At 35.1% G+C, this 57,671-nt stretch carries 62 protein-coding genes, 2 pseudogenes and 1 riboswitch (1 of these 65 running past the window's edge); of the genes and pseudogenes, 54 read left to right on the top strand and 10 right to left on the bottom strand.

Going from position 1 to position 57,671, the window contains the following annotated elements:
* The 5 genes in view from EDD72_RS09085 to EDD72_RS09065 are tightly spaced (at most 40 nt apart) and all read left to right on the top strand, a layout consistent with a single transcriptional unit that may run on beyond the window.
* Nucleotides 1–826, top strand: partial view of a glucose-1-phosphate adenylyltransferase gene (locus EDD72_RS09085; protein WP_132769550.1) — the 3' portion only. It extends 350 nt beyond the left edge of the window; 826 of the gene's 1,176 nt are visible here — the last part of the coding sequence; its start codon lies beyond the left edge, outside the window; its stop codon occupies nt 824–826.
* Between the two features lie 23 nt (nt 827–849).
* Nucleotides 850–1,965, top strand: a complete 1,116-nt coding sequence (gene glgD / locus EDD72_RS09080; protein ID WP_132769548.1) for a glucose-1-phosphate adenylyltransferase subunit GlgD — start codon at nt 850–852, stop codon at nt 1,963–1,965.
* A 40-nt stretch (nt 1,966–2,005) separates the two neighbouring features.
* Nucleotides 2,006–3,448, top strand: coding sequence for a glycogen synthase GlgA (gene glgA, locus EDD72_RS09075; RefSeq protein ID WP_132769546.1), 1,443 nt, complete (start codon nt 2,006–2,008; stop codon nt 3,446–3,448).
* A gap of 11 nt (nt 3,449–3,459) precedes the next feature.
* A complete protein-coding gene (locus EDD72_RS09070; protein ID WP_132769544.1) occupies nt 3,460–5,889 on the top strand; it encodes a glycogen/starch/alpha-glucan phosphorylase in 2,430 nt (809 codons plus the stop codon).
* A gap of 23 nt (nt 5,890–5,912) precedes the next feature.
* Entirely contained in the window at nt 5,913–7,841 is a 1,929-nt protein-coding gene (locus EDD72_RS09065; protein ID WP_132769542.1) for a glycoside hydrolase family 13 protein, read from the top strand.
* A 90-nt stretch (nt 7,842–7,931) separates the two neighbouring features.
* Here EDD72_RS09065 and EDD72_RS09060 read toward each other — a convergent pair whose 3' ends face one another.
* Together EDD72_RS09060 and EDD72_RS09055 are read right to left on the bottom strand one after the other, a co-directional pair.
* Nucleotides 7,932–8,954 (bottom strand): cytochrome d ubiquinol oxidase subunit II, encoded by a 1,023-nt coding sequence (locus EDD72_RS09060; RefSeq protein ID WP_132769540.1) that lies wholly within the window; start codon nt 8,952–8,954, stop codon nt 7,932–7,934.
* 21 nt (nt 8,955–8,975) lie between these two features.
* Entirely contained in the window at nt 8,976–10,304 is a 1,329-nt protein-coding gene (locus EDD72_RS09055) for a cytochrome ubiquinol oxidase subunit I (RefSeq protein ID WP_132769538.1), read from the bottom strand.
* Nucleotides 10,305–10,642: 338 nt separating this feature from the next.
* Between EDD72_RS09055 and cspD the strand changes: the two genes are divergently transcribed.
* The 11 genes from cspD (at nt 10,643) to EDD72_RS09000 (ending at nt 22,205) form a co-directional block, all read left to right on the top strand.
* Nucleotides 10,643–10,840, top strand: a complete 198-nt coding sequence (gene cspD, locus EDD72_RS09050) for a cold-shock protein CspD (protein WP_132769536.1) — start codon at nt 10,643–10,645, stop codon at nt 10,838–10,840.
* Between the two features lie 171 nt (nt 10,841–11,011).
* The gene (locus EDD72_RS09045) at nt 11,012–11,275 is read left to right on the top strand and encodes a DUF2573 family protein (RefSeq protein WP_132769534.1); all 264 of its coding nucleotides are present in this window, start codon (nt 11,012–11,014) and stop codon (nt 11,273–11,275) included.
* Nucleotides 11,276–11,614: 339 nt separating this feature from the next.
* Nucleotides 11,615–12,913 carry an HD domain-containing protein gene (locus tag EDD72_RS09040; RefSeq protein ID WP_132769532.1) on the top strand — a complete coding sequence of 433 codons (1,299 nt, stop codon included), beginning with the start codon at nt 11,615–11,617 and terminating at the stop codon, nt 12,911–12,913.
* 170 nt (nt 12,914–13,083) lie between these two features.
* Nucleotides 13,084–14,331: a threonine ammonia-lyase IlvA gene (gene ilvA, locus EDD72_RS09035; RefSeq protein WP_132769530.1), complete on the top strand. Its 1,248-nt coding sequence runs from the start codon at nt 13,084–13,086 to the stop codon at nt 14,329–14,331.
* Nucleotides 14,332–14,504: 173 nt separating this feature from the next.
* Nucleotides 14,505–15,197, top strand: coding sequence for a DUF2225 domain-containing protein (locus tag EDD72_RS09030; RefSeq protein WP_132769528.1), 693 nt, complete (start codon nt 14,505–14,507; stop codon nt 15,195–15,197).
* Nucleotides 15,198–15,222: 25 nt separating this feature from the next.
* Nucleotides 15,223–15,942, top strand: coding sequence for an EcsC family protein (locus EDD72_RS09025; RefSeq protein WP_132769526.1), 720 nt, complete (start codon nt 15,223–15,225; stop codon nt 15,940–15,942).
* Nucleotides 15,943–16,237: 295 nt separating this feature from the next.
* Nucleotides 16,238–16,378: riboswitch (FMN riboswitch) on the top strand.
* A 172-nt stretch (nt 16,379–16,550) separates the two neighbouring features.
* Nucleotides 16,551–17,657, top strand: coding sequence for a bifunctional diaminohydroxyphosphoribosylaminopyrimidine deaminase/5-amino-6-(5-phosphoribosylamino)uracil reductase RibD (gene ribD / locus EDD72_RS09020; RefSeq protein ID WP_132769524.1), 1,107 nt, complete (start codon nt 16,551–16,553; stop codon nt 17,655–17,657).
* A gap of 1 nt (nt 17,658) precedes the next feature.
* Entirely contained in the window at nt 17,659–18,315 is a 657-nt protein-coding gene (ribE, locus tag EDD72_RS09015; RefSeq protein WP_132769522.1) for a riboflavin synthase, read from the top strand.
* Between the two features lie 30 nt (nt 18,316–18,345).
* On the top strand, nt 18,346–19,539 hold the full coding sequence (locus tag EDD72_RS09010; RefSeq protein WP_132769519.1) for a bifunctional 3,4-dihydroxy-2-butanone-4-phosphate synthase/GTP cyclohydrolase II: 1,194 nt from the start codon (nt 18,346–18,348) through the stop codon (nt 19,537–19,539).
* A gap of 20 nt (nt 19,540–19,559) precedes the next feature.
* A complete protein-coding gene (gene ribH / locus EDD72_RS09005; protein ID WP_132769516.1) occupies nt 19,560–20,036 on the top strand; it encodes a 6,7-dimethyl-8-ribityllumazine synthase in 477 nt (158 codons plus the stop codon).
* A 129-nt stretch (nt 20,037–20,165) separates the two neighbouring features.
* Nucleotides 20,166–22,205 (top strand): penicillin-binding transpeptidase domain-containing protein, encoded by a 2,040-nt coding sequence (locus EDD72_RS09000; RefSeq protein WP_132769514.1) that lies wholly within the window; start codon nt 20,166–20,168, stop codon nt 22,203–22,205.
* A gap of 94 nt (nt 22,206–22,299) precedes the next feature.
* On the opposite strand, the gene EDD72_RS12585 is transcribed toward EDD72_RS09000, so the two are convergent.
* A complete protein-coding gene (locus EDD72_RS12585) occupies nt 22,300–22,464 on the bottom strand; it encodes a hypothetical protein (RefSeq protein ID WP_165895032.1) in 165 nt (54 codons plus the stop codon).
* Nucleotides 22,465–22,594: 130 nt separating this feature from the next.
* Between EDD72_RS12585 and EDD72_RS08995 the strand changes: the two genes are divergently transcribed.
* The 3 genes from EDD72_RS08995 to deoD all read left to right on the top strand — a co-directional run bounded on the left by EDD72_RS08995 (nt 22,595) and on the right by deoD (nt 24,448).
* Complete coding sequence (locus EDD72_RS08995) at nt 22,595–23,212, top strand: alpha/beta hydrolase (RefSeq protein ID WP_132769511.1); 618 nt, start codon at nt 22,595–22,597, stop codon at nt 23,210–23,212.
* Nucleotides 23,213–23,234: 22 nt separating this feature from the next.
* Complete coding sequence (locus EDD72_RS08990) at nt 23,235–23,549, top strand: YbjQ family protein (RefSeq protein WP_132769509.1); 315 nt, start codon at nt 23,235–23,237, stop codon at nt 23,547–23,549.
* 197 nt (nt 23,550–23,746) lie between these two features.
* Nucleotides 23,747–24,448: a purine-nucleoside phosphorylase gene (gene deoD, locus EDD72_RS08985; protein WP_132769507.1), complete on the top strand. Its 702-nt coding sequence runs from the start codon at nt 23,747–23,749 to the stop codon at nt 24,446–24,448.
* A 195-nt stretch (nt 24,449–24,643) separates the two neighbouring features.
* Here deoD and EDD72_RS08980 read toward each other — a convergent pair whose 3' ends face one another.
* A complete protein-coding gene (locus EDD72_RS08980; RefSeq protein ID WP_132769505.1) occupies nt 24,644–24,874 on the bottom strand; it encodes a hypothetical protein in 231 nt (76 codons plus the stop codon).
* Between the two features lie 751 nt (nt 24,875–25,625).
* On the opposite strand from EDD72_RS08980, the gene sqr reads away from it, so the two are divergent.
* The 15 genes and pseudogenes from sqr to EDD72_RS08910 form a co-directional block, all read left to right on the top strand.
* Entirely contained in the window at nt 25,626–26,855 is a 1,230-nt protein-coding gene (gene sqr / locus EDD72_RS08975; protein WP_132769503.1) for a type III sulfide quinone reductase, selenoprotein subtype, read from the top strand.
* Nucleotides 26,856–26,927: 72 nt separating this feature from the next.
* Nucleotides 26,928–27,245, top strand: coding sequence for a TusE/DsrC/DsvC family sulfur relay protein (locus tag EDD72_RS08970; protein WP_132769500.1), 318 nt, complete (start codon nt 26,928–26,930; stop codon nt 27,243–27,245).
* Between the two features lie 13 nt (nt 27,246–27,258).
* Nucleotides 27,259–27,732, top strand: coding sequence for a DsrE/DsrF/DrsH-like family protein (locus tag EDD72_RS08965; RefSeq protein WP_132769498.1), 474 nt, complete (start codon nt 27,259–27,261; stop codon nt 27,730–27,732).
* 173 nt (nt 27,733–27,905) lie between these two features.
* Nucleotides 27,906–28,433, top strand: a complete 528-nt coding sequence (locus EDD72_RS08960) for a superoxide dismutase family protein (protein ID WP_132769496.1) — start codon at nt 27,906–27,908, stop codon at nt 28,431–28,433.
* A gap of 299 nt (nt 28,434–28,732) precedes the next feature.
* Entirely contained in the window at nt 28,733–29,083 is a 351-nt protein-coding gene (locus tag EDD72_RS13170) for a pyridoxamine 5'-phosphate oxidase family protein (protein WP_132769494.1), read from the top strand.
* An 89-nt stretch (nt 29,084–29,172) separates the two neighbouring features.
* Nucleotides 29,173–29,451, top strand: coding sequence for an ACT domain-containing protein (locus tag EDD72_RS08950; RefSeq protein WP_132769492.1), 279 nt, complete (start codon nt 29,173–29,175; stop codon nt 29,449–29,451).
* Between the two features lie 15 nt (nt 29,452–29,466).
* Nucleotides 29,467–30,828: a PFL family protein gene (locus tag EDD72_RS08945; protein ID WP_132769490.1), complete on the top strand. Its 1,362-nt coding sequence runs from the start codon at nt 29,467–29,469 to the stop codon at nt 30,826–30,828.
* Between the two features lie 117 nt (nt 30,829–30,945).
* Nucleotides 30,946–31,485, top strand: a complete 540-nt coding sequence (locus tag EDD72_RS08940) for a GrpB family protein (protein WP_132769488.1) — start codon at nt 30,946–30,948, stop codon at nt 31,483–31,485.
* A 197-nt stretch (nt 31,486–31,682) separates the two neighbouring features.
* A complete protein-coding gene (locus EDD72_RS13040) occupies nt 31,683–31,739 on the top strand; it encodes a putative holin-like toxin (protein ID WP_341539473.1) in 57 nt (18 codons plus the stop codon).
* Nucleotides 31,740–31,945: 206 nt separating this feature from the next.
* The gene (locus tag EDD72_RS08935; RefSeq protein WP_132769485.1) at nt 31,946–32,434 is read left to right on the top strand and encodes an NUDIX hydrolase; all 489 of its coding nucleotides are present in this window, start codon (nt 31,946–31,948) and stop codon (nt 32,432–32,434) included.
* Between the two features lie 25 nt (nt 32,435–32,459).
* Nucleotides 32,460–33,008, top strand: coding sequence for a GNAT family N-acetyltransferase (locus EDD72_RS08930; RefSeq protein WP_132769483.1), 549 nt, complete (start codon nt 32,460–32,462; stop codon nt 33,006–33,008).
* A gap of 64 nt (nt 33,009–33,072) precedes the next feature.
* Nucleotides 33,073–33,297, top strand: coding sequence for a hypothetical protein (locus EDD72_RS08925; protein ID WP_132769481.1), 225 nt, complete (start codon nt 33,073–33,075; stop codon nt 33,295–33,297).
* A 162-nt stretch (nt 33,298–33,459) separates the two neighbouring features.
* Nucleotides 33,460–34,734 (top strand): HD-GYP domain-containing protein, encoded by a 1,275-nt coding sequence (locus EDD72_RS08920; RefSeq protein ID WP_132769479.1) that lies wholly within the window; start codon nt 33,460–33,462, stop codon nt 34,732–34,734.
* Between the two features lie 130 nt (nt 34,735–34,864).
* Nucleotides 34,865–35,099: pseudogene (locus EDD72_RS08915) on the top strand (amidohydrolase family protein); the annotation flags it as partial.
* Nucleotides 35,096–35,245 (top strand): annotated as a pseudogene (locus EDD72_RS08910) (LD-carboxypeptidase); the annotation flags it as partial. The pseudogenes EDD72_RS08915 and EDD72_RS08910, both read left to right, overlap by 4 nt.
* A 47-nt stretch (nt 35,246–35,292) precedes the next feature.
* Here the strand turns inward: EDD72_RS08910 and EDD72_RS08905 are convergent.
* Nucleotides 35,293–35,952 (bottom strand): 3'-5' exonuclease, encoded by a 660-nt coding sequence (locus EDD72_RS08905; protein ID WP_165895030.1) that lies wholly within the window; start codon nt 35,950–35,952, stop codon nt 35,293–35,295.
* Between the two features lie 201 nt (nt 35,953–36,153).
* On the opposite strand from EDD72_RS08905, the gene EDD72_RS08900 reads away from it, so the two are divergent.
* The 4 genes from EDD72_RS08900 (at nt 36,154) to EDD72_RS08890 (ending at nt 39,289) form a co-directional block, all read left to right on the top strand.
* The gene (locus EDD72_RS08900) at nt 36,154–37,119 is read left to right on the top strand and encodes a helix-turn-helix transcriptional regulator (RefSeq protein ID WP_132769475.1); all 966 of its coding nucleotides are present in this window, start codon (nt 36,154–36,156) and stop codon (nt 37,117–37,119) included.
* Between the two features lie 193 nt (nt 37,120–37,312).
* A complete protein-coding gene (locus EDD72_RS12735) occupies nt 37,313–37,891 on the top strand; it encodes an MBL fold metallo-hydrolase (protein ID WP_207893681.1) in 579 nt (192 codons plus the stop codon).
* A complete protein-coding gene (locus tag EDD72_RS12730; RefSeq protein ID WP_207893680.1) occupies nt 37,849–38,223 on the top strand; it encodes an MBL fold metallo-hydrolase in 375 nt (124 codons plus the stop codon). The genes EDD72_RS12735 and EDD72_RS12730 overlap by 43 nt, the downstream gene beginning before the upstream one ends.
* 184 nt (nt 38,224–38,407) lie before the next feature.
* Nucleotides 38,408–39,289: an ADP-ribosylglycohydrolase family protein gene (locus EDD72_RS08890; RefSeq protein ID WP_132769473.1), complete on the top strand. Its 882-nt coding sequence runs from the start codon at nt 38,408–38,410 to the stop codon at nt 39,287–39,289.
* Between the two features lie 69 nt (nt 39,290–39,358).
* Here the strand turns inward: EDD72_RS08890 and EDD72_RS12725 are convergent, their stop codons facing one another.
* Nucleotides 39,359–39,520, bottom strand: coding sequence for a polysaccharide deacetylase family protein (locus EDD72_RS12725; protein ID WP_207893679.1), 162 nt, complete (start codon nt 39,518–39,520; stop codon nt 39,359–39,361).
* Nucleotides 39,521–39,699: 179 nt separating this feature from the next.
* On the bottom strand, nt 39,700–39,882 hold the full coding sequence (locus tag EDD72_RS12575) for a hypothetical protein (RefSeq protein ID WP_165895029.1): 183 nt from the start codon (nt 39,880–39,882) through the stop codon (nt 39,700–39,702).
* 134 nt (nt 39,883–40,016) lie between these two features.
* On the opposite strand from EDD72_RS12575, the gene EDD72_RS08880 reads away from it, so the two are divergent.
* From EDD72_RS08880 to EDD72_RS08835, 12 genes are all read left to right on the top strand, one after another.
* Nucleotides 40,017–40,451 carry a WapI family immunity protein gene (locus EDD72_RS08880; protein ID WP_132769469.1) on the top strand — a complete coding sequence of 145 codons (435 nt, stop codon included), beginning with the start codon at nt 40,017–40,019 and terminating at the stop codon, nt 40,449–40,451.
* Nucleotides 40,452–41,041: 590 nt separating this feature from the next.
* A complete protein-coding gene (locus tag EDD72_RS13035) occupies nt 41,042–41,320 on the top strand; it encodes an MFS transporter (RefSeq protein ID WP_207893683.1) in 279 nt (92 codons plus the stop codon).
* A gap of 64 nt (nt 41,321–41,384) precedes the next feature.
* The gene (locus EDD72_RS13110) at nt 41,385–41,663 is read left to right on the top strand and encodes a hypothetical protein (protein ID WP_424565544.1); all 279 of its coding nucleotides are present in this window, start codon (nt 41,385–41,387) and stop codon (nt 41,661–41,663) included.
* A gap of 117 nt (nt 41,664–41,780) precedes the next feature.
* Nucleotides 41,781–42,605: an adenosylmethionine decarboxylase gene (gene speD / locus EDD72_RS08870; protein ID WP_132769467.1), complete on the top strand. Its 825-nt coding sequence runs from the start codon at nt 41,781–41,783 to the stop codon at nt 42,603–42,605.
* 383 nt (nt 42,606–42,988) lie between these two features.
* Nucleotides 42,989–43,138 (top strand): hypothetical protein, encoded by a 150-nt coding sequence (locus EDD72_RS12570; RefSeq protein ID WP_165895028.1) that lies wholly within the window; start codon nt 42,989–42,991, stop codon nt 43,136–43,138.
* Nucleotides 43,139–43,801: 663 nt separating this feature from the next.
* The gene (pdaA, locus tag EDD72_RS08865) at nt 43,802–44,587 is read left to right on the top strand and encodes a delta-lactam-biosynthetic de-N-acetylase (protein ID WP_243643813.1); all 786 of its coding nucleotides are present in this window, start codon (nt 43,802–43,804) and stop codon (nt 44,585–44,587) included.
* A 249-nt stretch (nt 44,588–44,836) separates the two neighbouring features.
* Nucleotides 44,837–46,285, top strand: a complete 1,449-nt coding sequence (locus tag EDD72_RS08860) for an efflux RND transporter periplasmic adaptor subunit (RefSeq protein ID WP_132769462.1) — start codon at nt 44,837–44,839, stop codon at nt 46,283–46,285.
* Complete coding sequence (locus EDD72_RS08855) at nt 46,285–47,007, top strand: ABC transporter ATP-binding protein (RefSeq protein ID WP_132769459.1); 723 nt, start codon at nt 46,285–46,287, stop codon at nt 47,005–47,007. Before EDD72_RS08860 ends, EDD72_RS08855 begins: the two co-directional genes overlap by 1 nt.
* The gene (locus tag EDD72_RS08850; RefSeq protein WP_132769457.1) at nt 47,004–48,221 is read left to right on the top strand and encodes an ABC transporter permease; all 1,218 of its coding nucleotides are present in this window, start codon (nt 47,004–47,006) and stop codon (nt 48,219–48,221) included. The genes EDD72_RS08855 and EDD72_RS08850 overlap by 4 nt, the downstream gene beginning before the upstream one ends.
* A 70-nt stretch (nt 48,222–48,291) precedes the next feature.
* Entirely contained in the window at nt 48,292–48,822 is a 531-nt protein-coding gene (locus EDD72_RS08845; protein ID WP_132769455.1) for a hypothetical protein, read from the top strand.
* 186 nt (nt 48,823–49,008) lie between these two features.
* Complete coding sequence (locus tag EDD72_RS08840; protein WP_132769452.1) at nt 49,009–49,698, top strand: response regulator transcription factor; 690 nt, start codon at nt 49,009–49,011, stop codon at nt 49,696–49,698.
* Nucleotides 49,685–51,106, top strand: a complete 1,422-nt coding sequence (locus EDD72_RS08835; protein WP_132769555.1) for a HAMP domain-containing sensor histidine kinase — start codon at nt 49,685–49,687, stop codon at nt 51,104–51,106. Before EDD72_RS08840 ends, EDD72_RS08835 begins: the two co-directional genes overlap by 14 nt.
* 168 nt (nt 51,107–51,274) lie before the next feature.
* Here EDD72_RS08835 and EDD72_RS12565 read toward each other — a convergent pair whose 3' ends face one another.
* Nucleotides 51,275–51,490 carry a hypothetical protein gene (locus EDD72_RS12565; RefSeq protein WP_165895026.1) on the bottom strand — a complete coding sequence of 72 codons (216 nt, stop codon included), beginning with the start codon at nt 51,488–51,490 and terminating at the stop codon, nt 51,275–51,277.
* Between the two features lie 215 nt (nt 51,491–51,705).
* Nucleotides 51,706–52,425 carry a YebC/PmpR family DNA-binding transcriptional regulator gene (locus tag EDD72_RS08830; protein WP_132769450.1) on the bottom strand — a complete coding sequence of 240 codons (720 nt, stop codon included), beginning with the start codon at nt 52,423–52,425 and terminating at the stop codon, nt 51,706–51,708.
* 303 nt (nt 52,426–52,728) lie between these two features.
* On the opposite strand from EDD72_RS08830, the gene htpG reads away from it, so the two are divergent.
* From htpG to EDD72_RS08815, 3 genes are all read left to right on the top strand, one after another.
* A complete protein-coding gene (htpG, locus tag EDD72_RS08825; protein WP_132769448.1) occupies nt 52,729–54,603 on the top strand; it encodes a molecular chaperone HtpG in 1,875 nt (624 codons plus the stop codon).
* 284 nt (nt 54,604–54,887) lie between these two features.
* Nucleotides 54,888–55,268, top strand: coding sequence for a VOC family protein (locus EDD72_RS08820; RefSeq protein ID WP_132769446.1), 381 nt, complete (start codon nt 54,888–54,890; stop codon nt 55,266–55,268).
* Nucleotides 55,269–55,375: 107 nt separating this feature from the next.
* Entirely contained in the window at nt 55,376–56,353 is a 978-nt protein-coding gene (locus EDD72_RS08815) for a S66 family peptidase (protein ID WP_132769444.1), read from the top strand.
* Between the two features lie 155 nt (nt 56,354–56,508).
* On the opposite strand, the gene EDD72_RS12560 is transcribed toward EDD72_RS08815, so the two are convergent.
* Nucleotides 56,509–56,676 (bottom strand): hypothetical protein, encoded by a 168-nt coding sequence (locus EDD72_RS12560; RefSeq protein ID WP_165895027.1) that lies wholly within the window; start codon nt 56,674–56,676, stop codon nt 56,509–56,511.
* Nucleotides 56,677–56,844: 168 nt separating this feature from the next.
* On the opposite strand from EDD72_RS12560, the gene tsaA reads away from it, so the two are divergent.
* Nucleotides 56,845–57,273, top strand: a complete 429-nt coding sequence (gene tsaA / locus EDD72_RS08810) for a tRNA (N6-threonylcarbamoyladenosine(37)-N6)-methyltransferase TrmO (protein WP_132769442.1) — start codon at nt 56,845–56,847, stop codon at nt 57,271–57,273.
* Nucleotides 57,274–57,671 lie beyond the last annotated feature (398 nt).

Raw genomic sequence — 57,671 nt, 5'->3', positions numbered from 1 at the left:
TAATCCTCGGTATGTTCTTATAATCTCTGGGGATCACATTTACAAAATGAATTATTCACATATGCTCAAATATCATATTGAGAAAAATGCAGAATTATCGATAGCTGGTATTGAGGTTCCATGGGAGGAAGCTAGCCGATTTGGCATCATGAATATCGATCCTAGTACCCGTATTCGGTCATTCGAAGAAAAACCGATACAACCAAAGAATAACCTTGCATCCATGGGCATTTATATTTTTAATTGGGATGTTTTACGTTCTTATTTGATAAAAGATGAAAATAACCCAAATTCAAGTAATGATTTTGGGAAAGATATCATTCCGATGATGTTGCAAGAGAAAAGGAAAATATATGCTTACCCATTTAATGGGTATTGGAAAGATGTTGGAACAATTGAAAGTTTATGGAGTGCCAATATGGATTTATTATCCAACCATCCTAGTTTAGATTTAAATGATTACCATTGGAGAATTCGTTCATCTAATACAAATTATCCCCCACAATATATTGGATCAAGTGCAAAAATTAAAAACTCATTAATTAATGAAGGTAGCCGTGTTTATGGTGAAGTCGACCATTCTGTTATTTTTTATGGTGTTCATGTAGGCAAAGGTAGCATCATAAAGGACTCGGTCATTATGCCAAATGTACAGATTGGAGAAAATGTCATGATTTACAATGCGATTATTGGAGAAGGTACGATTATTAAAGATGGTTGTCGAATTAGAAGTGAAAATGGGAAAATTACTTTGATTGAAGAAAAAACACAAATTTTTGGCTCGCCTCAAGTAGAAGATATTCATGCAGTTAATATAAATTCATAATTGGGAAAGGAGAAATATTCAGAATGGAAGAAGTAATGGGAGTCATTAATCTAAGTAATGATAGAGATCAATTAAATGAGCTAACTTTTCATCGTTCGAGCGCATCTGTCCCTTTTGGTGGAAGATATCGACTGATTGATTTTACATTATCAAATATGGTGAATTCTGGAATACGGGACGTTTCTGTCTTTATATCCAATAAATACCGTTCATTAATGGATCATTTAGGAACAGGAGCAGAATGGGATCTGGATCGTAAACGAGGAGGATTATTTATCTTACCTCCATCTTTTGAACATACTTCGAGTCCTTTTAAAGGGGATTTGCAACATTTTCAAGATCATATTGATTTCTTTTATCGCGGCCAGCAAAAGTACGTAATATTGACAGGCGGGAACCTAGTGGCAAATATGGATTTTCGTCCGGCTTTTGAATATCATCAAGTGTCAGGAGCAGATATTACTGTGATCTATAAGAAGCTAGATCCAGATCTTGATGACGACCAATCTTATAGAAAAATGGAAATAGATGAACATAGACGAATCATTACGATAGAAAATGAATCAAATCGACTTAAATCGAACAAAAGTTCTTTAGAGATATATATCATCGAAAAACAGCTTTTGCTAGATATGATTCATACAAATACAGAAAATGGAAAATATGATTTTCTACAGCATTGTATTATTGATAATCTCCATCAATTAAAAATATTTGGTTTTGAACATAAAGGGTATGCGGTAAAAATCGATTCGATCGAAAGCTACTACCGACATAATCTAAAATTATTGTCAGAAAGCCATTGGCATAATTTGTTTTCAGAGCCAGGTCCTATTTATACAAAAACAAAAGATGAACCACCTGCAAAATATCTAGATGGTGCAGAAGTATCTAATTCAATTGTGGCAAATGGTTGTTTAATTGAGGGAAAAGTTGAAAACAGTATTCTCTTTCGAGGTGTAAAGGTACACAAAGGAGCAATCATTAAAAATAGTATCATCATGCAAAAGTCCGAAATTGGGGAAAACACGATAATTGAGAATGTAATCTTAGACAAGGAAGTTTTTATCTCACCTGAGAGAAAGTTAATAGGGACAAAAGATAAACCACTGGTACTTGGGAAAAAGAGTATGATTTAGATATGTTGTATTCGTTAAAGGAAAGGATCGGTTGGTAGGTATGAATGTACTTTTTGTTGCTTCTGAAGGTGTACCTTTTATCAAAACAGGCGGCTTAGCAGATGTGATCGGATCTTTACCAAAAGAATTAAAAAAACAAAGGATAGAGGTCCGTGTTTTTTTACCCAACTATAAACAAATTCCTCAAGATTATAAAGAGAAAATGGTATTAAAAAAAACATTACAGGTTCCCTTGGGTTGGAGAAATCAATATTGTGGAATTTTAGAGTATATCTATCAGGATGTTACTTATTATTTTATTGATAATCAGTATTACTTTTATCGTGACAGAATTTATGGGTATAATGGTTCCTTTGATGAAGCGGAACGTTTTGTTTTTTTTAGTCGAGCAGTTTTAGAAGCACTTCCATACATAGATTTTCAACCACAAATTATCCATTTGCATGAATGGCAAACTGCTTTAACTAGCGTTTTTCTTAAGGCATATTATCAACATCATGATTTCTATAAAAATATACGTACAGTATTTACCATTCATAATTTGAAATATCAAGGGATTTTTCCCAGGTCCATATTAGGGGATCTATTTGACTTACAAGAAGAGTTTTTCACAATGGATGGGATTGAGTTTTACGGACAGGTTAATTTTTTAAAAGGAGGATTAGCTTTTTCTGATAAGATTACAACGGTAAGTCGAACCTACGCTAAGGAGATTCAATATCCTTATTTTGGTGAAGCTTTAGATGGAATTCTTCGAAAGAGAAATAATGATTTGTATGGGATATTAAATGGGATCGATGAGGAAGTGTATAACCCTGCTACAGATCCCCATCTTTTTGTTCAATATGATGATCATTCTATTGAGCTAAAAACGAAAAACAAAATACGTTTACAAGAAGAGTTATCATTACCCATCCGTCCAGATATTCCAATGATCGCAATCGTATCAAGGCTTGTAGCACAAAAAGGGTTGGATTTAATCGTTCATGTTTTAGATGAACTCTTATCAGAAGATATTCAACTTGTCATTCTAGGTACAGGTGAACGTCATTACGAAGAGATTTTTTTAGATGCGATGATTCGTTATCCTCATAAATTATCCGTACATACATTCTTTGATGAAGGTTTAGCCAGACAAATTTATGCGGCGTCTGATTTATTCTTAATGCCTTCATTATTTGAACCTTGTGGGTTAAGTCAATTAATTGCTCTTCGTTACCACTCTATTCCAATTGTTCGGGAAACAGGGGGTTTAAAGGATACCGTTCAATCTTATAATGAATTTACAAAAGAAGGAAACGGGTTTAGTTTTACAAATTATAATGCTCATGACATGCTCTACACTGTTCGAAGGGCGATTCACCTTTACTATGATAAGGAAAATTGGACTTATATTCATAATAATATTGCAAAGCTAGATAACAGTTGGAAAGCATCAGCGAAACAATATATCGATCTCTATCATCACTTGCTTCAGGGATAAGGAGGATGGCGATGTTTCTTGATAAGAAGAGGTTTAAAAACGCTTTTTTAGAGCGTTTAGAGAATATGTACGGAAAGAATATCAATGAATCGACAACTATTGAACAATTCATGGTTTTAGGAAGTATGGTCAAAGAACATATCAGTAAGAATTGGATTTTGACTAAAAAGAATTACCGTGAAAGAGGTGAAAAACAAGTCTATTATCTATCGATTGAATTTTTGCTTGGCCGCATGTTGGGGACAAATTTGCTAAATTTGGGAATTCGTGAAATTGTTGAAGAAGGATTAAGGGATTTAGACATTTCTCTCGAAAAAATTGAGCAACAAGAGCCCGATCCTGGCTTAGGGAATGGTGGATTAGGTAGATTAGCTGCATGCTTTCTTGATTCGTTGGCTTCTTTACATTTACCTGGTCACGGATGTGGAATTCGTTATAAATATGGGCTTTTTGAACAAAAAATTGTGGATGGATACCAGATCGAACTACCTGATTACTGGTTAAGAGAAGGGAACGTTTGGGAAGTCAGGCGATCAGATAAAGCAGTAGAAGTTCGCTTTGGTGGAAATGTATGGGTCGAAAAAGTAGGGGAGCGTTTAGTATTTCACCATGAAAACTATGAATCGGTTCTTGCCGTCCCTTACGACATTCCAGTACCAGGTTATAAGAATAAAACAGTAAATACTTTACGATTATGGAGTGCCGAATCAGCGATAAAAGATTTTGATTTTCAATGTTTAAATAACCGAGACTATCAAAAGATTATAGATTATAAGCGCTCTACAGAATCGATTTCAGAGTTTCTTTATCCAGATGATAGTAAGGAAGAAGGCAAGATTCTTCGTTTAAAACAACAATATTTTCTTGTATCAGCAGGTCTTCAAAGTATTATTCGTAGTTATAAAAAAAGGCATCAAGACATTCATGATCTTCCAAATAAAGTAGCTATTCATATCAATGATACCCATCCCGTATTAGCGATTCCCGAACTAATGAGAATTCTAATGGATGAAGAAGGTTTAGAATGGGATCAAGCATGGTCGATCACAACGAGAACCATTTCCTATACGAATCACACAACGCTCCAAGAAGCCCTTGAGCGATGGCCAATCGATATGATGAAAACCTTATTACCAAGAATCTATATGATCATCGAAGAGATTAATGAACGATTTTGTCGAGAATTATGGAATAAATACCCTGGTGAATGGGATCTTATCCATCAAATGGCAATCATCGCAGATGGGCAAGTGAAAATGGCACATCTCGCAATTGTTGGGAGCTATCAGGTAAATGGGGTATCAAAAATTCATACAGAAATCTTAAAGAAACAAGTAATGAAGAACTTTTATGCATGTTTCCCTTATAAGTTTCACAATAAAACAAACGGAATTACGCATCGAAGATGGTTACTAAAGGCAAATCCATTATTAGCGAAAATCATCTCCGATACGATTAGCCCGAATTGGATTGAACATCCATCCGATTTGAATTATCTACAAAATTACGCAAAAGACCCATCCTTTCAAGAGCAAATCTTCCTAGTTAAAAAGAAAAATAAAATCTCACTATCCAATTACATTCAGGAAAAATATAATATTTCCGTTGATCCTAATTCAATTTTTGATGTGCAAGTGAAACGACTTCATGCATACAAACGACAACTATTAAATGTATTTTATATTATGGACCTCTATAATCGTTTAAAAGAGAATCCTGATCTTGATATTATTCCTCGGACATTTATTTTTGGGGCTAAGGCTGCGCCAGGATACTTTTTGGCAAAAAGAATTATTAAGTTAATCAATACCGTTGCCACAGTTATAAACAATGATCCAACGATTCATGGGAAAATCAAAGTAATTTTTATAGAGAATTACGGTGTTACACTGGCAGAAAAAATTATTCCAGCTGCTGACATTGGACAACAAATTTCAACAGCAAGTAAAGAGGCTTCAGGAACGGGCAATATGAAATTTATGATGAATGGAGCATTAACACTTGGAACATTAGATGGAGCAAATATCGAAATAAAAGATGAAGTAGGGGATAATAATATCTTTATTTTCGGTTTAACCCCACAAGAAGTGTTACATTATTATCAACAAGGTGGATATCGAGCAAGGGATTTTTATCAAAGCGATCCTCGTTTGCGAAAAATCTTAGATCAACTCATGAACGGTTTCTTTTTAAAAGAAGTTGTTGAATTTAAATTCATCTACTATTCCTTACTACAAGAAAATGATGAATTTTTTGTTCTCAAAGATTTTGCAGCTTATGCTGATACACAGCAACGAATCGACCAATCTTACCGAGATCATAAGGCTTGGACAGAAAAAAGTATTATCAATATTGCTCATTCTGGAATTTTTTCTAGTGATCGAACGATTTACGAATACGCTTCTGGAACCTGGGAGATTCGTCCCATTTTTATTCCGTAAATTAGGGGGATGAAGGAGGAGACATGGCCAGAAATTGGATCTACCATAATTCCCATGATTTGTTTTATCGTAATCCCTTTGGAGCAGTACCTTGTAACCAACAAGTAGAGTTAAAGATAAAACTACAATTAATCAGTAAGATCGATACAGTAACGCTTCGCATTTGGAAAGAAGGTGAAGATAAAAATGATTTTATAATGACCCCTTTACAAGGAGAAGAAGGTGTCTATTTTGTTCAAATTACCACACCTCCCACAACTGGATTGCTTTGGTATTATTTCATGGTGGTAACGAATGGTCGAGGCTATTATTATGGAAACAATGTGGCAAAACAAGGCGGAATCGGTGAAATATCTGAACAGCTTCCAAGACCCTATCAAATTACCGTTTATCAAAATAAGGTATTGCCACCTACTTGGTTTTATGATGCTGTTATCTATCAAATTTTTGTCGATCGTTTCTATAATGGAAATGAAGATGGCAAAGTGTTAAACCCAAAGAAGAATAGTTTAATCCATGCCCATTGGGAAAACGATCCAATTTATATTAAAGATGAGAAAACGGGACGAATCGCTCGTTGGGACTTCTTTGGCGGCAATCTAATTGGTGTAAAGAAAAAATTACCTTATTTAAAGGATCTAGGTATACGCATTATTTATTTTAACCCTATCTTTGAAGCTCAAAGTAATCATAAATATGATACAGGAGATTATCATAAGATTGATCCGATGTTTGGCGATGAAGAAATTTTTCTCGATTTAGTGAACGAAGCAAAAAAATTAGGAATTTCTATCATACTTGACGGTGTTTTTAGTCATACCGGTAGTGATAGTATCTATTTCAATAAAGAGGGAAATTATCCATCTATTGGTGCATACCAATCTAAAAACTCCCCTTATTTCTCTTGGTATCGTTTTAATGAGTTTCCAGATTGGTATGATTGTTGGTGGGGGATTGACTTATTACCCAATGTGAACGAATTGGATACTTCTTACCAGAACTTTGTGATCTATGGTCAGAATAGCGTGTTAAAACATTGGCTAAGTACTGGAATTAAGGGCTGGAGACTTGATGTGGCTGATGAACTTCCCGATACGTTTATCAAAAGGTTCAAGGAGGTTTTAAAAGAGCAGGATTCAGAAGCCGTCTTAATCGGGGAAGTGTGGGAAGATGCCTCGAACAAAATTAGTTATGGCCAAAGACGTGAATATTTCTATGGTGAAGAATTAGATTCCGTGACGAATTATCCATTCCGAAAGATCGTCATTGACTTTCTATTAGGTCATAAGGATGCTTTTGCCGTTCATTCTACATTAATGAGTCTCTATGAGAATTACCCTATCCATTATTTTTATAGTTTAATGAATTTGTTAGGAAGTCATGATGTTCCTCGAATTCTTACCGTTTTACAAGAGGAATTGCCGCAACATTTGAATTTGGAGCAGAAAAGAAATATGTCAATTGCAAGATTAAAAATAGCAACGCTTTGGCAAATGACCTTTCCAGGTGTTCCATCGATTTATTATGGAGATGAAGTAGGACTACAAGGTGGAAACGATCCTTTTAATCGAAGGGGCTATCCATGGGGTCGGGAAAATCATGATCTATTAGAATGGTTTCAAAAAATGATCGCCATACGCAATGACTATGATGTACTGCGAACAGGTGAATGGATCTCCCTTTTTTTTGATTCAGATGTTTATGGATTTGTAAGACAGATTAAGGATGGTCTAGATGCTTTAGGCCAAAGAAGAAAAGCAAATACTGCAATCGTATTGTTCAATCGCAATCTTTTTGAGGAAAGACGTATTGTATCGGATATTTCAAAGTGGGTACCAAATGGTCGCCTGAAAAATCTACTAAATCTACATGAGGAGATTGTAATTGAAGACGGCGTATTCATACTCACATTAAAACCATTAGAAGGAAAATTGCTGATAAGAGATCAGTAGGGTACTAATTTCGGGCGTACAAAGAAAAAGAGCCAGCTTTATTAGTGGCTCTGATGATATATCCTATCTATCCTTTTTAAAACGAAACTTCTATTTGACATACTCCCGGTTACGGATAAACAATCTCCAATGCCAGATAAACGCTGGTAACATAAGAAATGTTCCAACGATATAAGAAACAACTAATGCTCGGTACATTGCGCTATTTGTAATACTTTCCTGAATCGTAGTGGGATAGACTAAGTAGGGTAAGTGTGCTTTTCCATAGGCATAACTGGCGAAGAATAATTGAACGATTACAGATATCAAGGCAATTCTTGGTCCTCGACTCTCTTCATTCGTATCATTTTGCGTTCTCCATAAAGACCAATACCCTACGAAAAATGATAAAACTGAAAGGATAATCCATAATAAATAGTTCCGAAGGTTCACATATAACCAATTGGCTTCATTTTTTATGGCTAAAATGATTAAAAAGCCTAGCAATATCGTAAATGGCCCAATCCACATACTGTGTTTACGATAAATATCTAAAGCAGATCGGTCTCCAGTAATACTAGCGTAATCGGCTAATAGCAATGCTGAAAGATACAAGGTCATACTAATTGCCATTCCAATAAAAGCATAAACGGTTGGACTCGTAAATACTTTACTTAGCGGAAGTTGTAGTACTCCATTAACATCTTGAATAAATCCCCCATGAGTAATTGGTAATACAACGACAAGCAGTGCTGGAACCAAAATACCTGTAACTCCAGAAACTCGATTCAGGATGGTTTTATATTCTTTTGCAGAATAGGCAAAAACCATAAAAGCCGTTCTAATGCTTAGTAAAACTAAAATCAAATTCGCAGGTACCATCAATGCAGTTCCTAAGGTAAAAGTAGCATTTGGGAAAAAACTAACTAAAGCCACAACAAACATAACTAATAAAACATTGGTAATTTCCCAAGCAGGTGATAGATACTTATTTGCTATATCTCCTGCTTTCGTATCTTTTCGGTTAGAGTAAACCATTGACCAAAAACCGGTACCAAAATCAAGTGATCCTGCGATTGAATAGATAAAGATAAATAACCATAGTAAAGCGATACTAAATTGTGTCTCACTCATCTCATTCACCAACCTTCATGTTTAGTTTATCTTTTCTAGATCTTTGCTTAATGGATGACGTTTAAAATAGTACCGTAGAACCAGTAATGTAATAACTCCTAGTAATACGTATAATCCAACAAAAATCAAAAAGAACAATCCCATATTACCATTCGTCGTTACTGCTTCTGATGTTCGTAAAACCCGATAGATTGTCCAAGGCTGACGGCCAATTTCTGAAAAAGACCATCCTAATTCGATCCCAGCAATCGATAACGGCCCAGAAAGAACAAATCCCCACAGTAACCATTTTGGAAAACGGCGATCTTTATTGATACGTTTAAACCAAAAACCTAAAACAGCAAGTAAAATCAGAAGAGTTCCAACACCAACCATTGAATCAAATAAGATATGTGTAACTAATGGCGGCCATTCATCTCTAGGAAACTCATTAAGTCCTCTTACGATTCCGCTTGGTTTACCTGTTGCCAAGATGCTTAACAAACTAGGAACTTGTAATGCCCATTTGACTTGTTGAGTATTCGGATCGACTATCCCCCCTACTGCGAGAGGTGCGTTGGCTGTTGTCTCAAACAATCCCTCTGCAGCTGCCAGTTTTTCAGGTTGAAATATATGCAGTTTCATCGCTGAATCATGTCCATTTAAAGCGGTAGCTACTCCTGAAAGCCCACCTACAGCTAAAGCGATCATTAATGCTTTTTGGTGGAATTTGTATTCTCGCTCGTTTACACCTTTTCTTAGCATCTTATAGGCCGCAACTGTTACGATCATAAAGGAACCAACCATAAAAGCTGATGTTACTACATGGGATGCTGTAGTTAAAAATATAGGATTAAAAAAAGCTTTCCATGGGTTCACATTTAAAAACTCACCATTTACATAATCAAAACCTGACGGTGTTTCTTGCCAAGCATGAACATTTGTTATTAGAATAGCTGAGAGTATAGCCCCAATAGTGACTAAAGTTAAGCTTAAAATTCGTAATGGATTAGAAATACGATCTGCAGCATATACGTAAATGGTCATAAAGATCGATTCTAAAAAGAAAGCATAAATTTCAATTTGGAATGGTAAAGAGATTACTTTTCCCACTGCTTCCATAAATGAAGGCCACAATACCGAAAGCTGTACACTTGCGATTGTACCGGTAGGAATTCCTACACCAAGTAAAATTGTGAATGTTTTTGTCCATCGTTTCGTCATAATGGCATAATCGCGATCTTTTGTTTTTTGAAAAGTGATTTCTGCGATAAGCATCATTAGTGGAATACCTACGCCTAAGACTGCAAAAATAATATGAACTGCCATCGTAAGTCCAAATAAAAAACGTGCATTTAATAAATGGTTCATTAAATCAGTCCTTTCAACTAACTTCTTCTTACCATCATGGGAAAAATATTTCAAATTTATACTTAATGAACTTTTTGATAAATATATTTTGGTAATTTTTTAAATAGGTTTGTTTTTAGTTGACTCTGATTAGAAATTATTGTATAGTTAATATAAGCCATTTAACTGAGTTATATAGTTTTGGAAATAAGAAGGTCGTACCCCATTGTTGTGAGGACGAGTTTTATTTTCCTAACGACAACTCTGGGGTATTTTTTTATTACATAGCTGCATAATGAGGTCAAATGGTTAATTTACTACATGCACAAATGTGCACAGTTTTTTAGGAGGCTTATCAAATGCAAGGTAAAGTAAAATGGTTTAATGCAGAAAAAGGTTTTGGATTCATCGAAGTTGAAGGTGGAAACGACGTATTCGTACATTATTCAGCTATCCAAGGCGAAGGTTTTAAGACATTGGAAGAAGGCCAAGAAGTTAGCTTCGATATCGTTGAAGGTAACCGCGGACCTCAAGCTGCTAATGTTGTAAAACTATAATATATATAGCAATATATATTGAAGAAAGAGCCAACATCATGGCTCTTTCTTTTTTCAATCACATCATCTTTTGTCTTCCTTAGCTTTACATCTCGTCCATTTGCTTTTTTTCAGGTAGGAGTTTTATGATGTTTATGGAAGATCGCAAATCTATAAGAATGGAGTGTTCATATGGAGGTAAAGTTTTTAGAATCATTTGATGGGCTAATTGAAAAATATACAGAATTACTACTTGGCGAAAGTAATGAGGAATTAAAAGAAAAAGTAAAAGTTTGGGCCTTATATAATCATATTTCTAAAACAATGCCAGCATTAACGAATCACTGGGGAGGATCGTTCCCAGAAGAGAGAGAAGTTATTAAAGGTCTTTATGCTGAAATCAAAAAATTAAATGAAGAATACAGAAGCCAAGTAAAAAATAATCAGAATAAGTAACCACGATTTGATGACAGAGTTGTTCGAGTCAAAATAAAAAGGGGGCTAAATTCAGAGCTTCTTGGACAAAACTAGGGCTGGAATTAGCTAATCTTAAGGTTTTAGTAAACTTCACAATATATCGTATTTTTATAAAGAAGTTTTTATGAAATCTAAGACGATCAAGTAATACAGTAGATCAATAGGTTGACAATGTATTGCGTAGATTTAAAGGGAAAGACTAGATTCGAGATTTATGTTAAAAAGTAGGGGAAGGATAAATAAGTTAGGAGGATTTTTTTCTGTAATTGTGGAACAACATAGTAAAAAAGTTTTCTATTCTTTTATTGGGGGATAATCATGAAAACGATACGTGATCCTGTCCATAATATTATTCAATTTGATAAGAATGAAGAACGATTATTATTAGATCTAATTGATACTCTAGATTTTCAACGATTAAGACATATCCGGCAATTGGGATTAACGTCTTTTACCTTTCCAGGAGCAGAACATACTCGTTTCACCCATTCCTTAGGTGTTACACATGTCATGAAACGCTTACTGGATAAGCTAACAAGTTTAAAAGGGGATAATATTCAGCCATTCATTCATGAGTTGAAGGAGCATCGATTACTAGCCCTTACTGCTGCATTATTACATGATATCGGCCACGGTCCATTCTCACATGTACTTGAAAAAACAACAAAAATCAGGCATGAAAAATGGACAATTGCCATTATCCTTGGTGATACAGAAATCCATCAGGTTCTTGAAAATTATCGACAAGGCTTTGCGCAAGATGTTGCTGATGTGATTCAACGTACTCATTCATCAAGAGCACTAGTAAAGTTGTTGTCTAGTCAATTAGATGCAGATCGAATCGACTATTTATTAAGAGATTCAAAAATGACAGGTGCAGGATACGGATATTTTGATCTTGAATGGTTAATTCATGTTTTGCGGATCGGAGAAGTTAATGGTGAGATTGAAGTAGGTTTAGATAAAGACAAAGGTCTTAGTATTGCTGAAGATTTTGTAATGGCTCGATATTATATGTACGTCAATGTTTATTATCATAAAACGAGTAGAAGTGCAGAATTATTAATCGATCGAATTTTTGAACGAGCGATTGAGTTAAATAAAGAAGGTAAATTAGAATTACCAAACGACCTATATGAGATACTGATTAATGGACTTAACCCAAAAACAATTAAAAATTATCTTGGACTTACCGACAATACTATTTGGTTCTATATTTATCAATGGAAAGATCATCAGGACCCGATTTTAAGTGATCTATGTTCTAGATTCGTTCATCGAAAACTATATAAAACAGTCCCCATCGATCAAATGAATGAAATGGCTCTATTCGAAAAAGTTTTAGCTTTATCCAAAGAAAAAGGGATTCCCCATCAGTATATATATCTAAAAGATGAGGCCATTATCAGCTCTTATGAGGATGATTATATCCTTCGAAATGAAAGTTCAAGCAATAAAAAGGTAGCAACAGAGCAAATTATTCTCTTTGATAAAAAAGGAAACTATGAAGAGTTATCAAATATTTCTGATACAATACGACAAATTCGTAATAAAAAAATATTTATACCTCGGATTTTCATGCCAGAAGAATATATCAAAATGATTCTAAAAAAATAAAAATCGAAAAGTCATTCTACGTAAGTAAAATTGAATCCATTTTTAAATAGACCTTTCTAACTAGATTTGGAAAGGTTTTATTATTTTTTTAAAAAACAAGATGTGTTGTGATAATGGTTTGTGATAAAATAAATTTTAAAATTTGCAAAATATTCGGGAGGATCGGAAGAATGAGTCAGGTACAAATTAAAGATATTATCATTGCAAATCAAGCCTTAAAAGATGTCGTTTCCAAGACACCTCTTCAACGAAATGAAATCTTATCCAATCGATACCAATGTAATTTGTTTATAAAACGAGAAGATTTGCAAGTGGTAAGGTCTTTTAAAATACGTGGGGCTTACAATTTCATTCAAAGTCTGACAGACGAAGAAAGGGCAAGAGGGGTTGTCTGTGCCAGTGCAGGAAATCACGCTCAGGGAGTTGCTTATTCTTGTCACTTACTGAAGATACAAGGTAAAATTTTCATGCCAACTACCACACCAAGACAGAAGGTTTCACAAGTCATGCGATATGGTGGTTCTTACGTAGAAGTGATTCTTACTGGAGATACTTTTGATGATTCTTATTATGCAGCAAAAAGTTACTGTGAGAAGGAGAATATGGTTTTTATTCATCCTTTTGATGATCCAAGAACGATTGCAGGGCAAGGAACCATTGGTATCGAGATTATGAATGATATGGACGATTCTCTTGATTATCTGTTTGTTGGTGTAGGTGGTGGAGGATTAGCAGCTGGGATTGGGTCATATATAAAGAGTATAAGCCCATCTACCAAAATCATTGGTGTAGAACCAGCGGGAGCTCCTGGAATGAAACGATCTTTTGAACAAAATCATGTCGTTACCTTAGAGTTTATTGACAAATTTGTAGATGGTGCAGCAGTGAAGCAGGTGGGGGAACTCACATTTAAAATTTGTAAAGAAACATTGGATGATATTGTCTTAGTTCCAGAGGGAAAAGTTTGTACTACAATTCTAGAATTGTACAATGAGAGTGCAATTGTTGTTGAACCTGCTGGAGCACTCTCGATTGCTGCCTTAGATTTTTATCGAGATAAAATTAAGGGCAAAAATGTCGTGTGTATTATAAGTGGTGGCAATAATGATATCGATCGGATGCAAGAAATTAAAGAACGATCCCTGATTTATGAAGGGCTTAAGCATTATTTCATAATTAATTTTCCACAAAGAGCTGGTGCACTTCGAGAATTTATTGATGAAGTTTTAGGTGTAAATGATGACATTACACGGTTTGAATATACCAAAAAAAATAACAAAGATAATGGCCCTGCTTTAGTAGGAATTGAGTTAAAAAATAAAGAAGATTACCATGCTCTAATTGAACGAATGAATAATAAAGGTGTTTCTTATATTGAAATTAATAAGGATGAAAAATTATTTAACTTGTTAATTTGATTGTGTAACCTACATCTAATCAAAAAAGATAACACATTTGATACATAAAATCTTTACAAGATTATGGTATGATAAAATAAGAGAATCGAACTTATAAAAAATGAACCTTTCTATCATCAGAATAGATTGGTTTTTTCTTTTATTCGATCACTAACCGGAAAAGGAGTAGAGTGATGCCAACGAATGAGCTCTTTTTTGATAAGAAAATAAAATGCCTCTATTGTGATCATGAATTTACTACTCCTCGTATTCGTCAAAGGCAGATACGAATGATAAAACAGGATGCAGATTTTTGTCCATATTTTAAAGGGGAGAATCCTCTGTTTTATGAAGTAAATGTCTGTCCTCATTGCGGTTTTGCCTTTACTGATCGCTTTTCAGCCATTCTAGATAAAAAGCGGAAGAACCTTAAAGAACAGTATATTGATAAGATTAAAATTCCAAAAGCATGTGAAGAACGAACCATTGAATGTGCAATACGATTTTATAAACTGGCTCTATTTGCAGCTACGTTATTAGATCAAAGTCTGTTAATTCAAGCTAATCTTTGTATGAGAATTGCATGGTTGAACCGTTATCATAATAACGAACAAGAAGAGAAACGTTTCTTACGAAATGCGTTGGATATTTATCTTGAAGTATATCAACGAGAGAATTTGGATCGAATTGAGATGGATAAGTACTTATTGATTTACATGATTGGGGAGTTATATGGTCGCTTAGGAGAATATGAAAAGATGAGAAGGTGGTTTAGTATATTACTTTCTGATCAAATGACGACTCCTAAAGTTTTGGAAATAACACGAGAACGTTGGAGAGAATATAAAATGCAGCATGATTTAGAAGGAGATATTGAGAATCGGTAGATCGAGAAACTAAAGGAGATAAAAAATGTTCACATATGAGCAAAGAGTAAGGTTAGAATTAGAAGAATGGAAAAGAAAAATGACGAAAAAACCTAGTATTGTCAATCAATTAACAAAGGGAATCCAAGGTAAAATTAATCAATGGATGCCAGAACAAGTGCAGTCTTTTATTACGAAAAGCATCAAACATATGGTTCAAGGGGTTTTAATTGGTTCTGAATATATCACAAAAGAACCATTACTTCTTGACGTATCGCTAGAAGGGAGGGAAAGACGGGTCATTGAACGTTTAGATTTTTATAAAAAACTTGCAGCCGCTGAAGGCGCAGGCACTGGGGCAGGAGGCATCTTACTAGGTTTAGCTGATTTCCCTTTGTTGTTAGGAATCAAAATGAAATTTTTGTTTGACACGGCGGTTATCTATGGATTTGATATTAGCAAATACACGGAAAGGCTATATATCCTTTATCTTTTCCAACTAGCATTTTCAAATGATCAGCGAAGACGCGAGATCTACTACCTAATTAGGACTTGGGAAGAGACTATACAATTATTGCCTCGCCATTACGATGAGATGGATTGGAAGACGTTTCAACAAGAATATCGGGATTATTTAGATATTGCTAAGTTATTGCAATTGGTTCCTGGAATCGGTGCCGTCATTGGTGCATATGTGAATTATCAATTATTAGATACACTTGGAGAGACGGCAATGAATGGTTATCGGTTACGGATTTTGAATTAGGGATTGTAAAAAGAAATTCTTTATGTTTCATCTGCAGGTAATTGATCATAGAACTCTTACTTCTCTTCCTTGTAACACAACCCCTTTACAATCCATAAGACCAATTTACACCAAGGCAAATTACAAACCAAACGTTTTTCATTTCTTTTCATGAATTTTACCTTACAACTCGATCCATTGTAACATAACCACAGAAATAATTCTTTATTTTTTCTTAAAGAGTTGATTGAGTGAGAGTTTTTTATTGCAGAATTAGGACATATCTTGTACAATTGATTCAAAAATAGAAAATATGAAAGTCCTTCGGGGTTGGGTGTAATTCCCTACCGGCGGTGATCAATTATTTGTAGTCCGCGACCCAATGATCAACTGGTCATTGGTTGATTCGGTGAGATTCCGAAACCGACAGTTACAGTCTGGATGGGAGAAGGAAGTGGAACAATTGTCAATTGGTAGTTAATGGAATCTTTAGAGTTTTCATTTAATGAAGAACGTATAGCGAATTTTGGAACTTAACTGATTGTTTGTTTACCACTGTACATCAAACCCTGAAGCAACAGCTTTAGGGTTTTTTAATTTTTCGGAAGAGAAAGGAGGTTATCATCTTTATGAATGATCAGTATTATATGCAATTAGCGATAGATATGGCCCAAAGGACAAAAGGCCAGACTTCACCGAATCCAATAGTTGGAGCGGTTGTTGTGAATAACGGAAGAATTGTTGGATTGGGAACACATCTAAAAGCTGGGGAACCTCATGCTGAAATCCACGCCCTCAATATGGCGGGAGAAATGGCGAAAGGAAGCACTCTTTACGTAACCCTTGAACCATGTAGCCACTATGGTAAGACTCCACCTTGTGCTGAACGAATCATTAAAGAAAAAGTAAAAAGAGTAGTTATTTCCAATGTTGATCCCAATCCTCTTGTAGCGGGTAAAGGAATTGAACTCATGAAAAATGCTGGAATCGAGGTCGTTGTTGGGGTTTTAGAGAAAGAAGCAAAAAGATTAAACGAAACTTTTTATAAGTATATAACGAGTCAAAGACCATTTGTAACTGTAAAAACAGCAATGACTCTAGATGGCAAAATTGCAACCTTTACGGGAAACAGCCAATGGATTACTGGAGAAAAAGCTAGAAGATATGTACATCAGTTACGTCATGAACATGACGCAATTATGGTTGGAATTGGAACCGTGTTAAAAGACAATCCCTCTCTAACAGTAAGAATGGAACAACTAGGTATCCAACCAATTCGAGTCGTTATTGATACAACATTAAAAATTCCAATGGATTCAAAGCTGATTCTCGATCAACAAGCACCAACTTGGATTTTTACAACAGAACAAGCGTCGGAAGAAAAAGTAGAAAAATTAAAGGATATGGGAATTAAAGTCGTTCAAACAAAAGGCGATAAAGATGTTCCATTAAAAGAGGTGCTCCATTATTTAGGAAGAAATCAGATCACTTCTGTGCTAGTAGAAGGTGGTTCATCACTGGTCGGTCGCTTATTTGATGAACGATTAATTGATAAATATATTGCTTTTATCGCACCAAAATTAATTGGTGGTAGCAGTTCGCTAACAAGTATAGGTGGTAAAGGGATCGAAAATATGTCTGATGCGGTGCAATTAATTGATATTACAATTGAAAGATACGAAAATGACATATGTATTACAGGATACCCTTCTTATCAAGGGATGGAGGAAAAATAGTATGTTTACAGGATTGGTTGAAGAAGTAGGGATAATTAAAGCAATGAAACGTTCCGGAGATTCAATGGTTCTTACAATTGAAGCGAGGCAAATCCTTGAAGATGTATCAGTCGGTGATAGTATTGCCGTAAATGGAATTTGCTTAACTGTGACTAGTTATCAAGCTACTTCATTCACTGTGGATGTAATGCCAGAAACGATCTATAAAACCAACCTACGAGAATTAAAGGTTCATAGTTTCGTGAATTTAGAAAGAGCCATGACACCAAGTCGCCGATTTGGGGGTCACTTTGTAGCAGGACATGTAGATGGCATCGCTACTCTTATCGAGAAAAAAACAATCGATAATGCGGTCTACTTTACATTTGAAACGGAATCGTCGTTGTTGAAATATATGATTCCCAAGGGATCGATTGCAATAGATGGGATCAGTTTAACATTGGTCGATGTGTCAAGTCGCTCGTTTACCGTCTCCATTATTCCTCATACATTCCAACAAACGAATTTATCAACGAAACAAATTGGTCAATCGGTAAATATTGAAGTAGATATGATTGGTAAATTTGTTGAAAAATATGTCATGAATTTCTTGAATTATCGCGACCAAGTAAAACAAAAAATAACCGAATCATTTCTAAAAGAAAATGGGTTCCTATAAGGAACTTACCAATCAGGGGAGGAGATAGAAGTGTTTCACTCAATTGAAGAAGCCATTGAAGACTTGAAACAAGGCAAAATCATCATTGTGGTTGATGACGAAGATCGTGAAAATGAAGGTGATTTTCTTGTACTTGCGGAAAAAGCTACTCCCGAGACCATTAATTTTATGATTAAAGAAGGCCGAGGATTGGTTTGTGTGCCAATTACCGAAGAAAGAGCTCATCAATTAGATCTACCACAGATGGTACAACAAAATACTGATAACCACGGGACGGCTTTTACCGTATCTATTGACTTTAAAGATACGACAACAGGTATCTCTGCCTTTGAGCGAGCTAGAACAGTTCAAGCTTTGATCGACCAAAATGTAATATCAACGGACTTCCGTCGACCAGGCCATATCTTTCCACTTGTTGCCAAAGAAGGTGGAGTACTAAGACGAGCAGGTCATACCGAAGCAGCAGTTGATTTAGCGATTTTGGCAGGAGCATATCCAGCAGGTGTCATTTGTGAAGTGATTAAAGAGGATGGAACGATGGCACGAGTACCAGAATTACTCGAGATTGCAAAAAAATTCAACCTAAAAATAATCACGATTGCCGATCTTATTCATTATCGGAATCAAAGAGAAAAACTTGTTCATAAAGAGGTAGAAGTAAACCTGCCCACAGAGTATGGCGATTTTCGGATTGTTGCTTATACAAATGATTTAGATAATAAGGAACACCTCGCACTCGTAAAAGGGGAAATTCGTGGTGATCAACCAGTTTTGGTTCGTGTTCATTCTGAATGTTTAACTGGGGACGTTTTTGGATCGTATCGTTGTGATTGTGGCCCCCAACTTCACGCCGCACTTCGGCAAATCGAAGAAGAAGGAAAAGGGGTTCTATTATATATGCGACAAGAGGGACGAGGGATTGGCTTAATTAACAAATTGCGAGCCTATCAGCTACAGGATCAGGGTTATGATACCGTAGAAGCCAATCACAAATTAGGATTTCCGGCAGATTTGCGAGATTACGGGATAGGTGCACAAATCTTAAAAGATTTAGGCATACGAAAGATTCGCTTATTAACCAATAACCCCAGAAAAATAAAGGGACTTGAAGGATATGGTCTAGAAGTTGTAGAGAGAGCTCCGCTAATTATTGAACCGAACAGAAACAATCTTCATTATCTAAAAACAAAGAAAAGCAAACTTGGACACTTATTAAATATTTAAAAAAGAAAGGGTAGATGAAAATGGCAAAGATTTATGAAGGACATTTAGTTGGAAAAGGGTTACGTATTGGGATTGTGGTTTCTCGTTTTAACGAATTTATTACGAGTAAATTATTAAGTGGTGCAAAAGATTCATTGATTCGTCATGGGGTTGACGAAGATCATATCGAAGTCATGTGGGTTCCAGGGGCTTTTGAGATTCCTCTTGCGTCAAAAAAAATGGCCAATTCCAAACGATATAATTCCGTGATAGCACTAGGTGCTGTGATTCGAGGAGCTACTCCTCATTTTGATTATGTGGCAGCAGAAGTTTCAAAAGGAATAGCTGCCATTAATTTACAATCTGATGTTCCTGTAATCTTTGGTGTTCTAACAACGGATTCGATCGAACAAGCAATTGAACGTGCAGGAACAAAAGCAGGGAATAAAGGTTGGGAAGCAGGTTTAACAGCAATTGAAATGGCTAATGTATTAAAAAAATTCGATGAAAAAGAATAGACATATGGAATAAAAGCAATATGTAAAATAAAATGAAGATATTAAAAAAATGACCTAATAAAAAAGGAAAATGGAAGTGAGTTCTAGAACAAATTATAAAGGAGGGAGTTTTTGATATAGGAGGATAAGATGAAAAAACGATTATTTCTATTTGGAATACTTTTCTTGATCATTACTTCTTTTATCGGTTGTGGTAATGAAACTACACCGCAAGATCGCTTCCAAGCTTTTATTAAAAGTTGGGGAAATCAAGATTTTGCAGGTATGTATGACCTTACCTCACAATCAACTCAGCAAAAAATTAAAAAGGAAGAATTTGTTAAGCGGTACCAGACCATTTATGGCGAACAGGGTATCGAGGTTAGCCAATTGGATGTAAAATTTCAAACTCCTAAAGAAGAAGTGAAGCCTAATGAAAAGGGAGAAATCATCTTTCCCTATTCTGTAAAAATGAATACGTTAGCAGGGCCCTATGAGTTTACAGGAAAAGCGAAATTAGTCAAAGAGAAACGGGAAAAAGAAGAAAATTGGTATGTTGTCTGGGAGCCATCAATGATATTAGCTGGGATGAAAGAAGGAGATCGAGTAGGTGCGCGTATTCTTCCAGCAGCACGCGGACAAATCCTAGATCGTAATGGAGCAGGGTTAGCGGTTAATGACTCAGCTATTTCGATTGGTGTTATCCCAGATAAATTAGGAACAGACGTGGCAATAAAAGAGAAAATTGCTCAATTGTTGGGAATTTCTATCGACCAAATCAATAAATCATTAGAGGAACCATGGGTGAAGCCAAACCTGTTCGTTCCAATAAAAATTATTGCAAAAGATCAAAAAGCAAAGCTCGATCAGCTTACAAAACTTCCAGGAGTATCAAGTCAAGAAGTCCCTGTTCGCTATTATCCATATAAAGAGATCATTGCCCACCTAATCGGGTACGTTGGAAACATTACGGCTGAGGAATTACAAAGCCTCAAAGATAAAGGTTATTCCCAATCGGATTTAGTTGGGAAATCTGGTTTAGAAAAAATTTTTGAGGAAAAATTAAGAGGAAAAAATGGTGGAGAGATATTTATTATTGATGGAAAAACAAACGCACACAAAGTCATAGCCAAATTAGACCCAATCGACGGAGAAAATATTCAATTGACTATTGATATTAACCTGCAAAAAGAGATATATGGTCAATTTCAGAAGGATTCTGGTACTGCTGTGGCAATACATCCAAAGACGGGTGAAGTTTTAGCCTTAGTAAACAGTCCATCGTTTAATCCCAATGATTTTGTTTTAGGAATTTCACAAAAACAATGGAAAGCGTTGAATGAGGATCCCAAAAAACCTTTGATTAATCGTTTTGCTCAAACTTATACCCCTGGTTCTGCATTCAAACCAATTACTGCTGCAATTGGTTTAAAAACAGGAGTTATTCAACCTGATCAGACGAGAGATATAAAGGGATTGTCATGGCAAAAAGATGAATCATGGGGGAATTATTTCATTAAAAGAGTTACAGATCCAGAAAAACCAGTCAATCTGAAAGATGCTCTCATCTATTCAGATAACATTTATTTTGCACAAACGGCTTTGGATATTGGGGAAGATCGATTTTTAATCGAAGCGAAAAATTTCGGGTTTTTAGAATCATTACCGTTTCCTTTTCCAATTACTAGATCTAAACTGGTTGCTAAAGATAACTTTCAAAACGAAATCCAATTAGCAGATACCGGATATGGGCAAGGGGAAGTAATGATGAATCCATTGCATTTAGCCATTGCCTATACTCCATTTCTTAATAACGGTGATCTCTTGAAACCAACCCTAATAAAGGGTGAAAATGATTCGAAGATTTGGAAAGATAATTTATTCACAACAGAGGCAGCGAATACCATCTTTCAAGACTTAATTCAAGTTGTGGAAAATCCGAAAGGCACAGCATATCAACCAAGGGTTTCTGGAATAAAGATCGCTGGAAAAACAGGTACCGCCGAAATAAAAGGAAAACAAGGGGAGACGGGAATAGAAAACGGTTGGTTCATTGCTGTAAACACCGACAATCCACGTCTTATGATCGTTATGATGATCGAAGATGTACAAAATCGAGGTGGGAGCCATTATGTCGTTTCCAAAGTAAAAAATATTTTTCAACATAAGGAACTTTATCCTAAAGAATAAAAAATTCGTGTGAATTGAGATGCTCAGTCTTTTTGACTGGGCAATTCATTTCTAAAATAAAAACAACAACAGCCTAGTTCTAATATCGATTTTCCTATTCGTCTTCAAAAGCTCGATCGATCACAAGTTTCGTTACGGGAGTATAGTCGCCTTTCTCTATTTCCTCAGGAGTTGCATCTTTTTCTAAATCATCCATTTCTATACTAGGGGCAATGGTCGGTTTTTTGTTATTGTTTGTTCTTTTTCTTTTTTTATCCATATATGTATGATTCCTCCTTGAATAAAAATTTACCCTTTTTGTCAAAAATTTATTCAATCTTCTCTAAAAAATACGGTATGATAATCAAGGAAGGATAAAAAGAATTCTTGAATGAAAAGCAGGGAAAATAATGAACTCAGTACCACAATTATTCGTTCAAACACCTATCAATTTTCGACCAGATCGCCACTATCCATTGCTCTTTTCTATCCATTGGCGACATGGAAATGCAATTAGCTTTATGGATTATTGGAAAACACCGAGAACAAAGACCGATTTTATTATGGCTTTTCCCCAATCATCTCAAATGTGTGCAACCGATGATTATTGTTGGGATGATGAAGAATTAGCAAAGAGAGAACTCCTGGAAGCATATCAGAAAGTAATTCAACAATACCCGATCGATTTAAATCGAATCATCATCGCTGGAGCTTCCCAAGGAGGCAGACTTGCAATTGAAATGGCACTAAGTGGAGAAATTCAGAGTAATGGTTTTATTTCCGTTATTCCAGCTTTTTATGAATTCGATCCTTCTATCCTAAAACAAGCAAATCACTTCAATCTTCGAGGGTATATGATTGCTGGTGAATTGGATCCTTTTACCTCAAAAGCAGTCGAATTTTATCGACATTGTAAAGAAAATGATTTTACTTGTGAGTTAACCATCGAACTAGGTGTTGGTCATGCTTTTCCTGAAAAAGATTTACCAAAAAAATTGGATCAAGCCATCAACTTTGTTTTAAATTAATCATAAAAAGGAGGACAAATGAATGATCATTACCACAACAAATCAGTTAGATGGAAAAACAATTGAAGAGTATTTAGGAATCGTAAGCGGTGAAGCCATCATGGGTGCAAATGTCGTTCGCGATTTTCTTGCAGGAATCACCGATATTATTGGTGGTAGAAGTAGTGCGTATGAAAGTAAACTTGCTGAGGGAAGAGAAATAGCAATCCAAGAAATGAAGGATAAAGCTAAAAGTTTGGGTGCGAATGCAATAGTCGGAGTAGATCTTGATTTTGAAACACTCCGTGATGGAATGATGATGTGCATTGCAACAGGTACTGCAGTAAAGGTGAAATGATGAAATATAACTTAGAGTTGCCTCTATATCATCATTTGTAAAAATTGAATCATTACGTTTTCGTTGGATAAAATGATGAATAGAGGTTACATCTTATGGAATGTAAATAGTTAGAAGTTTTTTAGAAATAATTGACAAACTATTGAGGTCGATGGAACATTTTAGTAGTTAATGATTCTAATTCTTGGGAGGACATTATGAGTATTCACATTGGAGCAAAAGAAGGAGAAATTGCGAAAACAGTTTTATTACCAGGTGACCCACTTCGTGCTAAATTTATTGCTGAAACAATGTTAGAAGATGTAATCCAATACAATGAAGTTCGTGGAATGTATGGATTCACGGGTACATATAAAGGGAAAAGAGTATCTGTGCAAGGAACAGGAATGGGGGTTCCTTCCATCTCCATTTATGTTGATGAGCTGATCAATAGCTATGGAGTAAAGAATTTGATGCGTATTGGAACTTGTGGTTCTTTTCAACCGGATGTAAAAATTCGGGATGTTATTTTAGCAATGAGTGCATCTACTGATTCAAATATCAACAAAATACGTTTTAATGGCTTAGATTTTGCACCAACTGCTAGCTTTGATCTACTAAAAAAGGCTTATGATAAAGCTGTTGAAATGGGAATAAGTGTTAAAGTCGGGAATATCCTTACGTCTGATACATTTTATCATGATGACCCTGATTCTTGGAAACTATGGGCAAAGTTTGGAGTACTTGCTGTTGAGATGGAAACGGCAGCACTCTATACTCTTGCAGCAAAATATCATGTAAATGCTTTAACTTTACTAACAGTGAGTGATAGTCTAGTATCGGGAGAACTAACCACTGCAGAAGAGCGACAAAAAACATTTACCAAAATGATTGAAATTGCATTAGAAATAGCTGAATAATAATGATTACGATAAATATGGATTTGGTATTTTCTTAAGGTTATCTCAAAGCAACGTGTGACAATCACATGTTGCTTTTTTTGGTTAGCCCAGCATGGGCGGTAACTTGGTGGTGAAAGTCCACTTCAGGTTTGGCAGTAGGAACTGTTAGCTGATGGCAAGGGTGTCTACGGTGACGTAGAATCTGAATGAAGCCTAAGGCAAAATCCCGAACTGACGAACAGAAACTGTATATGAGGCTGTTTGAAGCGGACGAGTTTGCCAAACAAAACGAAGTCCAATACTGCCCGAACTCCAAGCAGTAAATACAGCAGTAACATGGGACGAAGGTTGCCGTTCCTTACCTGGGGAGGTCTGGATGATATGTCCAGCATGAGAATGAACTTTATGAGAATGAACTTTCTCACTGGGTAACCTATACTGCAAGGTATAGCTGAACATCCAGAAGTCAGTTCAAGTCATAGTACCATTGGAACCTTTTCGAAAGATAAGTCGAGGGAAGGACTTGACGATAACTAAAGGAGCTGTTGGGAGGGCAAGTCATGAAGATAGCTGCCAACCTTACATAGGGACTACCTAACTGAGGATAGAGTGGAACTCGAAAGTAGAAGTTAGGAGAGCTTAGTGAATCCTACGCCCAATACATGAGTACAACTCGCTTATTTGGTTATCAAACCGCCGTGTACGAGACCCGTATGTCCGGTGGTGTGAGAGGACGGGGTTTAGTCCCCCTCCTACTCGATTTGTGATTAAAGGGGATTTAACATGGGAAAGAATTCATATTATTGTCACAAAAGAACTTAAAATCAATCTTAACCAAAAAAAATTATATGATAATATAAAACTATAAAATAACAATCATTACTTACTTCAAATAACCTCAACAAAAGACTTCTTAAACGCAATAGCTAATCATAATTCGACTTCTTTGATTAATAAATTCTATTCCTATCCGAAAAAAATCACCACTCACAAACAATTTACAGAATGATGAAGTTTAGATACAAAAGACATGAAAGACTATAACGAGAATATATTAAAGATAAATGAATTCTAGTCTATCTTAAAAACAAAAATAATTTACATAATGTTTTTAATTCATAAAAGTTAAAGGAGGGTATGATCTCATAAACAAAACAGAAATAGAAGTTCATTTTTATATATTGGGGGGGGAAGAATGAAGAAACTTTTAATCTTAGGAGCTGGCACAGCTGGCACGATGATGGCAAATCATCTAAATAAGAAACTAAACAAAAATGAATGGTCGATTACAATTATTGACCAAGATGAAAAACATTACTATCAACCAGGTTTTCTTTTTATACCATTTGAAATTTATTCTGAAAAAGATGTAATTAAGGAAAAAAGAAGATTTTTGCCTCCAGGTGTTGAGTTTATTCAATCTCCTATACAGATCATCGAAGCAGAGAAGAATCAGGTTAAGTTAAATGACGGTAAAATCATTCCCTACGATATTTTAATTATTGCTACTGGATGTAGAATTGTTCCCTCGGAAATTGAAGGACTTGATGAAGGTTGGAGAAAAAATATCTTTGATTTCTATACCTTTGATGGATCAGTTGCTTTAAGAAATAAATTGAAAGAGTGGAAGGGTGGTAGATTAGTTGTTCATTTGGCAGAAATGCCAATTAAATGTCCAGTAGCCCCATTAGAATTTCTATTCCTTTCCGATTGGTTCTTTGCAAAAAAAGGAATTCGTAAAGATGTGGATATTACTTACGTTACACCTTTGGGAAGTGCGTTTACAAAACCAAGAGCATCGGCAGTTCTAGGGAATCTATTTGTGACAAAGAATATTCATATTGTACCAAATTTTAACGTTAGCCATGTGGAAGCAGACCAAAATAAACTCGTATCCTTAGATGGTAAAGAAGTAGAGTATGACCTTTTGGTAACGATCCCAACAAATATGGGAGATGAGATGATTGAACGCTCTGGTTTAGGTGACGAATTAAATTTTGTTCCAACAGATAAACATACTTTGCAGTCGAAAAACTATGAAAATATTTTTGTAATCGGTGATGCAACCGATATTCCAGCTTCTAAGGCTGGTTCTGTTGCCCATTTTGAGGCTGAAATATTAACAGAAAATATTATAAGTTTCATCAATAACAAACCATTAGAAGCCAAATTTGATGGACACGCAAATTGCTATATTGAATCTGGTTATAACAAAGCTTTTCTAATTGATTTTAATTATGATGTTGAACCAGTAGAAGGTACATTTCCTCTCGCAGGTATAGGACCATTCTCATTATTAAAAGAAACCAGAATCAATCACTTAGGTAAAATGGCATTTAAGTTTATTTATTGGAATATGCTCCTAAAAGGTATACCGATTCCAACGGTTCCACCGCATATGAAAACTAGCGGAAAGAAACTTTAATTGTATCTATATTCATAGAGAAATTCAGTTTACCTTAAATAAATAATTATATTTTAAGGGGAGGTAAAAATCATGGCTGAAAAGTTAATTGCTGGCTATACGGTAGACGTTAACGAAGAGGGATATCTGACGAATCCGGATCAATGGAACAAGGAGATTGCGGCCGAAATTGCACAAGAACTTGGGCTTGGGGAATTAACGGAAAGACATTGGAAGGTCATTGAATTTTTACAAAATGACTTCAAAGCTAACGGAAAATTACCAACAATTCGCAGAGTGAATAAAGTAGGTGGTATATCTACCAAAGAATTATATGAATTATTCCCAGATGGTCCATTAGTAAAAGCAGCAAAAGTGGCTGGATTGAGCAAACCAGCAAGCTGTGTGTAAATGGGGGAGCAGGATGGCTGAGAATGAAAAAATTAAAAAATTATCCATTGTAATCTCGAAAGGTACACTAGAAGGTGTTTATCCAGGTTTGATTATGGCAAATGGCGCAAGAATGGCTGGTATAGAGGTAAATGTATTTTTCACATTCTTTGGATTAGATGCCATAACCAAAAAGAAAATGAATAACCTTAAAGTTGACACTGTTGGTAACCCTGCATTAGGTATTCCAGCTTTAATTGGTGCTCTACCAGGTATGTCAACATTCGTCACAAATAAGATGAAACAGCAAATGGAAGAACTAGATATTCCACCTGTTCCTGAATTTATTGAAATGATCAGTGATGCAGGCGGTAAGATTTATGCTTGTTTAGCTACTGTTGAGATGTTTAAACTGAAAAAAGAAGACTTTTGCGACCAGTTAGAAGATATTCTTACTGTGGGTGAGTTTTATAATCTATCTGCTGGTGGTCAAATTATTTTTACATGATAAATGTGACGCAAAACTGAGGAAATGAAAGCTTTAGCAAAAAGAACTAGAGATAATGTCTCTGGTTCTTTTTTTAAATCAATGTATGTAGAAAAGAAAAATAAATGCACAGGTACCTACTTCGTGACGTAGGATAAAGGGATATTGAATTATAAGGAGGATTAACGTTTACGATGACAGTGTTTGATCCATACTTCTATTTTAATCCCTATCATCCTGTTTATATCAACCAACGAGTTTATCGGCGGGCTTATGCAGCAATTAAGGGTGGACCTTTAGCTCCTACAATCTCTGGTTTTGTTACTTTTACAAATGTACCAAATGGAACGGAGGTCTATGTAGAACTGCGTGGACTTCCATCCTATCGGCCTGCAAGGGGAAATCAAGACCCTATTGGACCTCATGGATTTCACATTCATATGAATGGCAATTGCACAGAAGGGAATCCACAATCCCCATTTGAAGCAGCCGGTGGCCATTGGAATCCAACGAACCAACCACACGGCAATCATGCAGGAGATTTCCCTGTTATATTCTCCAATGGTGGATTTGCTAGAATGAGTTTCTTTACAAACAAATTTAGAGTAAATGATGTAATTGGTAAGTCAGTCATTCTACATCTTAACCCTGATGATTATAGAACTCAGCCTGATGGTGATGCAGGGAAACGAATTGCTTGTGGAGTAATTGTTGGGGTATAAGAATTAGGTCGTTTGGGGGATTTCTCGACGACCTTTTTACGTATTAAAAATCTCTATATACCGATTAAATAGGAATAAACAAATCTATATTAGTGGATTGCAATTTGAAAAAATTTCAGTGAAAAGTAGGAAAATGAAAAGAAATGTAGAATGAATTATAGATGATATTTGAAATTAAAATTGACATAAAGTGCTTCATAACTTGTTTAGGATAAAAAGGTACATCCGAATAAGTTATAAGTCCTTTTTTTTTAAATAAAAGAAATAGATTGAAATGAACGGAACATAACTTATTCATTTTGATCTGTAGAAAAATTTATTTTCATTGTGCTTTAGAAGGACAAAAGCTTGAGATTCTTTCCCAAAATAACAAAGTATCCTTTTGCATTGTTGGACAAACCAAACCATTGCCTGAGGAATTTAGTATGAGGTATCAAAGTGTCATTGTTTTTGGTAAAATTGGAGAGGTTGAAGGTGAAGAGAAAAGGGTAGGTTTAATTGCATTTTTGGAAAAGTATGCGACTGATAATATGGAAAAGGGAAAGTTGAAGTTGTCGATCATCTTTCAGAAAGGGGAAAAATTCGATTTGCTCTATAAAAATCTAAAGGTCAATATTGAGTTTTTTGATCACAATGGCACATCAATTTGAGTTAAGATTTATTACATATCACTTTGTGAAAGTTGAGAACATAATAATATCAAAATTCTTAAAAGAAAGGTATATCGAGGTGGAAAAATATGAATGAAAGAAAAGCCGTAGTAAGCGTAATAGGAAAGGATCAAATTGGAATTATTGCAAAGGTAACAAACATTTTAGCAGAATACCAAATTAATATTTTGGATATTAGCCAAACCATTCTCCAAGATTTTTTTACGATGATGATGATTGTTGATCTTTCTAATGCAGAAGGAAAGTTGGATCAATTAAGGGAGGATTTAAATAAACTTGGTGAAACTCTTGGTTTAAAAATCAATGTACAGCTTGCTGAAATCTTTAAAGCAATGCATCGTATATAAAAAGGGGGAGTATAAGTGACATTTGCGTTAGAAGAAATGATGGAAACCATCCGAATGGTACAGATGGAAAACCTAGATATTCGAACAGTTACTTTAGGAATAAACCTTAAAAATTGTTATGATTCGAATTTTGAGAAGATGAAAGAGAAAATTTATCAAAAAATTACTACATACGCAAAAGATTTAACCAAAGTGGCTCAAGAAGTAGAAAAAGAGTTTGGGATCCCAATTATAAATAGACGAATTTCTGTTACTCCTATTGCAGAAATATTGGGAAGTTATACAAAAGAACAAGCAGTTGAAATCGCTAAAACATTAGATAAAGCGGCCATCGACTTAGAAGTTGACTTTATTGGTGGTTTTTCCGCATTGGTTTATAAAGGAATGACAAAAAGTGAACTCACCTTAATAGAATCTATACCTGAAGCTTTATCGACGACACAACGAGTTTGCGGTTCAGTATCGGTTGGTACAACAAAGAGTGGAATTAATATGGACGCTGTAAAGTTAATGGGACAAGTGATTAAGCAGTCAGCTGAACTTACTGCTGACCAGAATGGAATCGCATGTGCAAAACTTGTGGTATTCTGCAATCCAGTAGAGGATAACCCTTTTATGGCTGGGGCTTTTCACGGAGTAGGAGAAGGGGAAGCCGTGCTCAATGTTGGTGTTAGCGGACCAGGGGTTGTTTTAAGTGCGTTAAAACGTTATCCTGATGCCGATCTTGGGGAAATTGCAGAAGTGATTAAGAAAACGGCATTCAAAATAACAAGAGCGGGTGAACTCATCGGGAGAGAGGTGGCAAAAAGATTAAATGTTGCTTTTGGGATTATAGATTTATCTTTAGCTCCAACCAATGCCATGAATGATAGTGTTGCTGAGATTTTGGAGGAAATTGGTGTTGAACGTACAGGTACCCATGGCACTATCGCTGCTTTAGCTTTAATGAATGATGCGGTGAAAAAAGGGGGTGCTATGGCTAGTTCATATGTAGGCGGATTAAGTGGCGCATTCATTCCTGTAAGTGAAGATAATGGTATGATCCGTGCTGTAGAAGAAGGGGCTTTAAGTTTACCTAAATTAGAAGCTATGACTAGTGTTTGTTCCGTTGGTTTAGATATGATCGCTCTTCCAGGAGACGTATCGCCTGCAACGATATCTGCTATTATTGCTGATGAAGCAGCTATAGGGATGATAAATAGAAAAACAACTGCCGTTCGTGTTATCCCTGTTCCAGGAAAGTCTGAAGGAGAAAAGGTTGAATTTGGTGGTTTGCTAGGGCGAGCACCAATTATGGGAATTAATCGTTTTTCTTCAGAGAAATTGATTAACCGCGGTGGGCGAATTCCAGCACCCCTACAAGCATTAAACAATTAATCTATCAAGATAAAATTTTCATAGACGGGTTAACCCGTCTTTACTTTTAGTTATAGCTATTCTTCATCAAGTGTTTAGGGGTAACATTGAAAGAAGTTTGGAAGGGAGGGTTACACATTGGAAACTAAGAGAAAAGTGGAAGTTGTTTGTCATCAATCAGAATGGAAGCAACAATTTGATCATGAAGCAAACATCCTAAGAGAGGTATTTGGTAATCTAATTAGTGATATTCACCATATCGGTAGTACAGCTATTCCTGGTATAAAAGCGAAACCGATTATAGACATGTTAATCGAAGTTAAAGAAATAGATGAAGTTGATCATTTCAATGACAAGCTATACCAATTAGGATATATTTCTAAAGGCGAAAACGGAATTGTGAATCGAAGATTTTTCATAAAGGGGGATGAATTTAATCGAACACATCACGTTCACATCTTTCAAACAGGAAATAAAGAGATTGATCGGCACATTCGGTTTAGAGATTATCTTATCAAGCATCCAGATGAAGCAGAATTCTATTCCAATTTGAAAGAAGAACTAGCCAAAAAGTATCCCTATGATATTGAGGAATATATTAAGGGTAAGGATCAATTTATCAAAGTGATTGATCAAAAGGCTGCGAAAGAATATGGGGACGAGGAGGAAGAGAGATAAGCATGGAACAATTCTATGACGGTGAAAAAATACGATTTGCTCTATCAAAAAATAACAGAGTATTCTTTTAATTAACATATTTTATTAAAACTAATTATGGTATAATATGGATGCAATAGATTCGGCTATCAAGGGTGGTCGGCACATCTCCTAAGAGAGGAGGTGATGCCGTGGAAGTAAAGGATGCTTTGACATTGATGTTCATGTTTGGTATGTTCATCCTTTCCTTGCTTTCCTACTTAAAAAAGAAGTAAGACCTCCCTTGAGCTTGGAGGCCAGGAGGTCTTACTTCTTGCCTTTATTATTAGTAGCCGACTGCCATTGAGGCAATCTGTTGTACTGGCCGCAGTTATTCTGCGGTCTTTATAGTATAGACAGAAGTTTTCGAAAATAGAACTACTTGCTATACTAATTTTATCACGACGATTAGAATTTGAAAAGGGAAAAGGAAGTTTTAACCATGTACAAATACAATATCTGTTTTATCAAACTAGAGAATCGAATTCTACTTATAAATCGAGAACAAGCTCCATGGATGGGGAGATGGAATGGCATAGGCGGAAAACTAGAGAAGGGGGAAACACTGAAACAATCCGTCATCAGAGAGGTATTTGAAGAAACAGGAATTTTACTAGATGATGTGGTAGATAAGGGTACCGTCACATGGGAAGTCGATGGAGTACATAAAGGTGGTATGTATTTATTTTTTGCTGAATTACCAAAAGATTATCTCTATCAAGTCCCGAAAAAGACAGAAGAAGGAATCATAGATTGGAAAGAAATTGCTTGGGTTCTTGATCCTGAAAATGAAGGAGTGGCATCAAACATTCCATTCTTCTTACCTAAAATGCTATTCGATGATAAGCAATATGAGCATCTTTGTATTTTTAAAGGTGGACAAATGGTAGGGTATCAAGCAATAGAGAAAACAAAGGATATGGCAAAGTAGATTTCAAAATTGGGAGGAATTATAAGTGTATACAGGTGAAAAAGTGAGATTAAGGGAGTATCGAAAGGAAGATATCGAGCAGGCTCAAATTTATATCAATGATCCAGAGGTAAAACGTTTATTGCATCCAGGGATTCCTTACCTCTATACATTCGAAGATGAACAAAAGTGGTTTGAATCGAATACCGCCACCAAAGACATATATAATTTTGCGATTGAAACAATACCCGACCACAAATATATCGGCGGATGTGGAATAAATAAACTAGATTGGAAAAATAGTGTGGCAGTTGTTGGAATATTTATTGGAGATAAAGAATATTGGGGAAAAGGTTATGGAACCGATGCAATGAAAGTATTGATTCGATTCATTTTCGAACAAATGAACATTCATAAGGTACGATTACATGTGTTTGCTTTTAATAAACGAGCAATAAAAAGTTACGAAAAATGTGGGTTTAAGACGGAAGGAATACTTCGAAAAGAAGTCTATCGTGATGGAGAGTATCATGATGAGATCGTTATGGGAATCCTAAAAGAAGAATATTTTCAGAGTAATGAAAGTAAAAATTAAAAAAACCCTTAAACAATATGTGATCCTATTTAAAGAATAACGAAAAGAATCCGGAGGAAAAAAGATGAGGAAAATATGTATGACCTTCCAAGAAAATACTGACATCAAAGTAGGGGATAAAATAATAGTTAAATTACCCCATGAAACCATTGAACGGGAATTTACTGTAATAAAACTTGATCACAGTTTAAAGAATCTTCCAGTAATCGAATACCAAGGAAAAGAATTACTTATCGATCGTTCAATGATTTTAATAAGTTATTCACCTTCAAATAACGTGGATCAATAATTTAAACAAATGATTTGTGAATCTACTAAATCAGATTATAGATATTAATTCTAAGATAGATCAGAAGATTCCTGAGAAATTAAGTCGATTATATTGTTGGTTTCCTATAAAAATAGTTATAATTTTTATATGGATAATCTTGGATAGGTGAGATGATATGATATGATCTTTAGAATAAATGAATTAGATCTAGTAATGGCCTTATCAAGTGTAATAGACTTGATAGATGAAAACGTAACAGATCATCATAAAAGAGTTGCCTATATTGCGTTCCAGATAGCGAAAGAAATGGGCTTATCAGATAGAGAACAAAGAGAGCTTATACTTGCAGGTGCACTTCATGATATTGGCGCCCTCTCTCTTCAAGAAAGAATTGATCTCACTCGTTTTGAGAAATCTTACGATTATATTCACGCGGAAATTAGTTATTTGTTTTTAAAAAAGTTTCAACCTTTTTATAAAGTTGCTGACATCGTTCGGTATCATCATACCTACTACGTTGATTTGATAAAAGATTCAAATTTACGCCAACAGGTAACAATTTTAAGTCAGATTCTTCATCTTGCTGATCGAATTGAAATTCTGATTAATCGTTCTGAACAGAATATACTAAACCAAGTTAAGGCTATAACTGAAAAGATAAATGAAAATAAAGGTAATATGTTTCACCCAGAGGTAGTTGAAGTTTTTCAAATTTTAGCAAAAAAAGAATATTTTTGGTTTGATTTAATAAGTCCTTTTATTGAGCGAATCTTATCAAATCATATTCGTTCTACTGTGGTTATGTTAGATTTGAATGGGTTATTAGAATTGGGGAAATTATTTTCACAAATCATTGATTTTCGTATCCGGTTTACTTCTACACATTCAAGTGGTGTAGCTGCGACGGCAGAAATGCTGGCTTGCTTAGCAGGGTGTACTGAAGAAAAATGTAAGATGATGAGAATTGCAGGTTACTTCCATGATTTAGGAAAGTTAGCTGTTCCGATTGAAGTACTTGAGAAACCAGGAAAACTTACGGAAGATGAATACAACCTTGTAAAACAACATGTTTATTATACGAAAAGGGTACTAGAACATATGAAAGATATAGAGGAAATTGTCCATTGGGCCTCATCACACCATGAACGGCTTGATGGGAAAGGGTATCCTTTCCATTATGTTGCTAAAGAATTAACATTAGGTTGTAGAATTATGGCAGTTGCAGATGTATTTACTGCAATTACAGAAGATCGTCCTTATCGAAAAGGAATGGATAAAGAAAAAGCGTTAAGTATTTTGGATGATATGGCTTCCAAATCGATGATTGATCCTCATGTGGTTTATCTGCTTCACTCATATTTTGATGAAGTGAATCTGGCTCGTATTGAAGCTCAGGCACAGGCTGAACTTGAATATGAAGAATTCATGAATCAATTAGGATACACTGGGGTGTAAATTTGGAAGGATCTATGGTAAAGAACTAGATAAGGATCGCTCTCAATAAAAATTCTGACTACATTAAGTGAAATTTCAAAAACTTGATGAGAGAAATGGATGGTAACAATACCGAAAGGGGACATTATGTATGTTTCCAATATTTGATTCTCATTTTCATATTATTGATTATCGTTTTTTTAGTTAAAAATCAAGGTTTTCTTCCTAATAACTTTACTATTCAAGATTATTTAAATAGAACACGTAATCTAAACATTACTGGTGGAGCAATCGTTTCTGGTTCTTTTCAGGGGTTTGATCAAAATTATCTTCGTGAAGCCCTAAAAATTCTTGGTCCAAGTTTCGTTGGTGTTACGCAATTACCGTTGGTGGGCATAACAGTAATCAATTATTAAGATATCTCGATTATTCGTAGATTCAAGCAAATCCAAAAATATTATGTGGCTATTCAGATATTACAGCATTAAGTAATGCGATCTACTACCGAATCAGTTTTGTGATGACATATTCAAACAAAATAAAAGACGAAAAAAAGAGCAGGGTCCGATGACCTTGCTCTTATCCTATATCCTGCAACAAAGTTTGAAGATTTGCAAAGGGATGGTATCCCGCATCTTCACCAGATTGGTAAACTAATTGAGAAGTATACAAATAATCCTCCTCTACACCATTCTTCTCCAAGATTAAAGTAGGGAATAGAGTCATAAATAGTTTCGCCGTATTATAGGCATCATCAATTCCTCGATGTGGCCTTCCCTCAAAAGGAATCTCAAATAGTTCCATTGCCTTCGCTAAGCCAATTCGTTGATGTTTGCCTCCACTTGTTCGCTTGGTTATCAACCATTGAAAATCATTATAGTTCTTAATCCAATCATAGGACAGATTATAGTGCTTACAGTGTTTCAACATTTGATATTTATCATCCTGTCCCCAGGCAATTAAATAGTATTCGTCATCACCAATCCAAGAAAGAAATTCAGATATTATTTCCGGAAAAGTGGGTGCCCGATTAATATCATCCAGAGTGATACCTGTGAATTCTTTTGTCTTTGAAGATATTGTAGTATGACGTTGTGGCCGGACAAAAGACTGAAACAGATCAACTACCTCCAAACGCCCCTCATCATCTCTTATTTTCACCGCTCCAATTTCAATTATTTCAGTCATATATTGTTTTTTCGTCACAGTGAATTCTAAATCAAACACAATATAATTCAATTTTACCCCTCCCAAGCCTATTTCTATATTACTTATTCCATTATAAGAATGTCCTATGACAACATTTGGTCAGGGAAAAAACGTTCTGTATTATAAATTTCCACAAAAAGTAGAAGGGTTAAGACCTTATAGCGACGAAAAAGTATATTAACAATTTAGCATAAAATTAAAGAACTTATCTATAGTACTCGGAGGTACACCATGAGTGAGAAAATGATTCGTCTTTTGCGCATCTTAAATCTAATTCAATCAAAACCAGGAATATTAGCACGAGAATTAGCAGAAAGATGTGAGACTACAGAACGAACCATTTATCGGGATTTAGAAACATTATCAAGCATTGCCCCCATTTCAAATATGGGTCATGGGAAAGGTTATCAGTTCATTGGTGACTTTTCCCTCTATCCCTTAAATTGGGACGAGCAAGAAGCATTATCCTTTTCTATGCTGCCATCCATTATTCAGCCCGTAAAACATATGCTGCCAAAAGGTTTTGACACAGCCTATGAAAAAGTAATGGCAACCTATAAGAAAGAGAAAAAGCAAAATGATGAAATCCTAAAAAAAGTAACAGATATTATTCAAATGGGATCTCCTGCATATCGACAAGATCGGACCAACTTCATGCTACCGATTATCCAAGCCATTCTATCAAAAAAGACAATTCAAACGATATATCATACCCAAAGTCGTAATGATACATCTGAACGTGAGATTGATCCTTACTACTTAGTTCCTAGAGAACAACGATTTTATCTGGTTGGGTATTGCCATGTGGCCAAGGATATCAGAACATTCCGAATTAGCCATTTTCTTGATGTAAGAATGACAGACCAAACCTTTGATATGAAAGACTTTAATATTCGCCACTATTTAAAAAATACCTGGTCGATCGAACGTGGTGAGAAAAAGATCCACTTTAAGGTAAAATTTAGCCCAAGAGTTGCACGCTATATTAAGGAAGAAGAATTATTTGTCATCCCGAAATTAACGGATAATCCAGATGGAAGCCTTTTATTCGAAGTTACCGTTAACCATGATCGAGAATTTTTAAATTGGATCTACCAGTATGGCCCTGATACTGAAATACTAGAGCCAAAGGAATATAGGGACAAGATGAAAGAGATGCTAAAGAAATGGATTGCTGTGTATGGAAGGGGAGTATAAATTTAAAGGATAAATTTGACTGAAATCATCAAAAAATAAAAATAACGATGTCAGAGAATCATTTCTGCCATTTTTCTTTTATTGGAAAGCATTCTTTTATTTTTTATCCTTTATTGTTAATAGTCGTAACTATCCCAATGGAAATTGGGGGTTTTGGACAGAATAGTAAAAGTAAAAAAATGGAGGTGATTAGGTGCTAGATGTTTGTTTATTAGGATGTGGTGGAACGATGCCGATTCCCAACCGTTGGTTAACATCTTTATTAGTTCGGTATAAGGGAAAAATGATCCTGATAGATTCAGGGGAAGGAACGCAAATTGTTCTCAAGAAATTAGGATGGGGATTAAAATCAATCGACGTTATTCTTTTCACTCATTATCATGCCGATCATATTGCAGGTTTACCAGGTCTTTTGTTAACAATTGGGAATGCAGGGAGAACAGAACCAATAACATTAGTTGGTCCTAAAGGTCTTGTTGAAGTCGTACGAGGTCTAACCGTGATCGCACCACAACTCTTCTATGATCTCCAGTTCATCGAGTTAAATGAGAAACATGAAGAGTTTTCATTTCTTAAGGATCTTCATATTCATGCACTAGCAGTGGATCATGCGGTTCCCTGTTATTCCTATCAAATTGAGATTCGAAGAGGAAGAAAATTCAGTCCAGAAAAAGCAAAAGAGAACCAAGTTCCAATCGTCTATGGAAGAGATTGCAACAGGAAGAAAGCGTGGAATTACAAGGTATCGTTTACACGCCGGATATGGTTTTAGGTGAGAAAAGAAAAGGACTAAAAATATGCTATGTGACCGATACCCGTCCGATTAATGAATTGATCGAGTTTGTTTCCGATTCGGAATTATTGATCGCCGAGGGAATGTATCCTACTGACGACTATCTACAAAAAGCGGAACAAAATAAACATATGCTTATTTCAGAAGCTGCTTGGTTAGCAAGAAAAGGTAACGTAAAAGAATTATGGTTAACTCATTTTAGTCCTTCATTAGCCAATCCGGAAGAGTACATAGAACAAGCATCTGCAATTTTTATAAATACACAAATGGGGGAAGAGCGGAAAACCATATCGTTAAGGTTTCCGGATTGACTAATGAACAAAAAATCTCTCACATCAGTTTTCCATCATTTTTCATATTCTCTATCTATCTTATGAAGGTGAACATTTAAGTTAGAAGGTTTCTTTCGATGAAGGTAGAATAAGGTTTTAAAAAGCTCTAATAAAGATTATGAATCAAAATCTTTAACTGAACCATTTTTTTAGGAGGTTATCCATGTTAGACAAAATAAAAGGGGCTTTATTTGGTGTTGCGGTTGGTGATGCGTTAGGTGGCACGACAGAATTTATGACACCTGAACAAATTCAACAGAAATACGGTCGACTTACAGAGATCGTAGGTGGAGGAGTCTGGAATTTAGAACCGGGAGAAACAACAGATGACACGGCGATGACAATTGCTGTAGCAAAGGGAATTATCGCAAATTCGAAAGATCCAGTTCCAGCAATTGGCGAGGAATTTATGAAATGGTTTCAAACGAATCCTAAAGATGTCGGGAGAACTGTAAGTCTGGCACTCGAACAGTATATAGAAACCAATGATTGGGAGCTGGCAGTGAGTAAAGCTCATGAATTAGGGAATGGTAGAAGTGCTGGTAATGGAACGCTAATGCGAACATTGCCTGTTGCTTTGTCGTATCAGGATTTACTAACCATTGAAAAAATAACGGAAAGTCAATCGAGATTAACGCATTATGACTTTTTGGCAAGTGAGGCGAGCGTAATCTATAATCGGATTGCTCATCGAATCCTTACTTCGGAAATGGATCTTAAACAAGCGATTCAAAACGACATCAAAGGAACGAGATACGAATCCGTCTTAAAAGGAAAACCAAATGTTCCTCCAAATGGGTACGTCGTACATACATTTCTATGGGTATTGCATCTTCTTCTCCAGTATTCAACGGTGGAGGAGGTTATTATTGAAGCAGCAAATATGGGGGGCGATAGTGACACAATTGCCGCAATTTCTGGAGGACTCATGGGACTTGATAAAGGCTATGAATCGATACCCAAGCGGTTTACGGAAAAGCTTCTCTTAAAAAGGGAATTAAATGATCTAGCAAATCAGCTTTATAAAATTCGAATTGAATACTAGAAATAATAAAATCTCTTATTGCTGGTCTAGAATAGTTCTGGTACAAATACCCGTTATCTAACAATTGGTTTATTTTGCAATTTTTAATGAAACTAATTGATTTAACTCTTCTTTTATAAAGTAGGTTCCGTGAACCTCTTTTTGCTTTAAAAGATCTAATATCCTGGGCGTTAGTGTGGTAGGCCCATCATCAAATGTAAGGTAGACCTTTTTCTTGTCATTCACTGTCACTTTTATCTTCGTAAGCTCTTTTTTTAAGTCATTAATTTGCTTTTTGTCTGTTGATTTATTTACAGAATGTCGGTAAAGAAAAGCAGCATAAACGAGGGAAAAGATGAGTGGAATCGTTCCAAAGTAGCTAATGAGGTTATTGATTTAGAAATAAAGAATAGGTACTCCTCACGGGGTACCTATTTTTGCTTGATGATTATTGCAAATATTTTTTGTGTGTTTCTATACTTTTCTTTAATTAGTTCTTCTGCCTCTGGATATTTTAAAAACTCGGAATGAACCTTTAAGAATCCTTCTCTTAGCTCTGGGCTCTCCCTTAGAGCTTCTGTGGTAATTTGAAATAAAGTTGAAGCTATTTTCATAATCGGTTAGATAACTTTTCATATTATGTTTTCAAATTTCTTAACATTAATATTTCTGGAGGATATTCGATTTGATTGGGAAACATTAGATCATACTAAAGGATAGAAAATTTAAAATTAGGAGGCAGGAAACGATGAAGTTCACGATATCTGGTGATAAGTCAAAACTCGGAATTGATGTGGTTACCAGAAAGTATCCACAGAGCGATTATTATTTAGATGTGAATTGGTTAACCTGTAAAATCAATGTGGAGATTCCTGGTTACTCAGCATCCTTTTATGGAGAGATTTTTGCTGATGAGATCAGTGGGCTCTTCAATCAATTAAAAGAAATGAGTCAACAGAATACAGATTATGCTTCACTGGAAATGAGAGAGAATTATATTCGTTTAGAAGCAAAAAAAGATCAACTAGGGCATATACAATGGAATGTGAGCACGACTTACCCACCAAATAAAGGTGCTACCCTAACCTTTAAAATGAATTCCGACAAAACCTATTTATCTGAGCTTCTTCGGGAGATGGAACAGGTTGTTCAGAAGTTCCCTGTAATAGAGGGAAAGCATTAATTAAGTTTAAAAAAAATTAGAAAGAGATTGATGATTCAGTAATATAAGTAGTATATTTTACTAGCACATGAATTTAGAAGGAGGTCGTTATCCATGAAACACTTTCAAATAAATGACTCATGTAAAGTAAATAACCTTAATAACGACCTGCCGTTCGAAGTAATCTAAAATAAGACATTACTCTTGTATAAAAAGTTACAGGTCAAACGATCTGTGACTTTTTTTATATAAACGATTGATGATGAAAGTCATGGAGTTCTATGCTTTTTCATTTGCATACACAACACCATGACTTTTTTGTTGAAAAAGAAGGAGTGAACTCCATCGTGAATCAATTAAAAAAATTACTAACACCGTATCAAGGACTTCCTAAGAAGTTTATGTTCTTTTTATTGCCAAAATCATTAATACGATGGGCAGTTTTGTCATGCCATTTCTAATGATTATATTGACAGATGCGATCGGATTATCTAGGGATGTAGCTGGATATATATAAGTAAAGCTGGATTATTATTAATTTCCCGCTTCGATGTTAGGATTGAAGCTAGCTGATACCATTGGTAGAAAAAAGTAATAATTATTTTTGATACATTATCTGCTTTTATGTATATCGCAATTGGTTTTATGGAACCATCAATCACAATGATCTGTGTTTTGGCCCTAGCAGCAATGTTTATGGTGATAGCAGGCCCAGCATACGATTTGCGGATGTTACTACACCTGAAAACCGAAACGCAGCTTATTCGTTATCGTACATGGGATGGAATATTGGGTTTGCAATTGGTCCTGTCATCGGCGGCATGTTTTATAAAAATCATTTCCCTCTGGTCTTTATCGGGGATGCATTGACCGCTTTACTCCGATTTTAACAAAGGTAACGGAAAAGATAAAAAATATTCGTAAGGTCGTATATGAAGTTTTACTTTAGGCGAAATTATCTTATCGATTAGTGCAACACCCTATATTGTTAATCATACTCCTGCATCCCATCGAGGTAGAATAGGTTTAATTATTTCAATTATTATTGGTACTGGTCAATCACTTGACCCGATTGTAATGGGTCAAATTCTCTCTTATTCATCAATTAAATCAGGGTGGATCATAACAGGTTTGGTAGCAGTAGTCACAGCGGTTCTTATGTTTTTATTAGAAAAATATGAAGTAAAATTAGAGAAGAAAAAAATCAAAAATCAAAAAATAATTATTTTTTAATTTAAAATCTCTTTTAGAGAGAATCTACATCTTGAAAAGGTATATTTAACACTTGAAGAACATAATAATATAGGTTAGAAAACGACTTCTGTTATTTTGATCACAAAGGAGACAACTATGGAGATCAAACCTATAAATAAGAAATTAAAACTATATGGTTTTAATAATCTGACGAAGACATTAAGTTTTAATTTTTTTGATATCGCCTATGCTCTGAATCAGGAAAAAAACCAAGAGTATATTGAATATATTGATGAAGAATATAATGCAGATCGCCTAGTTAAGATATTAACAGATGTTTCCAATATTATTGGAGCGAATATTTTAAACATCGCGAATCAGGATTACGACCCTCAGGGTGCTAGTGTTACCATGCTCGTCGCAGAACACGAAGTTTTAACAACGTCGGATGAAATGAAAATTACGAATAATGAATCACCTGGCCCGTCTTCAGAAGCGGTTGTTGGTCACCTTGATAAGAGTCATATTACTGTTCATACGTATCCTGAAAATCATCCTGATAAGGGGATTAGTACATTTCGGGCAGATATTGATGTTTCAACTTGTGGTGAAATTTCTCCATTGAAAGCTCTGAATTATTTAATTACGAGCTTTGAACCCGATATCGCCATGATTGATTACCGGGTTCGCGGTTTTACCCGTGATGTGACTGGTAGAAAGTATTTCTTGGATCACAAGATTAATTCGATTCAAAACTTTATGACTAGCAAGACGAAAGAACTGTATCAAATGATTGACGTGAATGTTTATCAAGAGAATATCTTTCATACTAAAATGATCTTGAAAGAATTTGATTTAGACCGCTATCTTTATGGGACAGAAAAGAAAGATTTAGCACCTAGAGATCGAAAGAAAATAAAACAGAGAATCAAAAAAGAAATGCTAGAGATCTTTTATGGGAGAAACATTCCAAAATTGTAGCAACATCAACTGTTGGCAATTATAGTCGAAGTTTGGCATGCTTGCCAAAACGACCTTTCCTTAAGTTTGGGTCAAATATTTGCAGCAGGAATTTTATTCCATTTTTATAACGTGATAACCAATGTTTTTTTATACCATTGTGGCACTACATCAACCACATTATTGTGAACAAAATCACAAGTATTAAGATACAACTAAATATTTTAATTTATCTTTATATTTTGAAAATATCGATAAGATAAATATATATTAAAGAAAACGAATTCATTTTTCAAAAAATTAGAACTTTAATTCCGTTCAATATTTTGTTGCATTTTTCACAATCATTGATTGAAAAATGTTGTATAATGATGATGACAAAAAAAATAAGAGGGTGATCAATAATGAGTACTGAGGTTTTAGAACAATTAAGCCAGAGGGAAGAAATCAACTTTATGAAGGAGTATGTTGTCAAGTTCAATGGAAAAGAAATTAGCTTAGATGATTATCTAGCGGTAAAAGAGGAAGAGGCAATTTTATTTTTCTCTAAGTAGATTATATATATATTATTTCGAATATATGGTTCACAACTAAAACCTTCTACACTAGAAGGTTTATTTCTTTTTTATTGGAAAATTTCCTCATTTTTTTATCCTTTTTACATTATAATTAAAATAAGGTTATTTTTCGTGGAAGTTGAATTAGAAGTAAATAAAATAGAAGAAGTGAGGGATCGTATGAGTGATGATACACCTGTAAAATCACACCCCATATGCTTACAAGTAGTATCAAAGAGATGGATTTCACCTTGTTTATTTCGATATGCACCCGCTTTTTTTTTTCATTTACAGTAACGACTGCATCCTCATCTAATGCTAAATCCTCCAGCCTTTTTTAATGATTTCAAACTTTCTTTGTATTGGCATACATTCTTGAGAATAATATACTCCTTATCGCTTAGAAAGGAAAATGGGAGACAATGACAACATCATTTAACGTAATCTTATGTCCATCCCTTGTGTTGGATTATTATTAACCATCATAATCCTCCTGTAAACATTCTGATATGCTTTCCAATAATGAATGTAGCAATGCAATTTCTTGAACAATTCAAATGGAAATAAAAGGTAGGTCTATTTACGGATGAACTTCAATTTATGGAGAAATATTATTTCTGAGCTTAGTAAAATAACATCATGAATTATGGAGTGATAACCTTGAAACGTTTTGCTATACTAACCGTTTCTTTTGCATTTGTCATTTCTTTGCTTTCTACTCATTTAGTACAAGGTCTTGATACAAAAGCTTATCACTTTGGCTTCAAGAAGAGTAAAGAAGGAAAGCTTGCATCGATTGCACAAGAGGGTTTTCTAGAAATTGTAAAGAAAAACGGGGCGATTTTTCTTGGTGATACGAACAAAAAAGAGCTTTATCTCACTTTTGATAATGGTTATGAAAATGGATACACGATCCAGGTACTTGATATTTTGAAGGAGAAAAGAGTGCCAGCTACCTTTTTTGTAACAGGACATTATGCAAAAAGTGAGCCTGAACTGTTAAAGCGAATGGTTGCTGAAGGACATATTATCGGTAACCATTCTTGGAGTCATCCCGATATGACCCGGATATCGGCTCAAAAGATCAAAGAAGAACTAGATAAAGTAAAAAAGGAAGTTTCTTTGGTCACGGACCAAAAAGAAATGAAATTCATGCGACCACCACGAGGGATCTTTAGCGAGAAGATGTTGGCTGTGAGTCGTGAGCTTGGGTATACCAATGTGTTTTGGTCGATTGCTTATAAAGATTGGGACACAAACGATCAAAAAGGTTGGAAGTATGCCTATGACAAAGTGATGAGTCAACTTCATCCAGGCGCAGTAATCTTACTCCATTCTGTATCCAAAGACAATGCAGAGGCTTTAAGAAAAATTATTGATGATGCAAGGAAGCAAGGATATGAATTTAAAGGGTTAGATCAGTTGAAAGTAAAGAATTATAATTAAGATTCGATATTTTTCCCTCATAAAACTGAAAAATATATAGAACACTATATAAATCGGAATCACATTTTAAATACAAACTTCTTTGAAAGCAAGATGTACTTATGGTTGAATTAATGGGAATGCGAATTAAGACATCGAAAAATGATGTCTTTTTTTATGTCTTTTTTCTCATTTGTTTTGACATTTTCCTGACATAATTCCTGTCTATGATAGACGAGTGTAAAACATTTGGAAAGGAGTCAATATTATATGCTTAAGCAATTATTTTCTAAAAATAAGCAAGAAATAGAAAATGGTGAATCCGATGACCTTATTAATTTTAGAAAGAAGAGGCAAAAGAAAATCGTTATTATTACATTTGTTCTCATAGCGGTATTTGCCGGAGGAGTGTATGGATATCAGAGATTATCGGCACCAAAACCAACCAATCAGGCGGTAAGATTGATACCTGTTCAAAAAGGAGATGTGACTGAAACAATATCAGCAACAGGAACTGTTCAAGCGACAAAAAGAGTCGTTTTAAACTTTCCAAACGGTAGCGGTAAAATTACAGCGGTGAATGTAAAAGTTGGAGATCAAGTAAAAGCTGGGCAAGTATTAGCAACTGTTGATTCTTCTTCATTAAGTACACAAGTTAAAACCGCTCAAGCGAATCTATCTGCTGCAAAAGCGCGTTTGGAAGAAATGAAAAAAGGAGCCTCAGCAGAAGAAATTGCTGTTAAACAACAGAGTGTGAATAAGGCAAAATTATCCCTTGATATTGCGAAAAGTAATTATGAGGAGCAGAAAAAATTATATAGTGAAGGGAAAATTGATCAACTTCAACTCGAACAAGCAAAGAACAATGTCGATCAAGCACAAGCAAACTATAATCTAGAAGTTGCTCAGTTGAATCAATTAAAATCTCCGCCAAAGTCATCAGAACTACAAAGTGCACAAGCGAGCGTAGACCAAGCATATTATCAATTACAACAAGCACAAATCGACTTAGCAAATGCGACGTTAAAAGCACCAATGGATGGGGTAATCGTTGAGGTAAACGGCGAAGTGGGGGAGATTCCATCTAGTGGTGGTGGATCGAATAATGGATCAACAGGTAACTCTTCCTTAAGCAATTCAACATCTTCTGGTTCGTCAAAGAGTTCAGGATTTATTGTCATGGATAATTCAAATTCTGGCGAACTTGAAGTTATATCGCAAGTAAGTCAAAACGACATTGGAAAAGTGAAAATAGGTATGAACGCTACATTTACCACGACTTCTTTTGAAGGAAAAAAGTTTACAGGCAAAGTTACCGCAATCTCTCCTGAAGCAACAACACAATCAGGAGTTACAACATACAGTGTAAAGCTTTCTGTGGATAATAAAGAACAGTTATTAATGCCAGGCATGACAGTAAATACAACTATAACAGTGGGAACTCATACTAATACACTGTTTGTACCTGCAGCCGCACTAAAGGAACAAAATGGTAAGATGGGTGTAATGGTACAAACTACAAATGGTCAATCTCGATTCCAAGAAGTAACGATTGGCTATTACAGTACAGATAAAGTAGAGATTCTATCTGGACTAAAAGAAGGAGATCAAGTCGTATTGACCTTCCAACTTCCTTCATCGACGAACAATCAAAGATCTAATCAATTCCGGTTACCTGGAACAGGAGATAATCGCAATCCCCTAAGAGGTGATCGCTAATGAAAACCGTAATCAGAATTGAAAATTTGAAAAAAGTTTATCAAATAGGAAATCAGGAAATACAAGCGCTTCGTGAAGTAAGCATGGAGATCAAAGAAGGAGATTTTGTCGCCATTATGGGGCCTTCAGGATCTGGTAAATCAACCATGATGAATATCATTGGTTGCCTTGATCACCCTACTTCAGGAAAATACTATTTGGATGGTTACCCGATATTAAATGCGCATGATGATGAATTATCATTCATTCGAAATCGCAAAATCGGTTTTGTTTTTCAAAACTATAATTTACTCCCAAGAACATCTGCAGTAGAGAATGTTGAGCTTCCACTTCTTTATGCAGGTATTTCCGCAAAAGATAGACGAAGAAGAGCTGTTACTGCACTTAAAAGTATGGGTATGGGAGATCGACTTCTAAATAAACCAAATGAGCTTTCAGGTGGGCAACAACAACGGGTAGCTATTGCTAGGGCCATTGTCAATGATCCTGTTATCCTTTTAGCTGATGAACCTACAGGTGCGTTAGATACCCAAACCAGTGCGGAAATTATGGGAATTTTTCAAGAGTTAAATGATAAGGGGAAAACCGTCATTTTAGTCACTCATGAACAAGAAATTGCGGAGTATGCCAAACGCATCATTCGATTTCGTGATGGCCAAGTTATCTCCAATGAGATCGTGTTGAATCGGCGAATGGCTAAGCGTAAGGATGTGGTAAAATGAGTTTTATAGAGAGTATGAAAGTCTCCCTACGAAGTATTCGAGCAAATAAATTACGTTCATTTCTTACAATGCTTGGTATTGTAATTGGAGTATCTGCTGTGATTGCAATGGTATCCATCGGTCAAGGGGCATCATCAAGCATAACCTCCCAGATTAATGGTCTAGGTAGTAATTTACTTATTGTTTCCTCAGGTCAAGCAAAACAAGGTAGCGTAAATTTTGGTGCAGGTTCATTAAACACCCTAAGCCTAAATGATGCAGATGCTATCGCAAAAAAAGAATCGATTGCTGCTGTTGCTCCAACGGTTAATAAACAGTCTCAAGTCGTATGGCGTGATCAAAGTTATACGACAAGCATTGAAGGCACTACGGAAAAATATTCGGAAGTAAGGAATACAAAAGTACAGCAAGGGCGGTTTATTAATCAGTTTGATGTGGCGGGCCAATCAAACGTAGCTGTAGTTGGTCCTGAAGTGGTGACCAATTTATTCGGAAGTATGAATACCGACCCAATCGGTCAAACCATTCAAATCGATCAAATACCATTTACGATTATCGGTGTTCTAACAAGTCAAGGTAGCTCAGGTATCATAAATAATGATGATCGTGTCATTATACCGATTACAACAGCAATGAATCGGTTATCAGGTCAAACCAATATTCGAACGATCTATGTGTCAGCGAAATCTTCTGATATGATGGATCAAGCACAATTTGATATTCAACAAGCATTAAGGGAGCAACACCATATTTCACCTCTCGATGATGATGATTTCCAAATTAATTCTCAATCACAGATATTAAATACAGCACAAGGTATTACTTCAATTATGACCGCCTTATTATCTGGAATTGCAGGAATTTCTCTTCTTGTGGGTGGAATTGGGATTATGAATATCATGCTTGTCTCCGTTACAGAACGTACAAGAGAAATCGGGATTCGAAAGGCAATCGGAGCCACAAAAGGGGATATTCAAAGACAATTTTTAATTGAATCCATGACCCTTAGTTTATTTGGTGGATTCATTGGAATTCTAATCGGTATAGGTGGAGCAACACTCATTAGTAAATTTACCAGTTTAACGACAACGATTAGTTTAAGTCCAATTCTTTATTCTTTTTTAACCTCTGTGATCGTTGGAGTCGTTTTTGGTGTTTATCCTGCAAGGAAAGCGGCTCAATTAAAACCGATTGATGCTTTACGTTATGAATAAAAAGGGGGAACAGCTTGATTCAAACAAGCTGTTCTTATAATATTCTTTATACAACAGAAGGTGAGACTGTATGAAATTTATCGACCGAACAATAAATGTTCTCGGTTTCTTAGTTGCTGTATTGTCAATTTCAATGATTCCAATATTTTATTTCTATTATAATAAATCTGCATTTTTATTTGGTATAAGAGAAAGAGGCCTCAGTAATCAATTAGGGGCCATGGGTTTAATATTTGGAATATCCGCTTTAGGAATTTGGGTATCAAGAAAAATTTATGTAATAATGAAAAAGAAAAAGCTAAATGATCGAGGGGTACTACGCCACCTTACAACTTTCTTGCATAAACATCATGTCCTTTTGGGATGGATTACCATTTTTTCATCAACAGCTCATGGGATCTATTATCTCCTGAATTATCCGAATAAGCAGACTGCAATTATTACGGGTATCATTGCTTGGACAATTTTAATATTGTTATCTTTGTTTGGTGTTGTAATGGAGTACAAGTTAAAGGAAAAGATGAAGCACAAAAAGGTACGTATTTATCATTTTATGTTAGGTTTGTTCTTCATTGTTGGACTTATTATTCATGTCATGTGAGGTGAAATATGAATCGATTAAAGTTAGTGGTCTCAATTATTGTGTTAGTCCTATTAATCATGACTACTGGCAGTACTTTTTACTACAAAATAAAAAATCCTTCCCAAATTATAGAAGACAGAAGCAGATTTTACCATAGTCATCAATTAAGGACACTAGGTATTAAGAGCTAGGGGAGAAGACATTATGAAAAAAATAATGGTTGTTGAAGATGAGTTATCTATTTCAAAAGTTTTAAGGGCATATCTAAAAAAAGCCGGTTATGAAGTTGAGTTAATATCTAGTGGGGAAGAAGCAATAGAAAAATTTTCGGAATATAAACCTTCTTTGGTTTTATTAGATATCATGTTGCCAGATGTAGATGGATGGACCGTACTTCATTTTATTCGTGAAAGAAGCTCATGCCCAGTTATTATGTTAACCGCATTGGGACAAATAAGCCAAAAATTAACTGGGTTAAATCAAGGTGCAGACGATTATATTACAAAACCTTTTGATCCATTAGAAGTGGTTGCAAGGGTTGACGCAGTACTTAGAAGATCAACTCTTATCATCAATCAGGAAAATATCAGATATTACGGAACATTAAAGATTGACTTTAAAGCCCACCGTGTGTATTTGCATGGACTAGAAATGGAGTTACCACCACGTGACTTATCTTTGTTGCTCTTTCTAGCTAGACACCCTAATCAAACGCTTACAAGGGAGCAATTGATTGAACAAGTATGGGGAATGGACTATGAAGGAAGTGATCGGGCTGTAGATCTTGCGATTAAGCGAATACGCAAGGTACTAGATTTGTGGCCTTCTTCTGAAGGAGAAATAAAGACGATACGAGGAATGGGGTATCAGTTCAGTGTTTATGAAAAAGAATGAGAGAACTCCATTGCTACGTTATTGGACTGCACGTTATCTAATCACCCTATTTGTAGGTCTCGCGATTGTTGGCCTCATTACAACTTTATGGATTTACAAACTGGAAAATCAAAAAAGAATTGCGATTGCTCGTTTTGTCGCTGAAGATATTTCTGAACGAATTGTAGACACAAAAGGAAATATGAATGCGGAACCTGTTTTATCAGGATTCCTTAAAAGAAGAGAATACTTTTTTGATTTTGGAGCAAGAACTTTATTACTGATCATTGATAATAAAAATAATTTAGTCTTTAGCGATAACCCTATATTTCAGCCGGACATTCTTCAAAGAGTAACATCAGTATTAACTCAGAAAGATAATGTTGTTAAAATTAAGGGCATACGAGACCGAGAACAATCTTATCTTGTCAAGAAAGAAATTAAATATAATCAACAAACGATTGGATGGGTTCTTATTGTTTTTCCACAAGCAAAAGTTACCTTAAACAACGAACAATTACAGCTTCTGATTATACTGTTGGTAAGTTTAGCGCTATTAGGATGGGGAGTGATCTATTTATTATCCAGAAAACTCTCTAAGCCAATAAAAGATGTCGTCGATGCCGCAAAGCAAATTGTGGAAGGAAATTACGACATTCTGATGGATAAAGATATAAAAGAAAAGGAAATTTATGAGTTGATTGACTCTTTTGAAAATATGTCTAAGCGTTTAAAACAGCTTGAGATGATGAGAACAGAGCTTCTAGCAGGAGTCACACACGAATTGAGAACACCAATTGCTTCCATTCGGGGACTTATCCAATCAGTGAGAGATGAGGTTGTAACGGGTGAGGAAGCAACTGAGTTCTTAGAAATCAGTATGAAGGAAACAAAGCGGCTTCAGAAAATGGTTGAAGATTTATTGGATTTCAACTCGATGATTATTGGTGAGTTTAGACTTCAATTGGAAAAACATAATATCAATGACCTTGTTCGAGAAATCAGTCACCAATGGTTGATTGGACAAGAAAATTACATCGAACTTCATACCTCATTACCTGATCAACCAATTTATGTTATGACCGATTCAGCAAGAGTTCAGCAAATTCTATACAACTTACTTAACAATTCAATTCAGGCAATGAATCAAACGGGTAGAATCGATGTTATTCTTTATCAGACTAATGATGATATTCGGATTGATGTCAGAGATAATGGTCCGGGAATAGCTGAAGAGGAGAAAGGTTTAATTTTTGAACGGTTTTTTCGCGGAAAGGCAAAGAAAATTAAAGTGCGTGGTTTGGGATTAGGACTCACGTATAGCAAAAATTTAGCAAAAGCTCTAGGAGGTGACTTGATCTTAAAAGAAACATCAGAGAAAGGGACGACCTTTACACTGATTTTAAATCGTGAAAAACCAAAATCTTAAAAAATAATAGACCTCCAAGTGATAGAGATAGGAGGTTTTATTTTCATTTATATATTTTTTGATTTCTGCTAAGAAGAGATCGCCATACTTTTGCAGTTTATTTTATCCAACGCCTTTAATCGATAAGAAAGATTCAGCATCTAATGGATATTATTTAGCCATTTTGGGTCATTGAGTCTCCAATAAACGAATAATATCTTTTTTTACTTCAAGGGTGGCTGTTGCAGTAAAAGCAGCCATAACAGGTCTTTGTGGCAATTGTTTGATAAACGAAGAGATGGGACGATAACTTAAGTCGAAAATCGTGGCCCCATTGGGATACACAGTTCTAAAACGCTCGTAGCCATAGTATTTCTTTAGTATTTCCTGTGCTATATCTATCATGCCGGGTTACTCCTTGAAATAATCTGAATCGTATATTAATGGATTTTTAGATAAATGTACCATGAAAATCTTTTTATTTTAATCTGAAATTTATGCCTTATGGAAATGGATATAATAACATTATCAAAATAGAACAAAGAGCTAAATTATTATAAAACATCAAACTGCAAAAAAAAGTAGACCTTTTGTTACTAAAAAAGGTCTGCTTTCATATATTATTCGCCTAGGTCCACATTGTGGTACACTTGTTGAACATCTTCTAAATCTTCTAATGCATCAATCAATTTTTCGAATTGTGCTTGTGCTTCTTCTGGAAGAGTTATTTCATTTTGGGCAAGCATGGTTATTTCTGCAACTGTAAATTCGGTTATGCCAGCATTTTTAAATGCCTCTTGTACTGCATGAAACTGATCAGGTTCAGCATAAACGATAACCGATTCATCTTCTTCTAAAATGTCACGCGCGTCTACATCTGCTTCCATTAATATCTCAAGTATCTCATCTGCTGTTTTACCTTCAACGCCAATCACAGCCGTTTCATCAAACATATAGGCTACAGATCCACTGACTCCCATATTTCCACCGTTTTTATTAAATGCAGAACGAACCTCTGCTGCTGTACGGTTCACATTATTTGTCAATGCATCTACGATTATCATTGATCCGTTTGGTCCAAAGCCTTCATAACGAAGTTCGTCATAGCTTTCATCCGAACCACCTTTTGCTTTTTCAATCGCACGGTCAATAATAGCTTTCGGTACATTGTATGTTTTTGCGCGCTCGATCACGAATTTTAGAGTCTGATTTAATTCTGGGTCTGGTTCGCCTCGCTTAGCAGCTACATAGATTTCTTTCCCAAATTTCGCATATATGCGGCTCGTATTTTTATCTTTTTCAGCTTTTTTGTCTTTAATATTGTTCCACTTACGCCCCATACTGTTTCACCTTTCTTTCAACTATGAATCTGCTTAAAATTATTATTATCAAACAACACAAATTAAAGGTGTTGCATTCATTTAACAGATTATATTATAACTCATTCGTTGTACAAGAAAAAGACTGTTACAAAAAACACTGCAACATATTGACATATACTAAAAGGTATGTTACTAAAATAGTGATTAGCACTCAAAGGAGTAGAGTGCTAATAATTTGGTTTGGAAGACAGATGTTTTTTAAATTTGAATCACTACATTAAATAGTTGGACGGGTTTTTCAATTTGGAAGGAGGAAGTTTAATGGGAAAAAAACAGTTTCAAGCAGAATCGAAAAGACTACTAGAAATGATGATAAACTCTATTTATACTCATCGAGAGATATTTTTACGAGAATTAATTTCAAATGCTAGTGACGCGATTGACAAAATATATTACAAAGCGTTAACGGATGATTCATTAAGTTTTGATCAAAACAATTACTACATAAAAGTGATCGCTGACAAGGAAAATAGGACACTGAAAATATTAGATACTGGTATTGGAATGACTAAAGAAGAACTTGAAAATAACCTTGGAACGATTGCTAAGAGTGGTTCTTTAGCATTTAAAACTGAAAACGAATTGAAAGATGGCCACGAAATTATTGGCCAATTTGGGGTTGGATTTTATTCTGCATTTATGGTAGCGGATAAAGTTACTGTCATTAGTAAGGCTTTAGGAAGTGATGAGGCTTATAAGTGGGAATCTACAGGTTCTGATGGATTTACGATTGAGCCTTATAAAAAAGAGTCAGTGGGAACCGAAATTATTCTAAAAATCAAAGAGAATACAGAAGATGAGAACTATGACGAGTATCTAGATGAGTATCGATTAAAAGCAATCATCAAAAAATACTCGGATTTCATTCGCTATCCTATTAAAATGGATGTGACTAGAAGAAAACCAAAAGAAGGCAGCGAGAATGAATTTGTAGAATACAAAGAAGAACAGATTATCAACAGTATGGTTCCAATCTGGAGAAAAAATAAAAACGAGCTTACTTCTGAAGATTACGAGAATTTTTATAGGGAAAAACATTATGGCTTTGATAAACCTTTAAAACATATCCATATTAGCGTCGATGGTGCAGTAAGATATCATGCGATTTTATTTATTCCAGAAAAAATGCCATTTGACTATTATACAAAGGAGTATGAAAAGGGATTAGAGCTCTATTCCAATGGTGTATTGGTCATGAGCAAATGTTCAGACTTACTTCCTGATTATTTTAGCTTTGTCAAAGGTATGGTTGATTCAGAGGATCTATCTCTCAACATCTCTAGGGAACTTTTACAACATGATAAGCAATTAAAGCTCATTGCGAAAAACATTAAGAATAAAATTAAAAACCAGTTGCAAAGTATGTTAAAGGATGAAAGAGATAAGTATGAAGTATTTTATAAGTCCTTTGGCAGACAATTAAAATATGGGGTTTATAGTGATTTTGGAAGTCATAAAGAAGATTTGCAAGATTTGTTGATGTTCTATTCTTCCAAAGAGAAAAAAATGGTCACCTTAGATGAATATGTATCCAGAATGCCTGAAGATCAAAAATATATTTATTATGCTACTGGAGAAACAGTTGAAAGAATTGAAAAATTGCCTCAGACTGAGTTAGTTGCGGATAAAGGATATGAAATTTTATATTTCACTGAAGATATTGATGAATTTGCAATAAAAATGTTAATGACCTATAAAGGGAAAGAATTCAGATCCGTATCAAGCGGAGACTTAGGTATTGAAACTAACGATAATCAAAATAATGCAGAAGAGAACGAACACAAAGAACTCTTTGACTATTTGAAAAAGGTATTAGGAGACAAAGTAAAGGATGTCAGGGCATCAAAAAGATTAAAGACTCATCCAGTATGTTTTGCGACAGATGGAGAAATCACGATCGAAATGGAAAAAGTCCTAAAGCAAATGCCCGGTGACCATAATATTAAAGCTGAAAAAATTCTAGAAATTAATATCAATCATGAGGTATTCAAGTCGTTAAAAAATGCATTTGAAAACGATAAAGAGAAATTAAACTTATATACAAATCTATTGTACAATCAAGCACTGCTCATTGAAGGACTACCAATCAATGATCCAGTAGAGTTTACAAATGATATTTGCAAAATCATGGTGTGAAAAATGATTATAATTCATTAGGCTAAAAAGGGGCTGTCTAAAAAGTTCATTTAAGTTGAAAATCCGCCAAAATTAAACCCCAAAGAATGTTGATTTTACAGCATTCTTTGGGGTTGCTTTTTTTAGATTTCGGGGTTAAATACTACTTTTTGGACAGCCCCATTTTTTACTTAACCCATGTACAGATAAGTTTTCTGAGAAGTATCAAAAGTAACATTATAATGATAAAATAGGGCATACGGGAAATTATAATAACTCACGATATTTTCTAGGAGGTCATACATATGATTAATAAAATCGGAAAAATCACGTTATATGTAAATAATCAAGAGGAAGCAAAAAAGTTTTGGACAGAAAAATTAAATTTTGTAGTTAAATTTGAACAGCAAATGGGCCCAAATATGACATGGTTAGAAGTGGGTCCAAGTGAGAGTGAATTTACGACATTTGTTTTATATGACAAAAATGTAATGAAGGCTCAAAATCCATCTATGAACGTTTGCCATCCAAATGTCATACTAAGTACCACTGACATAGAAAATGCTTTTACAAAAATGAAGGAAAATGGCGTTGAAGTAGGGAAATTGAAGAAGATGCCGTATGGAAAAATGTTTTCGTTTAAAGACCAAGATGGCAATGAATATCTACTTCGTGAAGACAAATAATCGTTTTGATTACTGCCATTAAAGCATAGAACACAGTTTTCGTCGATAATAATGTACACTTTTTAACTCATTGGGGGGCATTACATAAAATAGAGGAGGTTGCGAACATGATACCAAACAAATTAAAACGAGGGGATGAAATTCGTGTTGTTTCTCCATCAAGAAGTTTATCTGTCGTTAACCAAGCAAATCAAAAAATAGCCATAGACCGCCTTGAATCGCTCGGATTCCATGTGACGTTTGGAGACCATTGTTATGAAAGTGATGAATTTCACTCTTCCTCTATAGAATCGAGAATTGAAGACCTACATAATGCTTTTTCAGATCCCAATGTGAAAGCCATTCTAACTTCAATCGGTGGCTACAATAGTAATCAAATATTGAAGTATCTCGATTATTCATTAATTCAAGCAAATCCAAAGATACTTTGTGGTTATTCAGATATTACAGCATTAGGTAATGCGATATATACCAAAACTGGATTAACCACTTATTCAGGCCCTCACTTTTCTACGTTCGGAATATTAAAAGGAATGGATTATACCATCGATTATTTTCAAAAAGCACTGATGACAGATGAAATCATAGAGGTAAAACCGTCGGATTTTTGGAGTGATGATCCATGGTATTTGGATCAAGAAAATCGAACGTTTATTGAGAATAACGGTTGGTATGTCATAAATGAAGGCAAAGCAGAAGGAGTTATTATTGGTGGAAATCTATGCACATTGAATTTGTTGCAAGGAACTGAATTCATGCCGAGTTTAAAAAACACCATTCTTTTCATAGAAGATGACGAACTCACTTTCCCCGAAAATTTTGATCGGGATTTACAATCGTTGATTCACCAAAAAGGTTTCGAAGAGGTTAGGGGGATTGTTATTGGTAGATTCCAAAAGAAATCTGAGATGAGCAGGGAGATATTGAAGAAGATCATAAAGTCAAAGAAGGAACTAGATACCATACCCGTCATTGCAGATGTCGATTTTGGACATACTTATCCTCAGATTACATTTCCGATTGGTGGAAAAGTTTCGATCGTAGCGAAGGGGAATGAATCGAAAATTAAAATACTTCAACATTGAAATGAACGACTATTTATAGATAAAAGGACTACTTAATTGGGAAGTTCTTTTTGTCAGGAAAGGGGTTATTGATTACAAAATTGAATGACCTATGTTTTGTGTTTCAGATTTAAAGGGATGGATTTAATATCCATTGAAGAAATTCCAATCACTTCCTAACTACAGATCTGTAGCAGCATTGAGTAATCAAGATGGGAAAAAATTTTTTCTGCCCAAGGGAAGGGAATTGTTGTGTGGAGTCGTGCAGAATTAAAATCTAGAGCAATATGATGTTTTTCAATTTCTGTCATATCAAAAGCATCAAACATTTCTTTTTTACTCATTTCATGCCCACTGTTTATTGATTATAATGTTTTTTCGGACGTAACGTTAGAGTCAAAATTATCTTTTCGAAAAGTTATCTTTTCATTCGTACAAAAACTAAGTCTTTTTTGTATATTGAGGATAAGGAAATTTATACCGAAGAAAAGTTAATAAAATGAGGTGAGAAAATGGAGTTGGTTCAAATTGGTGTCATCCATAGCAATTACAAAGAAAGATTCGATGCTCCACGACAAGGAAGGTTATCTGATGAAACACAAGTAATAGAAGTATTTGTCGAGTATATGGAAGGCATGAAAGGAATAGAAAACGTCTCCCATCTGATTGTCCTTTATTGGTTTGATCGAGCGAATCGAAAAAATCCACTGTTTATCAAACCGAGAGAAGGCAATGAAAAAAAAGGAGTATTTGCTACTCGTTCGCCTAATCGACCCAACCCAATTGCTTTTTCTATTACTGAGGTAATTAAAATTGAAGATAATAAAATAACTGTAAAAGGATTGGAAGCTTTAGATCAAACGCCACTTCTGGATATTAAGCCGTACTCTGTTGAAATCGACTGTGTTGATTCTGCTCGTTTTCGTGGGGATGAATTTTAAATTGAAAAACGAACCAGATAAATCACCTAGTTCGTTTGTGAATGAAGTATTTTATAACTCAAGTACATAAGTTAGCCGCGGTAGTATTTCACTGATATATCTTTAACCTAAACGATGCTAGCCCTACCTCTCTAACATCCTTACGGCTCTTTAGCCGATCCAGTGAGAATAAGTCTTAATGAAAGAAATATGAGTAAAACGCCAAATTTTTTATTCACCATATATTTTTAAATGATTCTGAGTTAAATACTACTATAAATAATAACACGTGATAATCATTAAGTCAAATGAGTAGATTTCGATGTTTGTGTCAAGTTTTTGTGGGAGAAATTTTTTACAAATATATACAAATATATTATGTAAGCGTAATCGGTATTTGAGAGTTCCCCTAGGTAGAT

The organism is Tepidibacillus fermentans (genome assembly GCF_004342885.1).
Classification (GTDB): Bacteria; Bacillota; Bacilli; order Tepidibacillales; family Tepidibacillaceae; genus Tepidibacillus; species Tepidibacillus fermentans.
Note: the sequence above shows the minus strand (reverse complement) of the source record. Positions and strands in the feature narration are given on the sequence as shown.

What these genes read in the sequence shown, in the direction of transcription:
- EDD72_RS08855 (WP_132769459.1), top strand. Translation starts at nt 46,285, where the DNA reads ATGAAAACCGTAATCAGAATTGAAAATTTGAAAAAAGTTTATCAAATA.
- EDD72_RS08920 (WP_132769479.1), top strand. Translation starts at nt 33,460, where the DNA reads ATGATCTTTAGAATAAATGAATTAGATCTAGTAATGGCCTTATCAAGT.
- EDD72_RS08935 (WP_132769485.1), top strand. Translation starts at nt 31,946, where the DNA reads ATGTACAAATACAATATCTGTTTTATCAAACTAGAGAATCGAATTCTA.
- sqr (WP_132769503.1), top strand. Translation starts at nt 25,626, where the DNA reads ATGAAGAAACTTTTAATCTTAGGAGCTGGCACAGCTGGCACGATGATG.
- EDD72_RS08840 (WP_132769452.1), top strand. Translation starts at nt 49,009, where the DNA reads ATGAAAAAAATAATGGTTGTTGAAGATGAGTTATCTATTTCAAAAGTT.
- EDD72_RS09060 (WP_132769540.1), bottom strand. Translation starts at nt 8,954, where the DNA reads ATGAGTGAGACACAATTTAGTATCGCTTTACTATGGTTATTTATCTTT.
- EDD72_RS09045 (WP_132769534.1), top strand. Translation starts at nt 11,012, where the DNA reads ATGGAGGTAAAGTTTTTAGAATCATTTGATGGGCTAATTGAAAAATAT.
- EDD72_RS09055 (WP_132769538.1), bottom strand. Translation starts at nt 10,304, where the DNA reads ATGAACCATTTATTAAATGCACGTTTTTTATTTGGACTTACGATGGCA.
- speD (WP_132769467.1), top strand. Translation starts at nt 41,781, where the DNA reads ATGGAGATCAAACCTATAAATAAGAAATTAAAACTATATGGTTTTAAT.
- deoD (WP_132769507.1), top strand. Translation starts at nt 23,747, where the DNA reads ATGAGTATTCACATTGGAGCAAAAGAAGGAGAAATTGCGAAAACAGTT.
- EDD72_RS09070 (WP_132769544.1), top strand. Translation starts at nt 3,460, where the DNA reads ATGTTTCTTGATAAGAAGAGGTTTAAAAACGCTTTTTTAGAGCGTTTA.
- ribD (WP_132769524.1), top strand. Translation starts at nt 16,551, where the DNA reads ATGAATGATCAGTATTATATGCAATTAGCGATAGATATGGCCCAAAGG.
- glgD (WP_132769548.1), top strand. Translation starts at nt 850, where the DNA reads ATGGAAGAAGTAATGGGAGTCATTAATCTAAGTAATGATAGAGATCAA.
- EDD72_RS08965 (WP_132769498.1), top strand. Translation starts at nt 27,259, where the DNA reads ATGGCTGAGAATGAAAAAATTAAAAAATTATCCATTGTAATCTCGAAA.
- EDD72_RS09000 (WP_132769514.1), top strand. Translation starts at nt 20,166, where the DNA reads ATGAAAAAACGATTATTTCTATTTGGAATACTTTTCTTGATCATTACT.
- EDD72_RS08820 (WP_132769446.1), top strand. Translation starts at nt 54,888, where the DNA reads ATGATTAATAAAATCGGAAAAATCACGTTATATGTAAATAATCAAGAG.
- EDD72_RS08845 (WP_132769455.1), top strand. Translation starts at nt 48,292, where the DNA reads ATGAAATTTATCGACCGAACAATAAATGTTCTCGGTTTCTTAGTTGCT.
- EDD72_RS08860 (WP_132769462.1), top strand. Translation starts at nt 44,837, where the DNA reads ATGCTTAAGCAATTATTTTCTAAAAATAAGCAAGAAATAGAAAATGGT.
- ilvA (WP_132769530.1), top strand. Translation starts at nt 13,084, where the DNA reads ATGAGTCAGGTACAAATTAAAGATATTATCATTGCAAATCAAGCCTTA.
- EDD72_RS12560 (WP_165895027.1), bottom strand. Translation starts at nt 56,676, where the DNA reads ATGAGTAAAAAAGAAATGTTTGATGCTTTTGATATGACAGAAATTGAA.
- EDD72_RS08890 (WP_132769473.1), top strand. Translation starts at nt 38,408, where the DNA reads ATGTTAGACAAAATAAAAGGGGCTTTATTTGGTGTTGCGGTTGGTGAT.
- EDD72_RS09065 (WP_132769542.1), top strand. Translation starts at nt 5,913, where the DNA reads ATGGCCAGAAATTGGATCTACCATAATTCCCATGATTTGTTTTATCGT.
- EDD72_RS08995 (WP_132769511.1), top strand. Translation starts at nt 22,595, where the DNA reads ATGAACTCAGTACCACAATTATTCGTTCAAACACCTATCAATTTTCGA.
- tsaA (WP_132769442.1), top strand. Translation starts at nt 56,845, where the DNA reads ATGGAGTTGGTTCAAATTGGTGTCATCCATAGCAATTACAAAGAAAGA.
- EDD72_RS12585 (WP_165895032.1), bottom strand. Translation starts at nt 22,464, where the DNA reads ATGGATAAAAAAAGAAAAAGAACAAACAATAACAAAAAACCGACCATT.
- EDD72_RS08815 (WP_132769444.1), top strand. Translation starts at nt 55,376, where the DNA reads ATGATACCAAACAAATTAAAACGAGGGGATGAAATTCGTGTTGTTTCT.
- ribH (WP_132769516.1), top strand. Translation starts at nt 19,560, where the DNA reads ATGGCAAAGATTTATGAAGGACATTTAGTTGGAAAAGGGTTACGTATT.
- htpG (WP_132769448.1), top strand. Translation starts at nt 52,729, where the DNA reads ATGGGAAAAAAACAGTTTCAAGCAGAATCGAAAAGACTACTAGAAATG.
- EDD72_RS08880 (WP_132769469.1), top strand. Translation starts at nt 40,017, where the DNA reads ATGAAGTTCACGATATCTGGTGATAAGTCAAAACTCGGAATTGATGTG.
- EDD72_RS08960 (WP_132769496.1), top strand. Translation starts at nt 27,906, where the DNA reads ATGACAGTGTTTGATCCATACTTCTATTTTAATCCCTATCATCCTGTT.
- glgA (WP_132769546.1), top strand. Translation starts at nt 2,006, where the DNA reads ATGAATGTACTTTTTGTTGCTTCTGAAGGTGTACCTTTTATCAAAACA.
- EDD72_RS08970 (WP_132769500.1), top strand. Translation starts at nt 26,928, where the DNA reads ATGGCTGAAAAGTTAATTGCTGGCTATACGGTAGACGTTAACGAAGAG.
- EDD72_RS09025 (WP_132769526.1), top strand. Translation starts at nt 15,223, where the DNA reads ATGTTCACATATGAGCAAAGAGTAAGGTTAGAATTAGAAGAATGGAAA.
- EDD72_RS09040 (WP_132769532.1), top strand. Translation starts at nt 11,615, where the DNA reads ATGAAAACGATACGTGATCCTGTCCATAATATTATTCAATTTGATAAG.
- EDD72_RS08830 (WP_132769450.1), bottom strand. Translation starts at nt 52,425, where the DNA reads ATGGGGCGTAAGTGGAACAATATTAAAGACAAAAAAGCTGAAAAAGAT.
- EDD72_RS12575 (WP_165895029.1), bottom strand. Translation starts at nt 39,882, where the DNA reads ATGAAAATAGCTTCAACTTTATTTCAAATTACCACAGAAGCTCTAAGG.
- EDD72_RS08835 (WP_132769555.1), top strand. Translation starts at nt 49,685, where the DNA reads ATGAAAAAGAATGAGAGAACTCCATTGCTACGTTATTGGACTGCACGT.
- EDD72_RS12570 (WP_165895028.1), top strand. Translation starts at nt 42,989, where the DNA reads ATGAGTACTGAGGTTTTAGAACAATTAAGCCAGAGGGAAGAAATCAAC.
- EDD72_RS08990 (WP_132769509.1), top strand. Translation starts at nt 23,235, where the DNA reads ATGATCATTACCACAACAAATCAGTTAGATGGAAAAACAATTGAAGAG.
- EDD72_RS08850 (WP_132769457.1), top strand. Translation starts at nt 47,004, where the DNA reads ATGAGTTTTATAGAGAGTATGAAAGTCTCCCTACGAAGTATTCGAGCA.
- ribE (WP_132769522.1), top strand. Translation starts at nt 17,659, where the DNA reads ATGTTTACAGGATTGGTTGAAGAAGTAGGGATAATTAAAGCAATGAAA.
- EDD72_RS08925 (WP_132769481.1), top strand. Translation starts at nt 33,073, where the DNA reads ATGAGGAAAATATGTATGACCTTCCAAGAAAATACTGACATCAAAGTA.
- EDD72_RS09030 (WP_132769528.1), top strand. Translation starts at nt 14,505, where the DNA reads ATGCCAACGAATGAGCTCTTTTTTGATAAGAAAATAAAATGCCTCTAT.
- EDD72_RS08900 (WP_132769475.1), top strand. Translation starts at nt 36,154, where the DNA reads ATGAGTGAGAAAATGATTCGTCTTTTGCGCATCTTAAATCTAATTCAA.
- EDD72_RS08950 (WP_132769492.1), top strand. Translation starts at nt 29,173, where the DNA reads ATGAATGAAAGAAAAGCCGTAGTAAGCGTAATAGGAAAGGATCAAATT.
- cspD (WP_132769536.1), top strand. Translation starts at nt 10,643, where the DNA reads ATGCAAGGTAAAGTAAAATGGTTTAATGCAGAAAAAGGTTTTGGATTC.
- EDD72_RS12565 (WP_165895026.1), bottom strand. Translation starts at nt 51,490, where the DNA reads ATGATAGATATAGCACAGGAAATACTAAAGAAATACTATGGCTACGAG.